This is a genomic window from Paenibacillus sp. J22TS3 (assembly GCF_018403205.1).
In the GTDB taxonomy this organism is placed as follows: domain Bacteria; phylum Bacillota; class Bacilli; order Paenibacillales; family Paenibacillaceae; genus Fontibacillus; species Fontibacillus tuaregi.
On sequence record NZ_BOSF01000010.1, the window covers coordinates 1 to 57671 of the forward strand.

A 57671-nucleotide genomic window follows, 5' to 3' on the forward strand; every position below is an offset into this window, starting at 1 on the left:
TCTCTGGAGAGCAAGCTCTCCATCAAGTCCGCTCGACTTGCATGTATTAGGCACGCCGCCAGCGTTCGTCCTGAGCCAGGATCAAACTCTCCATTAAAGTGTTTGACTTGCTCATTTTGAAACTGACGAGAATTTTAATTCTCATTCGATCAAAGAACCAAAGTTCTTCAATCTTGTATCTCACTCGTTGTTCAGTTTTCAAAGATCAAACTCGCTTTTGTTCATCACCGCGTTGTCTCAGCGGCGACTTTTATAATATATCATGTTCGCTATCTAATAGTCAAGAACTTTTTTGAAAAATTATTTGATTCAATTTCGCGAAAGTTCTACAACCTTTTTAGCAGCGAGTTATAATTTATCATACATCCACCAGATGCGTCAACCCATCTAAAATTCCTATTTTCCCCAGGCCTTCTAATTAGCCCAATAACGGATATGACGTGAGGTCGAACCGCCTCCCTGATGCCCCAATGACGTCTCTCTAACGAGAGAACGGTATACCAGTTTCCGCAGAAGCATGGGCAGTTCCTCGCGTACCGGCACCAAATCCGGATGCATACATAACTCCTGTATACTCCAAGGTTCGTGTCTGCTGCTTAATATATTCAGCAGGAATTTGCAGCAATGAGCCATTTTGGACATTACCGAGAACTCACAAGCCAGCAAAACAAGCTGTATCCGCTGTTCAAGCGTCTCGCTGCTCTCCGTAATTTCCTCATACAGCTTGAATACTACAGATCCCCTGTGGCTGATTTGCTCCCATACACATCCGCCAGGCTGTATTCCCTGCTCCAATAATTCTAATCGGGCATAGTGATGAAGTGCTTCAAGAACGCTGTGATAAGCATCCATGAAATATCTGTCTTCACTGTATCTCTTGGCTTCTAGATATCTGCGAAGAAATCTGGAGAACTCTCTGAACAGGCTTTGCTCCTTCAATGTCTGTTCCAACTCCATAATCTGAGAACGCAGATCAACCACTCTCCCTTGAGTTTCCCATATAATTTCGCCTTTCATAAAACAATGCATGATCTCCCTATGCTCCCCAGAAAGTGTCCACTGAATCATATCCTCTTGGGAGACATATAAAACCTGATACTGCAAGTTTCCTTTAACACAGTGTTCAATCTGCAGACTCAAATCACGATTGTCGCAAATGATTAAGACCAGAAGCTCAAAATCATGCAGAAGCGAGCCATGAAATCCTCCGCCGGAATGCCGGTAACCGATGGCGCCTACCGCATGGTGTTCTACCGTGTGATCATTCACCAAAGAAAAAAGAGTAGATTCCACAGCAACCTCCAACCTTGGCGAGTTCTCGCCGATTCGATATAATATAGTTCTACACAGCATTCAAGTTTCCTTCTTCTAATCTGTAGTCAATCCTAATCTATTCAGAATTGAGGGTATAATCTATGTTGTTTAAATCCAGTAAAATTAATGAGTTCCGGCTATGGGGACTGCTTCTTACGATGCTGGGAATGGGACTAATGGTTCTTGGTACGGCAGGCATTGTATTCTGGGGTCAATCGGGAAAAATTATTGCGGCGATCGGGCTGGTTATCGGCCTTATCAGCATGATGGGCAGCCTTGGTATCTACTTCTGGGCGGGGATGTTGTCCACAACGGCCGTTCAATTAGAATGCCCAGAATGTCATAAGCTGACCAAAATGCTGGGCAAAACAGACCGGTGCATGTTCTGCAAAACCATACTCACCCTCGATCCAGAAAAAGCCAACATTACAGCAGATGAGCTTGAGAAGCAGCAGGCCATTTCCGGGGCAGAGTCAAAATAAACAACGTATGAACGGCTTCCCAGCCTTAAGTGGCTGGATACTACAAAAGGGCCTGCATCCCAAAGACGCAGACCCTCTTTTTATATCTAAAAATAAATGAGTTCTATATATTATTCGGCGATTGCCTTTAATTCCTGCCAGGCCTCCGGGGAAGCAAACCCACGGGTCCATGAGGCGACTCCAGCCAAATTTAGCTCTTCGGCAAGCTCTACACGCTGTCTGATGGAGTAGGCATCCTCAAGCCATATTTTTTTCTTGATTCCATTCTCCTCATACTCTACATAATGCTGTCCTGCATTCTCATCAACTGTAGGGGTCAACTTAAAGCTCTTGATAATATCCTGAGCCTTCTTCATACCGATCGCTTTGGAACTGACCTTCGTCTTTCCATTCTTAATTTCCTCACTCCAGACCCTGGTATACAACGGCACACTCAGAATCAGCTTGTCCGAAGGAACACGATCCTCCTCCAAGAGACGATTCACAGCTGCCCGCGTCCAAGGCAGGGAGGCGACTGAGCCTGCAACAGGACTTGCCGCCCAGTGCTCATCGTAAGCCATTAGCATGATATAATCAACCAATCCGCCAAGGGACTCTCTGTCGAGAAACTTGGACCACATCTCACTGTTTGACTTGGGGGTAACGTCAACCGATATCACAAGTCCCTGTTCCTTAGCGAGCGGCATGAGCTCGCGCACAAACTGGGTTACATTCTCTCCGTCCTCTGTGCGCACATTCTCAAAATCAATATTGATGCCGTCCAGCCGGTACAGCTTGGCATAATGGAGAATTTGAACTATCGAACGCAGACGGTTCTCAAAGGTGGATAAGGCCTTTGTTGTTCTGTCCGCGTCAAAAGCGTTGCTGAAAAGGGCCCATACCTGCATCTTGTTGTTATGCGCCCAGGTTACATAAACGTCGTCGGCCTTGCTCTGAACATTCCCGCTGTCATCCATGATTTGAAACCAGGTTGGACTAACCACATTAACTCCCGGCAGCGTACCGATCACCTTAGGGTCTGCAGGCTTCTGATACACCGCCTCCCAAGTAAGGTTGACCTTCTTAGAATTCCATTTTTGCTGAGCAGTATTCGGGAGCTCCTGAACTTCTGGAACAGTTCTTAGTTCCTTCAAGGCAACATCTTCCCGCTTTACATAGCCAGCATAACCGCTGTCCATTTGAACGAAAGCCCAATCGCCCGCATTCCGGATCAGCCTGACAGGGGCTCCCGGCGGAATATCATAGAGGATGGGCGCATGAATGCTATCTTCTCTCCTTAAAGGCACCGTATCCGAGGAGCTGCCGATGATCTTGGCGGACTGGACTTTTTCCCCCGCCTTCATCAGCACAACCGCTCCTGTAGTTTTGTCCTCTTTGAACTCCAACCCATAGAGCTTCTTAAGCAGCGAGACAGGCAGATATTGAACTCCCTTTACCGTTGTAGGAGCGAACAGCAGCTTGAGCGGTCTGTTATTCATCTTCGCATCCTTATGATCGATCTTAAGATGAACAAGTTCTTTGGGAGTTGTGATAATGACCGATTCCGTTTCCTTCTCGTAACGGATGTTAGGATCAATTATCTCCCGGATCACGGGAAGCGGCAGCTTCAGGCTGTCCCCTGTACCGGAGGCTGAGTACTTCATCGCCTTACCCTCCACAAAGATCGGTTTCTTCATCGACTTCCACTCAGGATCCACGTGCTGCCAATTCGGCAGCCACAAATATACCGCTCCCAGGGCGGCTGCAGCTAACAGGATCAGGGTCAGCCATACTTTGCCCCTGGATTTCTTTTTCCCCATCCGATATCCCTGCCGGTGCTTCGAATTTCTCAATATCCTGTACCTCCATGATTTACTTCGGCTAGAAAAATAAAAAAACGTGAAGAATTCCAGTCGGAATTCCGCACGTAATATTGGCTCTCCAGCCCTTAGTGGCCTCGGCAATCGTTACAAACGCCATAGAACTCCATCCGGTGTCCGAACACCCGAAAACCGGTGCTTTGCTCCGCCTTACGTTCTACTTCTGTCAAGGGTTCATAATTAAAATCTCTGATCTTACCGCAGGATTGGCAGATGACATGGTAATGATCCGACACATCCGCATCAAAGCGGCTGGAATTGTCCCCGTAGGTGAGTTCCCGGACCATACCTGCCTCCAAAAACATCTTTAAGTTATTATATACGGTAGCCACACTCATGCTTGGAAACCGTGGCTCAAGTGCCCGGTATATCTCATCCGCGGTCGGATGCCCCATGGACTCCATCAAATAAGTCAAAATGGCGTGACGCTGCGGCGTGATGCGGACACCGTTAGTTTTCAGTTGGTCTAACGCATTCTGTACGCGCGTAGTCAATAGGTCCACCGCCTTTAGTTCGCTGCTCTCACTTACACAGCTTTAACATTGATAACATTATTGTACGTTTACAAGAATTCGTTTGTCAACGGAGCATGGCACACCAGGGCTTTTCGGGTCCTAATTTGAATATCTTTTGACAATTAGATCACTGTTGCCCTCCACATTAATTTTATATTTTCCAGTTAAGAGAGTACCCTTGATCGTTTTGTTATCAATTTCAAAAGGCAGGTTGGTCTTAATCTCACCATAACCGCTCGATCCGTTTAAGGCGTAGTCTCCCAACTCCGGAATTTGGAGATCAATCTCCCCGACGGCGCTGTACACCGACCAATCTCCGCCGATAACGGACGACCGGACTGAGATTTGTCCATTGAGCGATTCCGCCTGCAGCTTATAATACACTCCATCCACCGATACGTTGCCATTGCGGGTATTGGCGGTTATATCATCATCAGCGCGGATAACAGTTATATCTCCAATCATCGTATTCAATTTTAGAGGACCGAAAATATCCATCCCAATCATCTTGCCCCCCAAGGATTCCGCATCCACCTTACCTATAACGTTGTGAAGCTCCACCCGGCCGCTGAGAGTCTTGGCCGTCACATCCCCAGTCACGTTGCTCATATATATATTTCCTCTGCCCGTCTGAAGTGAAATATCTGTGACCGCCTGCAAATTCACCAGCGAAATTCCGCCGCTTGTGGTACTGATATTAAAATCGAACTTCCGGTTCTCCGGAACGATGATGGTTAAGTTCACCCTCGGATGCCGGCTGCCAGATGTCCCATACGTCCGATCCTTTACCGATATTCCCACACGGGCGCCTTCGGTTACCTGAACACTGAGATCTTTAGCAATCTTCTCAGCCTCCGATGCTTCAACGCCGTCAATCCACACCTTGGACTTCACCACGATCTCCTCAACCGCGCCCCGCTCTACCTCGATTTTGCCATTGATTCCGTCTATCATCACTTCTGAGGTCTTCAGATCCACCGGCACCTTTATAGGTTCGCGGGTTTCACTATAGCCCTTCTCATCACTGAATTCCGTCCCTGCTGCGGTGAGGTCCAAGCTTACCCGATTCCATAAATGAAGATAGTGGTCCTGCTGGGTAACCGCAAATACGGAAAACCCTATAAATGCGGAGACTATCAATCCTTTGATATCCAGCCGGAATCTCCGCTCCAGCTTGGAACGCTTCCACCTCTTCCACAAAAAGAGAATGATATATTCAATCCCGAGCAAAATTAGAATAACCGGCCACCAGTCCAGCAGAAAAATAATGTAGTCCTGCTTCGCCCACTGATCAAGCAGAATCAGAACTCCAAGCACTGCCATTACTGCTGAAGCTGTGAAGCGTCCTGTCCTTACTAGTCTGCGCCGCGCCTCATGAACGGCCATCCCTATGCCGCATGCTATAAGGAAAGCCGCTGCAATGTAACCCGCGCCATATTGAATAACCCAGGCCAGCCAAGGCGGCTTCACATGGAACAAGAACACCAGCACGCCTCCAGCGATTAACAGCAGTCCGTAACCCACTTGACCGAATACACCTGCTCGTGAGGCTTCTATTTCCCCGCTCAGCCTCCTTCCATTCAGCGCATCTGTATTTTGCAGGACATCATAGACACTGTAGAAGTAGACGATCGGAATCAGCAGGCCAAGCAGAATAAGCCAGGGAACATTAACCCCCAGTTTGGCGGAGGAAAAATAAAGAATGGCGGACACATCCAGCACGATCAGATAAATTAGAAATATTCCTTTGCGAAACAAACGTAAATATAAATGGCCTAATCCAGGGAACAATGCAGCCAGCAAACCCGCAATAAACTTGCGTTTTCGCCGTCTCGGCTTAAATCCCGCGCCACGCTTGGCAGCCGGAACCTCGGCTTCTCCCCCAGACTCAGGTGGAAGATTCAAGGACATTCCCGTGACTCCTCTCCGGTCTTTAATTCTCTATGCATTTCTCATTTAGATCATACCCGATCCGCTCCTATAGCGTAACTTGGTAGTGGGTGGAAAGCAAAGATCCCCCCATGACTATGAATGGGGGGATCAGCTTCTGAACCACTAAGCAGAGACTATCGGTCACATCTCCCGCTGCATCAAAGTGAGCTCTACGCCATAATCTACCGTCCTGGCTCCAGCAGGAATGAAGCCGAATTTCCGATACAACTCCACAGCGGGTGTGTTTAGTGTACCTGCGTATACGCTGAACCTTTGGACATGCGGATTGTGTATCAGCACATGCTCCAAAAGACGGGACCCGATACCCTGCCTGAGATGAGAGGGCTCAACCATTAATCTTGTAATCATCATATTCCCAGGCTGTTCCTCAGTTACAGCAATAGCTCCAAGCAGATCGCCATCCTCCGAAATTTCACCGTAGAAAGCTTCAGAGGAAGCAGACAACGAATCAAAGGTCTCCGGGAGAACAGGGGTATGATGAAGCCCAAGCATGCTGGCTTCCAGGCGGAAAGCCATATGCTGGAGCCTCCAGATTTGCTGAACAATATCCGGGTCCTGCAATGAAAGCCGCCCAATCATCGCTTTATTGCTTCAAAACATCGACCAACAGTTTATTGACAAGTCCAGGGTTCGCTTTGCCCTTGCTGCGCTTCATGACTTGTCCAACCAGAAAGCCTATTGCTTTGTCCTTACCAGCCTTGTAATCCTCGACCGAAGCCGGATTCTCTGCAATCACTTCGTTCACAATAGCCAGGATAGCCCCTTCATCACTGATTTGGACCAATCCCTGCTCCTCGACAATAGTCTGAGGAAGCTTGCCGCTGCTGAGCATTTCTTTAAATACCGTCTTGGCGATCTTCGAGCTGATCGTGCCTTTCTCAATCAGACCGATCATTTCGCCCAACCCCTGCCCAGTAAGCTTCACTTCTGAAAGCTCCTGCCCGGTGCTGTTCAAGTGTCCCAGCAGATCGCCCATAATCCAGTTGGATACAGACTTCGCATCCGAGGTATACTTCAAACTCTCTTCGAACAAGTCCGCAACAGGCTTGGATGAAGTAATGACCTCAGCATCATAGCTCGGCAATCCCAGTTCCGACGTATAGCGGGCTTTGCGGGCATCCGGCAGCTCCGGAATCGTTGCACGGATGCGGTCCTTCCATTCCTGGTCAATATGCACTGTTACGAGATCTGGGTCCGGGAAGTAGCGGTAATCGTGCGCCTGCTCCTTGCCACGCATGGACAGCGTCTTGCCTTGAGCCTCGTCCCATCGGCGGGTCTCTTGAACAATTTTCTCTCCTTCATCCAACAGCTCAGCTTGTCGGTACTGCTCATATTCAAGACCGCGCTGCACACCGCGGAAGGAGTTCATATTCTTCAGCTCGGCCTTGGTGCCAAGCTCCTTCTGCCCGTGAGGGCGAAGGCTGATGTTGGCGTCGCAGCGGAGCGAGCCCTCTTCCATTTTGACATCCGATACATCACAGTACTGCATAATGGCACGCATCTTCTCCAGGTAAGCCCGGGCTTCCTCAGGGGAAGAGATCTCAGGCTCAGAGACGATCTCAATCAGCGGAGTGCCTGCACGGTTGAAGTCAACCAGGGAAGCATACCCTCCATCGATATGCGTCAGCTTACCGGCATCTTCCTCAAGATGAAGACGATTGATTCCGATACGTTTCGTAGTCCCGTTCACTTCGATATCAATATAACCGTTCAAGCCGATGGGCTGGTCATATTGGGAGATCTGATAAGCCTTCGGAGAGTCCGGGTAGAAATAATTCTTCCGGTCGAACTTGCTGACATCGCCGATTTCGCAATTCAGCGCCATCGCTGCTTTGATGGCATATTCCACCGCCTGGCGGTTGAGTACAGGCAGCACGCCTGGGTGGCCGAGGCACACAGGACAAGTGTGGGAGTTAGGCGGCGCACCGAATTCGGTGGAGCAGCCGCAGAATATTTTGGACTTCGTATGCAGCTCCACGTGCACCTCCAGTCCGATCACCGTTTCATATTTCGATGTTGACATGGGATACCTCCTAATACTTCTCTATTATAGAACCGGGCGTTGTTTGTGATGCTTGGTGTGTACTTCATAAGCATGAGCTGTGCGGAGAATGGTGCTCTCATCAAAAGCCTTGCCGATAATCTGTAGTCCGACCGGCAGCCCATCCGCGAAACCGCATGGAACGCTTAATGCCGGAACTCCAGCAAGGCTGACAGGTATGGTCAGAATGTCGTTCAAGTACATGGTGAGCGGATCATCTACCTGGGATCCCAACTGGAACGCCGTGGTAGGAGCCGTTGGTCCGATAATAACATCATATTTCTCAAAGGTCTGGTCAAAATCCCGCTTGATCAAAGTGCGCACTTTCTGTGCTTTCAAATAATACGCATCATAGTAACCGGAGCTAAGCGCATAGGTACCCAGCATGATCCGGCGCTTCACTTCCGGACCGAAGCCTTGGCTTCTGGATTCATGATATAGGTCCAGCAGGCCGCCGCCATGATCCGCACGCACCCCATATCTTACCCCATCAAATCTGGACAGATTGGAAGAAGCTTCAGAGGAAGCCAGGAGATAGTACGCCGCAACAGCATATTCAGTATGAGGGAGAGAAACCTCTTCCCATACAGCTCCAAGGCTCTCCAGCACACGAAGCGCTTCAAGCACCGCTTCCTTCACCTTCGGATCGACACCTTCAAGATATTCCTTCGGAACGGCAATGCGAAGGCCCTTGATATCCCCAGTCAAGGCGCTGACATAATCATCGACCTCTACGTTGGCCGAAGTAGAATCTTTGGCGTCATAACCTGCTATAGCCTGCAGCACATATGCCGCGTCCTCCACGTTCTTAGTTACAGGACCAATCTGATCCAGTGAGGAAGCAAAAGCAACCAATCCATACCGGGACACACGCCCGTAGGTTGGCTTAAGACCAACAACACCGCAGTAGGAAGCAGGCTGGCGGATAGAACCTCCGGTGTCAGAGCCCAGAGTAAAATAAGCCTCGCCTGCGGCAACCGCTGCCGCCGAACCCCCGCTGGAGCCTCCAGGCACGCGGCTGAGGTCCCACGGGTTGCGGGTAGGATGATAGCTCGAATTCTCATTGGAGCCGCCCATAGCGAACTCGTCCATGTTCAGCTTGCCGATGGTAACCGAATCAGCCTGCTTCAGCTTGGTCACCGCGGTACCGTCATAAATCGGATTATAATTGGACAGGAACTGGCTGGCGCACGTGGTGCGGAGCCCTTCAGTCACCATATTATCCTTGATGCCCACAGGAAGACCGAACAGAAGTCCCTTCTCTTCACCAGACACCAGCTTGTTGTCAAGGCGTGCAGCCGCAGCGCGTGCTCCCGCCTCATCCAGAGTCAGATATGCCTGAATACGCTCGTCCTTCTGACGGATCGCCTCAAAAGCCTCTCCCACAAGATCAGATACTGACAACTCCTTGGCATGAAGCTTGTTATGTATCTCTTGTAAACGCAAATCAAATAATGACACTCTAGCTTCCTCCCTTCAATTCGTCTTATTCAAGCACAGCCGGTACTTTGAACTGCCCATCTTCCTCATCCGGTGCATTAAGGAATACCTTCTCGGCAGGCAGGCTCTCCTTCACTACATCATCCCGCATCACATTGCTTAAATGCAGAACGTGAGTGGTAGGCTCCACGCCATCCGTGTCCAGTTCATTCAATTTCTCCGCATATTGTAAAATAGCGCTGAGCTGATCCGTAAAAGTCTCTTTCTCCTCTGGAGTCAGATTCAATCTTGCCAGCCTGGCCACATGTTCCACGTCTTTGGTCGTAATACTCATTTCGGTCGTTCCCTCCTAAAATGATTTATGATCAGCTTAAGCCCAGTAGGGCGGATCTTCGCCTATTCCTATAATCCGTATAATTATATTGTAGATAAGCCCATAATTCAATTGGGGTAGTCAAAGATCCAATCTATAATCCTGTTTCTTGCCGGCTTAGAGGATATCCGCCCGAACCTGCAGCCTAAAATGGGGTGTCCGGCAGACGAGAAGTCTCCTAAAGATATCCTTTCTCTAGACCCTCTTGGTTAGATGGTGACAACAAAAAAAGAGCCGGCATCCGCCGACCCTTCCTAATTAAATCCAGGCACGTAAATTCACTTGCTTGATAAATTCCGCCTGAGACATAGCTTCCTGTACTGCTCCCTCATCTTCTTTCGACTGTTCCGACTCTCCGTTCATCACCTGAAAAAAGAGCTGCTCATTATGTGTGCTTAGAGCAAAATCGATCAGCGCTTCGCGTTCAACGCGATCCACTTCCTGCTGAATCAGGACTTCTTCAGATTCGATATCACTTGACGGAACAAAATAGTTCCGGTTAGTCTTCGGAGAACGGACGACATAATCAAAAGCATTGTCCGGGTTACGATCGTAAGCAATAATGTAGCCGTATCCTCCAATAGGAAGATTCTGCTCAAAGGCGTCCGCGACGATAACAATTCTCTCTCCTAAACGCAGCATCGTCTACCTCCCCCATATGTTGTTCGTGCTATTCTAATATCCTACTAAAAATCAATAGGAATGTCCACGAAAAAGGGAGAAAGTTGTCGGACAATTTTACGAAACCTGATGGATTAGCTGGTAGAGTTCCGGTGCCGCTCAAGTTTCTTGTGCCAAGGCTCATGAACTCCAGCCCTATTCCGCTTAATGTGCCTCCATCCTGGAAAGAAACTGGCGGAGGACTCTTCTCGTTCCTCCAAGCCGCGATCCTTCCGTACAACCTTGTTCCCCCTGCCAGAATCCAATGAATGCGATCTCAAAAATTCCATGCTCTAAAATCCCCCATTATTGATTTCATAATCTAAAAAAGGACAAAAAAAGAACGCAAACCGGGATAATCCACAGCTTGCGTGCTTCGCGTAAGTAATAACATTCAATTAATATACATTCTAACAAAGAGTGTTCAGTTTGTCCATAGTTTTTACCCGAATTTGACAAATGAAAGCGCATCCTGTCATCTCTCACTATGAAACTAGGAAACGTACGGATTGTTTGCTTTCTCAAATCCAATGGACGTTTTGGGACCATGACCTGGGTATACCTTCACTTCGTCCGGCATACGGAACAGCTTGCCTCGGATCGAATCGTACAGATCACGCTCCCGTCCACCAGGCAGGTCAGTGCGCCCTACACTCATTTTGAACAAGACATCTCCTGAGAACAAATCCTGACCACACAGGAAACTCACACTGCCCGGGGAATGGCCGGGAGTGTGGTACACGGTAAATTCATGTCCCACAAATTGCAGCTTCTGCCCTTCGGCCAAGTCGTACTCAGCCGGATCGGTGGCATAAGGCCCGCTCACCTCAGTCCAGAGCAGTGAGCCGTTAAGCTTGGGACTTGTCAGCCATTCTGCCTCCAAAGGATGCACGTACACAGGGCACTTTTTCATTTTGCGGATTTCGTCCACCCCGCCAATGTGATCAAAATGGGCATGAGTAAGCAGAATGGCTTCGATCTCAAGATGCTCGATCCGCCGGATCAAGGCAGCAGGATTCATTCCGGGATCAATAATAATCGCCTTGCCTTCCTCATCTCCCCGAATCAGGTAGGCATTGGTCTGAAGCGGTCCAAGTGCAAAAGTTTCAATTTTCAGCATGGTTTACAGTCCTGAAATCAGGTCACGCAGCTCGGAAATAATCACGGCGTGCACCTCGTTCCCTTCTCCGTATTTCTCAATCAACAGCTTGCGGGTCTCAGCCAGCTTCTCTTCATAGTCTGGAGCCTCCCGGTCCGGATTCTCCTGCTTGAAGCGCACCATAACCTCCTGCACATGCTTAGGACGGGGGCCCCACTGGCCAAGCACATGGCCACCTGTATCCGCGAAGATGACGATCGGAACAGATCGGCCGCCCATCGTCAGGAATTGATCCATCAAATCCAGATTGTCTTCCAGGATCAGCACCTCAACCGGGAACCCGGATACCTCAAGAGCCCGGAATACAACAGGAATATTGCGAACCACGTCGCCGCACCAGTCCGCAGCCAGAATCAGTACCCGAATATCATCCCGATGGTTCAGACTTTCAAAAAACTCACGTTCCTCATCGCTTGCCCACTGAAACTGCTCATACCCAGATTGGAAAGCTTCCTGGTTGCGTGTCATGCTGTCCATGAACTGTTTCGGGGTTAAGCCTGTACGAAATTTGTAGCTTACATTTGTCTTCGTGCTCATACGGATGCCCCTTTCTTTTTCTTCGAACTGTACCATTTATAAAGGACATATACAATGAGAATGGCAAGTGCCACGAGCAGGAATGGCGTGACGTACGGAGCGGCCTTCTCATGAATGTGCTCCCATTGATTGCCGAGAGCTCTGCCCAAATATACGAACAGAAAAGACCACGGAATAGATGCAAGCACCGTCAACAGGGAGAAGCGGAGCAGCGACATCTTCGCAATTCCCGCAGGAATGGAGATGACCTGCCGCATCACTGGGACAAACCGGGCAGTAAAGACAATTCCCGACCCATACTTGTTGAACCAGTTCTCCGCTATATCCATATGATGTGGTTTAATCTTGATGTATTTACCGAATTTGTCAAGGAAGGGACGCCCTCCGAAGCGGCCGATCGCATACAGAATCCACTGCTGGACCAGCGCCCCGACCGTACCGAAGAATACGGCCCAATAGAAGTTAAGATCACCTTTGTAGACTAAAAAACCACCGTAGGCCAGAACAATCTCGCTGGGGATAACTTCTAAAGCCAATCCCAGCACAATTCCGAAATAACCAAGGCCCCGGATCAATTCAAATAATTGCCCAATTACATTAGATAGGATTTCCACTCTCGACCCACTCTCTCCATAATTTCTATTTGAAGTCTATTCTATCATAGCGTGGTACATGCATTCTACTTTGTGAATAGCGGAAGTATCCACGGGAATTCAGGGCGCATATGCTGATTGGAAAAGGAGTTGGTATGATGCCCGCATTCCAGGACAAACACAAATCCTCCTTGCCTTCCCCGCGGAGGATCCGGCGCGGCTGCAGCAAAGAGCTGTACCGCACGGTAAAACGGATGAAAATTTATATACCCGAAGGCAAAGTTAAGGAGGGCGAAGACCTCTATTACCGGAAGGTTATCGGCAACCTCCTCTGGATCCATGAGAACAGCAGCAACCGCAAAGTCCTCTCGGACTGGTGGGATGAGGCGGTCAGCGGAGAGCTTGCAGAGCTCTGGGAAGTTGACCGTGTTAAGCTCTCAGAGGCATTCAGGGATGCCTTCGGAGGTTAGAGTTTGCTGTCCAAGGCAGCAAGGGCTCCGAGGCAGCAAGAGCTGAAAGACAATGCAGGTGCTCGGAGACCGTGGAAAAAGCATGACATCTTGAGGGGCAAATATTCCCTAACTTTTAACATACCAGCAGATCCGGTAATTCCCCCTATATAAGATCTGAATACGACACCCTCCTGCACTGCAAGTTCCATCCCCCCGTATCTGAGGTGGTCCTGTAACCCTTGATTCGAAAAGAACAGGGGTATCCAGCCCAGAACAATACCCCGAGGGAAATCGTTAGAGCGTTCCCCAAACGCTGCCTTGGTAAATGCCGCAAATGTACGGGGCTAGATAGGTTGCCAATTGAGCTGCATGTGCATCTATATAAGCTATGTGATAGCTAGCTCCGTCCGCTGAAAGCTACGTATGGCGGGGAGGGGAAGCCCAGCAAACCCCAAAGGCGTTCGGCCTCACGCCGGGCCTCGTCTGTGACCGTAAATTTGCGGTCATTGCGAATTCCCTTCCCGGCTGCCCATTCCGCCGCCTTGCGGTAGCCGTCATACAGCCGGAGTCCCGTCAGCACGGCGGTGCGAGACTCCTTCCTTCTTCCGGCCTGGCTTAAACGCAGGCCAAGCCGGCCGAGCTCGTGGAGAGCGGCTGTGATCCGGCGGCTGTGATAGCGGTCCAGTCTGACCGCTATCTCGGCAGCCTTCGCCGCCTCGGGCCTGTCCAGCTTGAACTGGGCCTTGGCCAGTGCCCACCAAAGCTCACTCATCTGCGGGCTAAAGCGTATCCCTCCCCGAAGAATATGCTCTGCTGACAGAAGAGGCAGTTCAGCCGCAAGAGCAATTCTTGGCCCTGTCCGGTAGGGATTCAGATCAAGGGCCTTCTCCAAGAGCACCCTTGCCTGCTGAGCCTTTCCCTTGGACAAAAGCACCGCTGCTTCCGCAGTCAGCCGTTCACCGGCCAGCATACGCAGGCTGACCAGGCTCATAAAAGCAAGAACACCGGCCATGGTCAGGGCTGTTATTCCCCGGAACAGGCCATGTATGCCCCTGCTGCTCCCTCCTCCCCTGCGGACAGCTTTCCCAGCTGGCACTGAGCCACCGAACACCCGCTTAATCGAGGTGTTCCATATTGAACGCAGGGCTGGCCATGGCGGGGAAGACATGTATGTCCCAAGGGCAAGTGCTAAACGGGTAGGCGGCAAACTGAGGAAAAAACGTCCAAGTTCCGCCTGGCTTCCGCTCCCGGATTGGTTGTTTCGTCTAAACCAGGGAATACGCCGAAGAGCCTTATTGTATCCCTGGATAGATACAACTGCCTTCCTGAGCTTAGAGAAGTTCGTCAGGCGGATCGTCCTCTCTTTTCCTGCAGTTTTCCAAGGGCGCCCCTGCACAGCGCCCATCTCCGCCAGCCCGAGCACTCCAAGCCACAGGAGAAGAAGCCAAGTCAGGCCATAGCTCATGTCAAAGTCCACTCCCGCATGAAGAACGAGCACTAAGTATGGGGCAAGTAAAAGGCTTCTCCGTTTCAGCAGGAGGAATCCCACTGTGGTAAACCACAGCACCAAAACAAGCAGTCCCGGAATTCCCAGGTTAAGCAGCATATCCAGATAACCGCTGTGTACCTGCGCACCTACATAAGGCTCTGTCTGTACGCTCCTGTATACAGATCTCCATACCCCTCCTCCCCCGCCCCACCAGGGGTTCGTTCCAATCTGCCACAGCGCGTCGCGGTACATCAACAGACGCGCCGATACTGTGCTTGTCCCCGTACGAAGGACAAGCTCCCCCGACCCGGCCGTCATAAGCTGAGACGGCAGCACAGCCCTCGCCGCCCAGCCTGCGCAGGCCAAGGCCACCGCGTAGCGGTGCAGGCGCCGTGCCTCCGGCGCCCCGGCATGGAAGGCCATGCTGGACAGGCCCAGCACGGCCGCACCAGTGCCCGCCAGCTGCAGCAGCCCTGGCCCCGGCATCGGGGCCAGATCCGCTTCGGCCAGCTGGCGGTACAGCCACAGACCGCCGGCCAGGATGGCGGCGGTCTGCAGCAGCAGCTGCCGCCGGGCTGTGCGGCCGGCCAGCGCAAGCAGCACGGCCCCGCCTGCGGCCGTGCACAGCCAGGCCCCGCGCGACTCCGTCAGCAGCAGGCCGGCCGCGCAGCCGAAGGCGAGCAGAACATGAACCGCCCGCTGCAGCGCCGGGCGTGCCGCCGCCTGCTTGAGCGCCGCCAGCCGCTCAAGCAGCAGGGCCCCGAACACAGCACCTAGCGTGTTCGGGTACTGGAGCAGGCCGCCGAGCCGGACTCCGGCGGCGGACAGCTCCGCGCTTGCGGTGCGCAGCAGCGCATGCGGCAGCGGCGCGAGCCCGTACACCGCCGCGAGGCTGGTGGCGATGAGCAGGGCGGCGCAGACCGCGAGGCCCCCGCGCAGCCGGGCCCGTGCCTGGCGCGTACCAGCCGCGGCGGCAAGCGCTGCGGCGATCACACCGCAGAAGGCCCAGCGCAGCGCCTGGTCCAGCGTGTCCTGCATGGACAGCGGCGAAGCCGGGAGATGCGCGAGATACAGCGCGGACAGGACAAACGCCGGGATGGCATACAGAAACGGTGAGCGCAGCAGGTTCTTTTGATCCGATGCATCAAGTTCACCGGCTGATTGCTCTGTCTTCCTGCCAGTCCAATGCGCAAGATACTCTGTGGACAGTGATGGCGCACTGGGGTGCAGAAGCCGGGAGTCCAGCAGGCTCTTTTCACCTGATGCATCAAGTTCACCAACTGATTGCTTTCTCTTCCTGCCAGTCCAATGCGCAAGATACTCCGCAGACAGAGACGGCGCGCTGGCGTGCAGAAACCGGGAGTCCGGCAGGCTCTTTTCACCTGATGCATCAAGTTCACCAACTGATTGCCTTGTCTTCCTGCCGAACTGCCAGATTCTCAGCACTCTCCAGATGACCGCCGCCGCAGCTGCTGCGAACCCCCCAACCATGAACGGATACATGCCCCTCCCCTCATAGAATCCGGTGAAAAAACAGGATACTGTAAGCAATACGGCAAGCCAGGCAGCAAGCCTGCTCGCTCTATCTTCCATGGTACATCCTCCACCTAAAAATAGTCTGAACACCGTTAAGCTTATTAGACATGGCTTCATGCCTTATTGATGAGCAACAAAAAAAGCCAACCCTGTTCCCAGTGTTGACTTTCTATAACTCCCGCAAACTTAAAGGCGAGGGCAATCGCTTTAGAAAACGACATCTCGCCCTATCATTTACTAGATGAAACGCTGCTTAATAAACTTACGGATGCTGCCGGTAATTTGTTTTTATAAGATTTCTAAAATGCAAATTCGTTCCCACCAGCAACCGGACTGAATGCCTTAAGCTCGCTTAAGCCTCTCCTGCCTCTGCCGGAAGCAGGTCACGGCAGGCGTTCTCCAGGTATGGCTCCGCATGAAGGAAATCCCGGAAAGCGGTATATTCAGCCCACAGCTTCGGCAAGCTGCCGGAGGACCCCTTCACCGCGCGGATTAAAATATTTTTAGGCGTATGCTCCATATCAATAAACTCCAGCAGCTGCGTCTTGTATCCCATAATATCCAGAAGCTTCGCCCGGATCGCGTCCGTAGCCAACGCCGAGAAGCGTTCTTTCAAAATTCCGTGGGACAACAGCGGGTTCATTACGGGTGCATCCACTTGGGCGAACAGCTCATGCTGGCAGCATGGAACGGATAGAATTACGGAGGCATTCCAGCGGACCGCCTTTTCCAAGGCCGCATCCGTAGCGGTATCACAGGCATGCAGCGTGACTACCATATCCACTTGGGACAACTCATCGTATTCGGCGATATCACCAACCAGGAAGCGCAGGTTCGAATAACCAAGACGCGTTGCAAGCGCACTGCAGTGTGCAATCACATCCGCTTTAAGATCAAGTCCAACCACATTTAAGGTTCTGCGCCGCTCGATGGACAGGTAATGGTAAAGAGCAAAAGTCAGATATGATTTGCCGCATCCAAAATCCACGATCGTGAGCGGCCGGTCTTCCGGCAGATGGGCAGTGACATCCTGAACCATCTCCAGGAAGCGGTTAATCTGCTTGAACTTGTCGTACTTCCTCGCAAGAACCTTTCCTTCGTCATTCATAATCCCAAGCTCGACCAAAAAAGGCACAGGCTGGCCTTCCTCCAGAATATACTGCTTCTTCCGGTTATGCGTCAGTGAAGTGCTCTTCTTCGTCGGAGACTTGGTCAGAATGGACACCTTAAATTTTTTGCTGATCAGCACCTGGTAATCAGCCTCTTCCGTACAGATCAGTCCCTGACGAAAGGTCTCCCCGAACATGTCCATAACACGCTCCTCAAGTTCTACAGCCGGGATGTTCTCGTGGGTCACCTTGTTCTCATAATAGAATGCGAACTGGTAGTGTAGGGCCTTCTTCAGTTCAACCGGTTTGATGACCACCTTGGTATAGGCCACTTCCCCGGCTTTCCGCCGCTGGCTAAGCGTTGCGGTAATTAATGAAGCATTCTCAACGATTTGATGTATTAGTTTGCGTAAAGCATCCATTTGTATTGACAGCTCTCTTTCCGTAATCATTTATGTCCTCAGCTGCTCAAACCTGATACCGTCTCAACCCTGCCCTGCCTTCCTCGATCTCAGCTGCCGGCAGTCCACCCTCTTCAAGCTGCTGCGGGTTTAACGCGAGCAGACGATCATAGAATTGTTCGGCTTGGGCTGGGGTTATGGCTTTCTGTTCAAGCAGCCGATATAACGAATTCTCGGCCCAATCATAACGCCCCTGGCTCTCTTCATATTCAAACAGCAAGGACTCCGTTTCTAACGGAAGCACATAGCCCTTTAGCGTTGTCTGAAGCTCCCGGACCTGCGTATCCAGATCCCACAGTGAACGGTCTGCTCCATTCAAAGCGGCATACAGAAACAGATGGAGAGATTTGATGGAACGGATAATTCCCGCTTCTTCCTGCCGGTTATCCAGATATATGAGACCTTCTTCCTTCATGAGCCTCGCCGCGCTCTGAAGCTTGTCCACTTCAACCACGCCGCCGGTACGGAACAGCTCGATAAGATCACGGGTGGACAGCGTATTCATCATATCACTGCTGAGCCGGAAGTGCCGCTTAAACTGTTCATCCAACTGCCACAGCGCCTCCGTATGCTTTTTCTGCTGTCTTGCTCCAAGCACGGTGGCTACAGCCTCCAACATCTCCTCGACCATTCGAAGCAGATAATCCTTCCTTAACATCCGCATCCCTCCTTCTATTCCCGGTACACGCCCCCCTGGCGATTTATGATTGAAATTGTAAGTGATTTTCATGAAGATTGCCAGTTTACTCCCCGGGTTCATGACATAAATAAAGCCAGGGGCCCTGGGACCCCCGGCAATTCTCTTTACAAAATAATAGGTTTGTAGCTCATTGCTTTATCAACTATCTCTTCTGGGCTATATTCTATATCACTCCAGAATATTAAATTTGAGACATTTGGATCTGGAACATTTCTGACAAGCAAATTCATCATCTCATCTATTTCGTGCTCTGTTCCTTCACAATTCATAATTTTTCTAACGAGAATAATCAATTCATCTCTACTTAATTGTTTGTTCATTCTTTACCTCTAAAATGAAATTCTCGGCGGTTTTTCTTACTTGGAATGGCGGAAATTGCAGCTTGTTCCTCTAATAATTGACGTATCCAGTTGATGTCGTAGGGCCGGTCGGCCAGCACTTGCTTTTGGGTTACGTCCAACTGACTTTTAACCATTCGTATCCGGCTGCCGAGTCGTGGCTTTGACCTCCGTTCAGCACATAACGAAGCGGGTTGCCGAGGACGTCAACAAACGCATGAATTTTGGTTGTTGCCCCCCCTCTGGATCGCCCAATCGCTTGCTTAAGGGCTCCCCTTTTGCACCCGCTCCATGCTGATGGACACGAACAATCGCAGCGTCAAGCATAATATTTTCAAAGTCGGGTTCGATGGAAACTTGTTCTAATACCCAGTCCCAAATGCTAAGCGCGTATCAAGCGTCTATAGTCAGCAATTAAAGCTGCTTCATGAAGGCAGTAATCACTTCGGTAAGCTTCTCTGGAGCCTCATACATGCTCATGTGACCTGCTCCTGGAATAACCGCCTCTGTCACTTGGCTGCCTTTAGCGGTAAATGTCTTCTCAGCCGGAATAACGGCATCATTCTCGCCTGCAATCAATAGCAACGGCAAAGCTGCTGCGGACATCACATCCGTGCGATCCGGGCGCTCACGCATAGCCATTGCCACTCCCGCGGCTCCTTGCGGAGGTGTCCGGTACCCGATCTCCTTCACTCTCGTCACTTCAGAAGCAAGCTTCTCCAGATTGTCTTTCGCAAACAAACCAGGTACCAGTCCCTCAACAAAGGTGGTGATTCCTTCACCCTGAATGGTTGATACGGCTTTCAGCCTTTTTTCCTTTGCTTCCTCGCTGTCCGGGTATCCGGTAGAATGCAGAAGACCAAAACCTTTCAGTTGTGAGGCATAACGCTGAACCAGCGACAGGGTGACATATCCGCCAAGAGAGTGGCCAATCAGTGTATATTGGCTAACCCCAAGCGTATCCAAGAGCCCTTTAATATCGTCGGCCATCTGCTCGATAGTATATGCGCCCATCGGAGCATCGGACAGGCCATGGCCTCTCAAATCCGGGGTTATCACACGAAACTCCTTGCTGAGCGTAGGCACGATTCGTTCAAAGTAGGCGGAGCTCCCGCAGAATCCATGGAGCAGAACCAACACATCCCCTTCACCACGATCATCATAGGCAATGACTGTACCGTTTACAGTAGCTTTGTCCATTATATATTCCTTCTTTCCCTTATATGTAATATGGATATTCTTATTATTAAGCTAAAAGCACCCGGTCTGAACCATGTTATACAGGCATGTCAAACGCATCTGCGGCCGCACCCGCAATCTCATCAACCATATTCATGACCCTGTGCAGCGATGTCATCTGGAGGGAAGAGTATGGCTTAAGCCCTCTGATATTCACGACAGCTGCTATACTGTAGTCTCCCGCGGCAGCCAGACCTCCACCCACGGAACCCGCTGGTGTGAGCGGCCCTGCGCCTAGAATATAGCGTCCCACTGAGGATGGAGTACCCAGGCAGGCATCAATTGCAATTACAGAATGACCCTCTGGAATTTGCCGCACCCGTTCCGCAAAATTCGATGAATCACACGGATGCGCAAGCGTGCCTATAACATTGGGGAATCCAAGATATAACAGTCTGGTCCCGACCAAGGGACCGAGCGCATCCCCCGAGGAGCAGTCTGTACCAATGCATAGGAAGGTAAGGCTCTCCAGCAGATGCCGCCTTCGAATATCCCTAAAGAACGGAGTTAACTCAGCTGCATCAACCCATTTTCCCCGGTCGACCGCTTCAGCCACGATCCGGCGTCTGCCTGATCTTGATCCCATCTTCCAGGCCCCCCTCACTGTATTTTCTTCTGAATGCACATGAATCGCTGTATTAACCAACGGCTTTATTGTACCTCATCTTCTCTCCCTGCCGCAAAAATGATACAATACCCGTATTATGCAACCCGAGAGGATGAGAGGTTTGGATTTAACTCAGAAGACACAAGAAAACGTCGAATATATGATTGAAGCGATCAAAAATAAATTGAGAATGGCCACAGGCGCCGCCATGCAAGCCTCCGCTTTCTCCACCGACCGATATGACGATATCTATGAGGTCTATGAGATCGTCATGAGTAAGGAGCGCCTTAGCATCTCAGAGGTCGAAGCCCTAGCATCTGAGCTTGGGAACCTGAGAGGCTGACGCCTTAACTGAACATGCGAATAGAGTCCGATCCGGCAAGCTTCAGGGCTTGCCGGATCGGACTCTTTGATTTTGGAATGTATGGATTTAGACTTTAGTGCCGTTATCGAGATGACCGCCTAGTTTCTTAAATTTAACAGTGGTGATCCCTATGGCATATCCACAATTAGCAGTTCCGCCGGCTTGTCACTTCCGGTTCCACGAAACACAATATCACAGCTCTTCTTGATCCGCGTGCAGTCCCCCGGCCGCAGGGAAAGCTCCTCGTCCCCGCAGGTTAAGTCCGCATTCCCTTCAATCAGAAACACATGTGTTCTGCGCTCATTCCGGTGAGGCAAGCTGACTTCACGGCCCGTCTCCAAGGTAGACAGATACACGTTAACCTCCTGGTTAATCGGAAGGCTGCCTTCCAACCCGTTCCCTGATACTACCGGAAGCAGCTTATTAAGCTGATCCTCCTTCGTGAAATCATGGGCCTTCCAGGCTGGCGCCTCCCCTTTTTGATCCGGTAGAAACCACATCTGGATAAAGTGTACATCCTCCCAGTCAGAGGGGTTCCTCTCCTCATGCTCCACGCCTGTGCCTGCACTCATCACCTGCACATGTCCGGCTTTAAGCTTATGCGTGTTCCCCAGACTATCGCTGTGGCTCAGCGTGCCGGACACCACATAGCTAACAATTTCCAGATCATGGTGCGGATGCCGCTTGAAGCCCATCTTCGGCTTGAGAATATTCTCATTGTGGGCCAGCAGGCAGCCGAAATGAGCGTTGCTTGGGTCCTCGTAGTCGGAGAAGGAGAAGCTGAATTCACTGTGTATCCACCCATGATCTGACGTGTGGCGCTGATCCGAAGTTATCACTTTAATCATAGCTATCGACCTCCGTAATCTTATCAAGACCTTATCTATGGAAATGGAATCACTTGCTCTATCTTGTTTATTCCTTACCCGTAAGCCCAAATCCTTAATCATAGGCCCAGCCCTGTTTTCCGAGTGCCCAAGAATGCCGGGATCACGCAGAAAGAGGCCGACCCAGAAGGCGGCCTATCATTTTGTTTAGGAGTTCAGTTTGTGTTCGAAAGGCTCCGGGAACGAACGTTACTCCCATCGCTCCTAAATCATTTCACAACTTGCCTATGGATAATTCTTAAGCTCAACTTAATTAGCGTTATTAGTGGACCGGTTTTAGTTCGAAAACAGCTTCAGCATGACCAACTTTCTTCCCGGCATCGTTATAAATTTCCGGGCGGTAAGCGGCTCTCAGCCTATCCAGTGTGGCCGGATTGTCATAGTTCAGCTGCTCCAGCATACGCAGCACCACAAGCCCCCATTCCTCTTCAGAGCCATCCAGAATTTTAAGGGCAATACCGAGCCTTTCCTTCTTCAGGCTGAGGCAGAACACCCCCTTGAATCCGCCCTTCGTAACAATATTGGTATCGTGCAGCAGCACAGAATCGACCCGGTCAAGTCCCCCGACCAGATTAGGGTGCACATTCATCGCTTCTGTGATTTTCACAACCGCCTCACGTGTAGCTTCGTCTGCGATCAGATCCGGGCATGCCAGCTTTAGATATCCTTTAGCCAGTGATGAGAGGGGCAGGGCGAACACCGGGAAGCCGCAGCCGTCTGTCCCAAGGCCGATCTCTTCGCGTCTCACCTCTGTGAAAGCAGCCAATGTGGCCAGAATCTCCTGCTGGGCAGGGTGTGCCGGCTCCTCATAGCCTTGAAGCGGATAACCCTGCATTTTGCAGTACGCCAGCACGCCGAAATGCTTGCCAGAGCAATTATGGTATAACCTCCGCCGCTGTCCGTTATCGCGCAGCAGCTCCTCTTTGGCGGACTCATCCAGCGGAAGGCTTGGCGCACACACAAGGCAATGCTCGGTTATGTCTATTTTTTGGCTGAACCGTTCAAGTGTCCGGACGTGCTCCTCGCGCGAACGGTGGGAGGACACCATGACGGCCACTTCTTCTTTGGATAAATGATAATGTTCTATAATGCCTGCCCGAACGGCAGGGATGGCTTGGAAGGGCTTAGCCGAAGACCGGGTGAAGGCTCTATACTCAGGATCTCCCACGGAAAAGACAACTTCCCCTTGTTCATTAACTATGCTGATATGACCACTATGGGTACATTCCAGAATATCTGACCGAAATTCCTTAACAAGCGTGACCTCTTTCATCTCTATCTCTCCCTTTGTCATGTGGGCCTCTTCATCTCCAACTTATACAGTATATTATAGAATGGTCTTGTATCGCTATCATCCTTATCCTATCCAATTCTCTTCCTGACGAGGCACCTGTAAACCCCGGTTTATTTGTTTCAGGGAATTGGATGTAGTTTATATACAAAGTAAGCTGAACATACATCAGAGATCAGGACCCAGGTCCTTTCAAGGCAGCTGTCTTGGCGGAACTCCGCCAGGCTTCTGAGCCTTAAGCGAAGGACTCTTAAGGATACAGACTCGGTCCCCCTAAAGGGCTCCGGACTGTATAACATAAATCCATTAAGGAGTGATTAGAATGAATAAAGCAGAAACAGAATATCCGGTACAAAGCGGTTCGACATTCACCAAAGGGCTGATCATCGGCGGACTTCTCGGCGCAGCTGCAGCATTGCTCTACGCTCCAAAAACAGGCCGCGAGATGCGCAGTGACCTGTCAGAAAAATGGGGCACAGTATGTGATAAATCCAAGGATGTTGCTTCTGTAGTCGCTGAGAAGGCAACAGATCTTGCCAAAAGTGTAACCAATAAAACCACAGATCTTGCACAAACCGTTGGCTCAAGTGCAAGCACGCTTGCATCGAGTGTGAAGACAGCTTCTTCCATGGTAGGCGACGAAATGAAGCAAGCCGCTTCCAAAGTAGCCGAGGATGCCAAAAGTTCCGCAGATGAAGTAGCAAGTGAAGCCAAGGACACTTCAGGTGATCTGTCCAAGGACATTCGCAAGGCTTCCCAAGAAACCGCCAAAGAGGTTCAAAACAAAACAAGCGCGTCTTACTAATCATTCGCTGATGACCTTGTGAAATAGCCAGCCTTCTTCAGCTGGCTATTTCTTATCCCCAGCTTTTAAGCGGAAAGGGCGTGAGACTACATATGGGAGAACTGAAACAGTACGACACCAAAGACCATCCATTCGAGCTCAGGCATGAAGTCAAACGGTTGAATTCCCGTTTAGACGATATCGCCGATGCCCTGGAGAGATCTGATTTCAAGGATATAATAGAAAATTACACCTCTCCGAAGAAACGGCTGATCTCCAACTTCACATCCGGCTTGGCCAGAGGGCTCGGTTTAACCATCGGAACCGCTCTCGTTCTCGCTTTATTTGGATGGATCACCAGCTTCTTCGTGTCTATGCCGCTCATTGGCGAATTTCTGGCCAATATTCAGCATTACATGGATGCCTATAAGAAATAATAGCTCTATAGTCCAATTTGAAAGGAGCAGTACGCCATGAGTTCTAGTCCCAAGGATGAACAGGAGAAATATACCCGCGATCAAATTTTGGACCCAGCCTTTGGAAATGCACCTAAGCACAAGGATATCGACGAGGCCGAGAATGGTTCAATGGTCAATGATATGGAAGACTTGAAACGGCTGGGCAAGGAAATGGACGAAATGAACAGCACGACAGAGGATAAAGAAAAGGGCCTTGAGAACGACCCGAAACAATAATCTTTTATTACAGCTGTTCAGCTAAAAGGGAGTACAGCCCGGTGAACAACACCATCCGTACTCCCATTTCTTATGTATCTTCATCAACTCTTTACAAGTTGGCATCCTCCTCCTCTACCTCAAGCAAATCCCCTGTCCAGCCCTTGGCCTTAAGCCATATCCATAGACCAACCGTGCTTAGAGCAATCAAACCGCTGATCAGGACAAATCCCCATACCCCTGTCTTGATCCAAGGCAAGTAATCAAAATTCATTCCCCATATCGCCCCGATCACGGTGGCAGGTGTGAATATTGAAGCAATAATCGTTAAGGTCTTGCTAATTTCGTTCCCGCGAAAAGCCGAAATGGCATCATCAATCGAGATCAGGGTATCGATCTCCTTCTCATAATGAAGAAACAGCTTATCTGCCCGCTCCACCCGGTAAACATATCTTTTGAAATAAACACTGCTGTCCACTTCTTCCAGATAAGCTTCCCTTGCCGCTGTGAGCAGCTCCTGGAATGAGATAAACAGATTATGCCAGTACAGAAGCTCAAAACGCGCATTGAGAATCCGGTCCATGATATGCTTTTGGTTCGACTTTCTCATAATGTCTTCGACTCTTCGCAGATTGGCTTCAAAGTTATCCATTCCGGCGTGGAAATAATGGAGGATGCTCCTTACTAAAATAAATAATCCGTCTCTAGGATGGGTACATGAATTCAATAACCCGATTCTTTCCTCGGTTGTCATGATGCTACGGGTATGTTCATCCAAATTGATCGTTATAAACAGATCATCACTCAGGAAGAAGTGGAACTTGTTGCATGATCTGGAGGTATCGATCTCCACCTTCACAGAGTACAGCAGCGACCCAAAGATCACAGGTCTCTCCCCCTCTGGAAACCTTACGGACAAGTAACTCGTCTCCACTTTGGGAATCTCCTTAATCCATTCCTCCGTAAGCGGATACTTCTGTTCAAGCTCGCTAACCAAAGGCTCGTTCCAGTCTTCAATGCTCAGGTCAATCCATTTCCAGCCCCCGCTCATGGACCATTCCCGATAGCTGCTCTCATCACTATTCATCGGCCCCACTCCTTTCCCTATTTATTATTTCCAAAAAAGACACGCCATTCCCACAGGAATTAGGCGTGTCTTCCTCGTTATCTATTCTATGACGAATCTATCAGGAGCCTGAGTTGGACATGATCTGCTTCAGCTTCTCGGTCGCCCGCTTCTGAATCCGGGACACGCTCATTTGTGAAACTCCCAGTTTTTGAGCTATAGCCCGCTGGGATTGACCGTCCTGGAAGGCAAGCAGGAGGACACTCTGTTCCTGCTCCTTCAGCTGGCTAAGCGCCTGCTGCAGATCCATTCTTTTCTCCACGGTATCATAATCATTCGCATCTGAGCTGATCAATTCTCCAAGGGTTGCTGTACTCTCATCTTGGGATAACGGGGAATCGAGTGACACGTAATGGTAGCATTCGCGCCCTGCCAACACCTCAACCGTCTCCTCGACAGAGAGATCAAGGTACTCCGCAATCTCCTTCACATCCGGAGAGCGCTCGAGCTTAACTGTAAGCTCGTCAATGGCCTGCTGTACAAGCGCCCCCTTCTCCTTGATGCGGCGTGGGACCTGAATATACCAAGACTTATCCCTCAGAAAGTTCTTCATGTGACCGATCATGCTCTTCATCGCGTAGGGTTCAAAAGGAATTCCCAGATTAATATCATACTGCTGCAGCAGCCGAATCAATGCCATCTGGCCTACCTGATACAGATCTTCGTATAAGTCCGGACGGTTGCGGGCGATCTTTCCGGCCGCCATCTTTACCATGGGCTCGTATTTCTTAATGAGCTCGGTGGCAATTTCATTGTCCTTCGTCTGCTGGTACTCCCAAATCAGACCGATGGATTCGTTCATAGACTCTGGGGGAGTCAGCCGATCCGTCATACTTTCTCCTCACTGCGAGCAAGATTTCGGATCAGAACAACCTTGGTTCCTTTCCCTGCCTCGCTCACAACGCTCACATCGTCCATAAGCGCCTGCATCAAATAGAAGCCGAGACCGCCGATTTGGGCATCCTCCAGATCTTTATCATGAAGTGTTGCCCGATCGTCTTTTTTGTCCCACGCATCAAAGCTCTCCCCTTCATCTTTGACCGTAATTGACAATGAATCCGGCTTGATTTCAAACGTAACTTCAACAGTACCATCTTCCTGCTTGTATGCATAAAGTACCGAATTGTTACACGCCTCCGAAACCGCGACCTTCATGTCTTCGATGTCCTCATAGGAAAAACCCATTTTAGAAGCTATACCATATAAATTTAATCTGACTATATCGACATAATCCGCCGTGGCCGGTAAGTGTAATATAACTCTTTGAACTTCGTCTTTCATTCTAACTTCGATCCTTTCCTATTGGGGATTCTCCTGGGACGCAAAAAACTTGGCGATACCGGTCATGTCAAACAGCTTCTGGATCTGCGGGGGAACTTCCCGAACATAAAACTGCGCATCCATGCCATGTCTTGCCTTCAGGATAGATAACAAAATACCAATGCCCGTGCTATCGATGTATTTCAGGTCTTTGAGGTTCATCACTAAGTCAAGTTCCCCATCCCCAACCAGAGGTTCCATCACCTGTCTGAAATCCGGCGCCACGGACAAATCCAATTCTCCTCTAAGGTACACCGTGCAGGTACCACCTTCTACTTGGGTCGTAGCATTGAACTTATCATTTTTATTTGTATTCATAGACACTCTCTCCTGAATTATGTTTTTCTGTATCAACTAGCCCATTCTATAATCTATAACCTTTAAACCGGATAATGAAACAGCCAGCAAGCAAGGGATTAACTTCCTTTCACTTGTTCGAGCGAGTCCATCCCATATTCCGGCTCAGGATACTCCGTTAATATTTTCTTGATACTGCCAAGCTTAACCGGTTTGCTGACATAATCGACCATTCCGACTTCCAGGCAGCGGTTCTTGGTTCCCTCCATCACATTGGCAGTCATAGCGATAATTACAGGGCGTTTGCCCTTGTCCGCATTCTCACAAATGCGGCGGGTGGCCTCCAGGCCATCCATCACCGGCATTTGGAGATCCATAAAGATATAATCATATCCACCCGGTTGACGAGCCATCTCAATGGCCTGCCTTCCATCTTCAGCCACGTCGGCCCGGTAGCCAAGCTTGCGGAGCATGCTGAGCATCAGTTTCTGATTGATCGGATGGTCATCCACAACCAGCACCCGCTTGGAGAACGGAAGCCGGACCACTTCAGCCAGCTCTTCGTTCCTGTGTGCGTAATCCTGTGGGTCTTCCTCATACTTCCCCACGTTGATTGTAAAGGTAAAGGTGGCCCCTTTCTCCTCCATAGATTCCACACAGATATCTCCGCCCATCAGCTGCACAAGCGTACGGCATATAGCCAGCCCCAGTCCGGTCCCCCCATATTTGCGGGTCATTGAAGAATCGAGCTGGGAGAATGGCTTGAACAATTTATCAATCTTATCAGCTGGAATACCGATACCTGTATCTTTTACTGTAAATTCCAAAGTCATCCGGTCAGCTTCTTCATGCTTGGGGGTTACCACAAGATAAATCCCGCCATGGTCCGTAAATTTGATAGAGTTAGAGATCAGATTGATCAGAATCTGCCGCATCCGGCCTTGATCCCCATAGATGACGGAAGGTATCTGTTCATCAATAAAATATACCAGCTCCAGGTTCTTGCGCCCCGCATCCACCGAGAACAGATTAAACACCTCTTGAATTCCGCTCTGAAGCTCAAATGGCGTTTCCTCAAGCTCCATTTTGCCCGACTCCATCTTGGTGAAATCGAGGATATCATTAATGACGGTCACTAACGCATCCGCGCTTTTGCGGATAATGTCCGTGTACTCCTTCTGCTCCTCTTGAAGATCCGTTTCCATCAGCAAATCAATCATGCCGATTACCCCGTTCATTGGAGTCCGGATTTCGTGGCTCATCATGGCAAGGAACTCCGTTTTGGCCTTGGCCGCAATCTCCGCTGCCTCCTTAGCCTTCACCAGTTCCTCGTTAATCCGCTCAAGCTCCAGTGTCTTCTGATGAAGGAGCATGGACTGGGTTTTATGCTTTTTGTTCGTCAAATACATGCTGACAAAACCCTCAATCTTGGAGCGCAGAATCTGGGGAATGAACGGCTTCACCATATAGTCAATAGCACCCGCCGAGTATCCCGCGAACAATTGGTCCGCTTCTTTGCTGTTGGCCGAAATAAATATGATCGGAATGTCCTTGGTCTTGTCGCGGGCCTTGATCAGCTTGGCCGTCTCGATCCCGTCCATGCCAGGCATCTGCACATCCAGCACGATCACAGCGAATTCATCCTTCAGCAAATGTCTAAGAGCCTCTTCCCCCGAGGTTGCTTTGACCAGATTGTACTCCTCGCTATCGAGCACCGCCTCCAGAGCCAGCAAATTCTCGGGGCGGTCATCTACCAGCAATATGTGAATTGGTTCGTGATACCCCATGGAATCCTCCTCAATTGTGGTGACAAATTTATTTTATCTTACGATAGATTTTCTCTGTCGTATCCAAGGGCTCATAGCTGTCGGCAAACGCTGTAAATTGAATCGATTCTTTAGAGCCCAATACAAGTACGCCAAAACAGCTTAAGCTTTCATAAAACAATTCGTGAACCCGGTTCCGCAGCGTGTTATTGAAATAAATCATGACATTACGGCAGAAGATCACGTTAAACTCATTAAAGGAGCGGTCTGTGGCCAGATTGTGCTCCGCAAAAATCATATTTTTCCGAAGAAACGGATGGAAGAGAACCGAATTATATTTCGCTGTATAATATTCCGAAAAGGAACGGGTGCCTCCCGATTCCAGATAGTTCTTCGTATAAAGCTGCATTCGCTGAATATTGAAAATCCCCTCTTTCGCCTGGGCGAGCGAACGATCATTCATATCCGTCGCATAGATTCTGGACTTCTCATAAAGGCCCTCCTCATGCAGCATAATCGCCATGGAGTACACCTCTTCGCCGGTTGAACAACCGGCATGCCAAATCCGGATATAAGGATACGTTCTGAGGATCGGTATCACCTTCTGGCGAAATGTCCGGAACAGCTCAGGGTCCCGGAACATTTCAGTTACAGGTATTGATAAATTGTAGACAAGCCGCTCGAAGCAGTCTCTGTCGTGCATGACTTTCTCCAGCAGACCAGAGATGGTGTTCACGTTCTCGGCATGCACGGAATGCCAGATGCGCCTTCTGAGCGAAGGCAGGGCATAATTGCGGAAATCATAGCCGTACAACCGGTGAATCCCTTCAAGCAATAGCTCTATCTCAATTGTCTCACGCTCGCTCTCATCAATGCTTCTGGGAGAAGGAACGTCATTTTCAGAGGAATTGCCTGATGTCATGAAGTTTATCCCCTTTGTTCGTCTTGATACTATATAAAATGAACTTATGAAGGTCACCCTTTTGGGGCGCTGCGATGCCGAGTGTTCTTACGACCACTGTTGTCTCCGAAATGCTTGAACTAGAATATCCAGTGAGGCATTTCGGAGGCAAAGGTGGACGCTCCGCTTCTTCAGAATCACTCGTCCTCTCCGCTGAGATCGGTTCATTCTAAAGTTTCATTTTATATAGTTATTAAATTATTATTACCCTCAAAACGCCCTTACGAATACAACCACACTCGCATCAGGGACAGAAGCTGATCGGTCTGAATCGGCTTTTTCATATAATCGGAGGCCCCGGCTTCAATACACTTGAACCGATCATCCTTCATCGCCTTTGCTGTCAGGGCAATAATAGGCAGCTTCTCGAATTGCGGAATCTCACGGATTCGGCGCATGGCCTCGTAGCCATCCATTTCCGGCATCATCATATCCATTAATACCAGGTCAAAATCCCCATGCTGCTCAAGCAGTTCCAAGGCCTCTCTTCCGTTCTCCGCAAAAACAACATCCATCTGGTACCCTTCAAGCACGCTGGACAGAGCGAATACATTTCGCACATCGTCATCCACTAGAAGGATCTTTTTGCCCTCAAACAATTCTTCCTTGTTATGCAGTTTTTGCAGGATTTTCCGTTTCTCCTCAGGCAGATTAGCTTCCACTCTGTGAAGGAACAGGGTCGTTTCATCCAAGAGCCGCTCAGGAGACTTCACATCCTTAATAATGATCGATTCCGCATACTTGCGCAGCCGGGTCTCCTCCTTGCTGTCAAGCTCCTTGCCAGTATAAATAATGATCGGAAGATCATGCAGGTTCTCATCATCACGAATCTGATCCAGAAGCATGAACCCGGTCATATCGGTCAACATCAGGTCCAGGATCATGCAGTCGTAACGCTGCTTATGCAGCTCCGCCAAAGCTTCGGCACCTGTGGAAACAGCGGTAATAGCCACATCATCATGCCCTACCAGTTCAATGATTGCGCCGCGTTGAACCTGGTCATCCTCTACCACCAGCAGGTGCTTGAGATCGTTATCCATATAAGACTCAATATGAGCAAAAGCACGCTCCAGCTCTTCACGGGATGAAGGCTTCTGAAGATAGGCAATGGCCCCCATCTTCATCCCCTGCTTCACGTCATCCACAACGGAAATCACATGGACTGGAATATGACGGGTGTCCGGATTCCCTTTTAGCTCACCGAGAATAGACCAGCCATCCATAACCGGAAGCTGAATATCGAGAATAATCGCGTCCGGCAGATAGGTTCTGGCAAGCTTAAGACCCTCATCCCCTTGGAACGCATTCAACGTCTTGAAGCCGTAAGCTTTGGCCATGTCCACCAGAATTTTGGCAAAATGAAAATCATCCTCCACGATCAGCATGACCTTATCCTGCGGAGTAATCAGGTCACGGTCATCGGAAAGAACCTCGTTCATGCCGCCCGCTAAGCGCTGCGTATGTTTACGCGGAGAGGCCTCTTGAACTGCAGCCGGTTCGATCGTCTGAACGGCGGCAGCCGCACTTTTCAGTCCGTCCTTCAGTTGGCTAAGGCCAGCCATCGGAAGATACAAAGTAAACTCGCTTCCCTTGCCCTCCTCAGACTTTAGATCTATTCCCCCGCCCAACAGAGCAGCTAGGCCCCGGCTGATCGACAGCCCAAGCCCAGTGCCCCCATAGCGCCGGCTGGTCGTTCCATCGGCCTGTTGGAACGCTTCAAAGATCAATTTGGTTTTGTCCTTTGGAATACCAATACCCGTGTCCTTCACCGTAAATGCAACGTATTGCGCTTCATGGTCCAGATATAACGGAAGTTCTTCATCCTTGGGACGGGTGATGTGGAAGCTGACGCCGCCTTCTGAAGTGAATTTGAATGCATTGGACAGCAGATTTCGGAGAATTTGCTTCACACGATACCCGTCCGTGGTCACAGCTTCAGGCAGTCCCTTCTCTACTTCAATCTGGAGCCCTAGCTGTTTCTTAGCCGCTACTTCCTTGAAGTTGCTCTCCACGAACTTTCCAAGCTCCTCCAGACTGACAGACTCTTCATTGATTTCCATCTTGCCCGCATCCACTTTGGACAGATCCAGGATCTCATCAATCATCTTCAAAAGATCGGCACCCGACATATAGATTGTCTGGGCATATTCCTTCTGCTTCTGGGTCAAATTCTCTTCTTTATTCTCCGACAAGAGCTGGGAGAGGATAAGAAGACTGTTCAGTGGGGTCCGCAGCTCATGTGACATATTGGCCAGAAACTCTGATTTATATTTGCTGGTAAGCGCAAGCTGGCTGGCCTGCTCTTCCAGCTGAATCTTCGTCTTCTCGATTTCGTTATTCTTCTCCTCAACCTCCTGCACCTGCTCCTGCAGGGCATGGGTCTTGGCCATCAATTCAGTATTAAAATGCTCGAGTTCCTCCTGCTGGCGTTGAAGCTGCTCTTCGGAGCGCTTCAGAGCAAGCGTCTGCTCCTCAAGATTCTCATTGGAGCGGCGGAGTTCCTCCTGCTGGCTCTGCAGTTCTTCTGACTGGCATTGAAGCTCCTCCGCCAGGGTCTGGGATTCTCTCAGCAGCTCCTCTACCCGGAGCCGGCCCATAATGTTATTAAGAATAATTCCCAGACTATTGGCCAGTTCCTTGAGGAGATGCTTCTGCACATCTGAGAACTTAAGGAAATTCGCAACCTCAATAACACCAAGCAGCTGATTCTCGAACAATACAGGATGAATCAGCACTTCCGCTGGCTCCGCTTCACCAAGCCCGGAGCGGACCGTGATATAACCTGCCGGAAGCTGCGTTAAGTTAATAGGCTCTTTGGAAATTGCGACCTGGCCGACAAGACCTTCACCAAATTTGATCGATTGTTTCGGACGTACGGCTTCATCCATAGCATACGCCCCTGTAAGCCTAAGCTCATCCGGGCTGGATTCATCATTACTGATATATATCGCGCCATAACGTCCCCCCAATATAGGGGTAAACTCGTTAATAAAAACCTGGGACACTTGTTCCAGTGAGTTGACCCCGTGCAGCAGCTCTGTTATACGCGCAAGATTGGAGTTAATCCAGGTCTGATCCTGCTGGGACTGCAGGTACTTCATCTCCAGCTCCTGCTTCTGATCCAGATCCTCTGACAGCTTCTGAAACACCCTGGCTACATCGCCAATCTCGTCGGCAGTTGTGACGTTGATCCGCCGGATCGCCTTAAGCTTGCCCTTGCTGAAGCTGTTCATCATCATGGACACCGTATTCAGTCCACGTGTTATGCTTGGCAGCACCCATAACATGACACCCAGTGCAAACAGGAGCCCTGCAGCCATCACCGTTACCGTCAACTGAATGGACTGCTCATATGCAGATCTAGCCACTTGGACTTCCTCATTAATTTGCAGGTCCTGATACGTCCCTAAGGAATTAATACTGTCCAGAATCTTGCTCTGAAGATCAACTCCATAGGCATTCCGGTATTTAATAGCCTTGGTCATATCTTGCTTGTTCAGTAAAGCAAGCTGCTCATCCAGATAAGCCTTGTATGCATCCCAGGCCTTCTCGACATTGGAAATAATCAGCTGCTCCTCTGGACTGACCTTACTCTTCTTTAAAGCCTCCAGGTGCGTATCCGCCTTGCTTACATTTCCTAATAACTCTTTCTCTGTACTGCCCAATGAAATCGACGGATTAAGCAGCAGGTTCGCCATTCTCTTCGTAACTTCATTAACCTGTGCCCTCATATCCCCCGAGCTTCTGATTTTCATATATCTCTGCTGATAGATTTGATCAATCTGCTTGTTCATCAAGTTCATCCGGTCATATCCGATGAACGTAAGGATCAGCAGAATAGCCATAAGCGAGCTGAAGCCAATCAGCAGTTTACTTCGGATTCTCATTCCGTGCCTTCCCCTTCTTTTAGTGTAATCCACACCAGGCATTTATCATCTTCGCGCTCCTGAGGCACGTTATCGCTAAAGAACATCTGCTCCATTCTGGATACATCCAAGGCGTGAGAGCCGGCCAAACTTTGGGCCAGGAAATCGAGCTGCTCATCCTGGGTCCCCTCGACGGCTTCCATAAGCCCGTCCGTATATAACACGATATGTCCCTCCCCCTCATAAGAGATCGAGTGGGTTTGGGCTTCGATCTTGTCAAAGAGCCCAACCGGAGGGCACCCGGTATCAAGCAGGATAAGCTCACCCTCATCCGTATACAGCATTCCTGGAGGATGACCGGCATTGACGTAATCGATTCGTTTGAACTTCGTGTCTACAACAAGATAGATCGCTGTAAAATAATACTGAATAAGCTGGCTTTCAATATGAAGCTGGCTGAATCTCCGGTTGAGCTCCTGAATCACCTTCTCAGGCTCGACATATGTGCTTACCGTATCCTTAAGCACGGAAGCGATAAACATGCAGAACAATGATGATGAGATTCCGTGTCCCATCATGTCGAGCAGAATAATGCCATATCTCCCTTCGCCAAGCGGATACCAGGCATACAGATCACCCGCCAGCTCATAAGATGGCTTGTACAGAGCGTTTACTTCAAAATATTCATCTTCAATCGGAGCGCTAAGCACCGCATTCTGAACAAGCCCTGCCAATCTGAGCTCCTCTTGAAGCCTCTGATCGCGCTCTTTGTGCCAGTCCTTCTCCTGCTTGAGGCGAAGGGCAAGCCGGATGCGCGCCATAAGTTCAACCTTGTTAATCGGCTTGGTGACATAGTCTACCGCTCCGACATCCAGCGCCTCCGCCAGCTTTTTGGAATCTCCCACGGCCGTGACCATAATAATAGGAATGTCCTTTAATTGTTCGTACTGCTGTACAATTCGGCAGGCCTCGATCCCGTCCATCTCAGGCATCATCATATCAAGTAAAATCAGATCTATATCAGTAGGGGCGACTACTTCTCCCTCCCCGGCGTGATCGAGTCCCAGCTTTTGGAACATTTCGAACGCGGAGGAAACAGCAACCGTATCCCGGTAGTTTTCTTTTTTGAGTATTTCCCGGACAATGATGATATTTGTCGGATTATCATCCACAATTAGAATTTTCATAACGCTCTCCTTAATTCGATGAAGATTTGCGCAAAGCGGAAATTGAACATGGGAAATAAAAGCGTTTATAGTTAGTCCGCATTCCCTCTTACTATATCATTTTCTTCGTAAACACCCTATAAATAATCCCGATATAAAATGAACTTATCAAGGTTACATACTTCTAGGACGCTGCGCTCCTTCAGCATCACTCGTCCTCTCCGCTGTGATCGGTTAATTCTAAAGTTCATTTTATATAGTTTTTCATTCTTTTAAATACATATCCATAAATATAGATAAGGAATGAGGGTATTTCCCCATTCCTTATCTATATTTGTATATATCACTCGTATTTATTTAGCTGCGCACAGCAATAACGAGCACCTTACCCAAATCCAATTCCTTCTCATAAAACTCCGCCTCCGTCTCGGTGAATCCCAAAGAGACGATCTTCGCACGAAGTTCATCCCCTCTTGAACGGAACAGATTTGCAATCGAGTTAAATACGCCCTCTTCCTTTATGCCAATTTCCTCGGCGTCTGATGCGTCAACGATCCGGTCTGTTCTTTCCTGATCGTGGGCAAGTACATAAATATGTTCTGCGGTATAGCCTGTTGAACTGAGCTCTTTCACGGTTTCAACCGCCTGAACTCCGTTTTGTACAACCTTCGCATAGGATTTAGTACTTTCCAAACTCATCGTAAGCCAACTCCTTCTTCGAATTTTGTGAGATTATACACATAAGTTGAACCTTTCACCCTTTGTCTGATCCTTCTTTTGTTCAACTTCTATAAAAGGGATATTCATCCGGTAAATTTAGCTTGATGTCTAATCTGCTCCATATACATAGCCATTAACCCAAATCCTTGCCTATTGAAACAGGTTTACAGCATTTCCCAACTAGGCGGTGAGTATTCACTCTGATGCGGAATCAAACAGATCGATCCCTTGAATTCCTCCCTTAGGGCTTTTATAAATTTTAATGGCACTGTAACCACGGGTATACACAACACCGTCCTCAGCTATGTAATCTGCAGGTCCAAATATCCGGGTCAGGGAAGAAGGCTGAAGCTCTACCCACTGCTCGTTTACTTTCATCTCCTTGGAGCCAGCACCAAGATGCACATAATACACCTGGTCTTCAAACAATCCGACGGTTACATCCTTATAATGATATTCTGTACATCCGATGAGGGAGTCCTTCGTAATTTTTACAGGCTTCCCTTTCTTGCTGATCACATCCTTGCGCGTATCCGCAAGCGAGACGTCATTCAGCGTGTTGATTTCATCTACCGGTGAGGCGGCTGTCCGCTCTCCTACAGAGCTATCATGAATCTGGGCGTGACCCATTGCCAGCTTTACGTCCGGGTTTAGGGCCTTGTCGTAAGCTGTCGGTGTTGATCCGTTAAGAGGTGACAGTAATCCTAATAGCAGCAGCAGTGCATTCAACATGGAGCTCACCCTTTCCTCAGGCTGCTGTCTGTGGCGTTAATTCCGGTATTTATGCCAGACATTTGCAGCGATATCAATCCATTTCATCCAGCTGCCGGATGACTTCTTATCCGAATACGTGGCATCGTAGCTTTGTACCGTCTTCTCATGAGGCGTCTGAACGGCCGCTTTCACAGCCGCTTTAGTTGAAATTCTGTCCTCTGCGGGCCTTTTAAAGCGTTCAATAAGGGCTGAAGACACCTGTTTGGCGCTGAGGGTAACCTCATTCAGAATTTCGCCTACATTTTTAACCGTTTCAATCACCGGATCAATTTGCCTCATCTTATGCTCCACATCTTCTGTAATCCCATTGGCGTGTCTGAGCACCTGCTTGACCTCGTAAGTTAGCTCATCAATCGTCTTCTGCACTTCCTGAAGCGTTTGAGAAGTTTTGTTCAGAGAATTTTCAGCGGCCTTAAGCGTTTTGATCAGGAAAATCACCAAGGCGACAAACGCCAGTGCAATTACGGCCACACTTATCTGCCAGATCAGTGACATCGACATTACCTCTCTTTCATTCCTCTTTATGCTGTGTTACCCCATAGTTACCCCGAGCCGTTTTCGGCGAAACAAAGGGAAAAGTTACCTGATCCAGGCAGGGAACCATATTTGTTTCAATCAAAAAAGGTCCGGTTAAAGAACAGTACGAGGCGGGATACCCCGCACCGGAGCATTTCGTAAATAACCGGTTATACACCGGATATTCACGAAGCGCTGGGTTATTAATCTTCTATGAAAGAAGGATGATCTTCATGTTAAAATGGTCAGTTATTTTTCTGGTCGTTGCCCTAATCGCGGGGATATTCGGATTCTTCAATCTGGTTGTGGCAGCAGCAGCTTCTATAGCGAAAATTCTGTTCTTCATTTTCCTTGTCCTGTTCATCATCTCGCTCTTTACTGGACGCCGGGGACGATCGATGTAGACCTAACACCCTTTGTATTAGTTAAAAATAGACAGCAAAAAGCGGTTATCCCTCAAGCCTCATCTGGCTCCTAGGGATAACCGCTTTGTTGTGCTCCTTTATTATAAAATCCGCATGATTTCCAGCCAATTCAAAGATAATCTGGCTTCAATGGAATCCTCGTGAAATATTAAATCCTTCACTTTAATTACGTCAGGCAGCTCCTTGCCAGGCGGAGCGCTCACTTGTTTGAGTCCCAGCTGGTCAGGGCTCAAGGTGATTCCTCTAATCTGAACGGATACCGGGGTCAAGACAACCTGGCCTCCGGTGAATTCCATCGTATAGACCGCTTTGGCTCCAAAAGGGATCCAGCCCCACTTCCCGTTAAGGTCTGCTTCGAGCCGGTTCCCCCGCTGTTTGAACTCCGCCCCGGTAACCTCAACCGGCAGTTCCCCCTTCGAGAGGTACTTCACGAGCTTTTGCTTCGCCAACTGGTTAAACTCCTCCTCATTAATCCGGATTACCGGCTCACGGGTATCTATCATTTTAGTGATTTTGGCCTTCCAGTTGAGATCCGTATACTTCAGGTCCAGCTCCTTCGTTGGCCGGATGTATAGGATCACGGCGGTCACCGCAATAATAATGAGGACCAACGGGATAAGGACAAACCATCTTTTCCGCATGTTCTCCACTCTCTCTCTATGAACTTGTTTACATCATCATAACAAAAAACAGCAGGCACAAAAAAATTTACACAAATTTGATTCTTAGGTCGCTTGGCGGGTTATTTAAAAATATATAAGATATACACCAAACTTATCCTAGGGAGGAAATACCATGAAAAAAATCGCAGCAATCACAGCTTCCTTGGCTTTATCTGCGGCATTCGCGACAGCAGCTTCTGCCGACACTGCTCCTGTTACAGGAACTACTACACCTACAACAACTACTACGACAACTACGACAACTGCTGACGGCACAACCACAACTGGCACTACACCTACAACCGGAACTACAACTTCAACGAATACCTCGACATCTACGTCTACACCTGTAGTGTCCAAACCGGTTATTGTTCCTGATCTGGTCGTTGTAAACCCTCCGAAAAAGTGGGAAATCACCAAAATTACTACTTTCTATAAAGATCCTAACGGCCAAGCATGGGGCAAGCTCGATCCGCAAGTTCTCGAACCAACAGGCCAAATCATTGGCAATTGGGTTGAAATCTACACTTGGCTCGGCAAAGGCTGGGTTTGGGCACCAGAATATACTAAATAATATAACATAAAGCACCTTCTGGCCAAAAATAGCCCCGGAGTTTACATAACTGCAAACCAACCGGATGGCAACCACACCAAATTGAAACGCTTCACCCTTCGAGGAAATACTCCTCTAAACGGGTGAAGCGTTTTGTTATGACCTGTATTTTATTGAAGCACACTTCCTCCGAAAAGGAATCTCTTCACCCAACTGCCGGACAGTGTATCTATACGGACGCCGCCTGAAGCAACTGAATAGGTTTGAATCATCTGACCGTTCCCCATATACACAGCCACATGGGTGATGCGCTCCGTACTCTTGTCTATATCCTGATAGGCCGTGTCAGAAGTTCCTTGATTACTCATGAAGAATAACAGGTCTCCTGGCCGAAGATCCTTAATATCATAAACCGCCTGGCTGTTATCCTTGATCCACTGGCCTTGCGATCTGGAGTCGGCAGGCAGAATGATGCCAAGCGCTTCGCGGTAAATGGTTCTGGCAAAGTCCGAGCAGTCAAAGGTCTCCGTAGTGTTCCGGTCAGATCCGTACTCGTAGGGGGTACCCAGATATTTCCTGCCTGTATCGAATAGAGCCGCCAATTTGGCATCGCGTTCATCCTGGGCATTGGAAGCATTGGAATTGTCCGTGTTTCCAACTCCGCCGGAATTCGTGGAACCCCCGGGGTTCACAGAGCCACCGGAGCCCCCAGAGCTGCCAGCATTTCCTGTATTGTTGCTACCTGGATTTCCACTATTCTCGGCATTCCCTGATTTGCTGCTGCCGGAACTTCCATTATTTCCGATATTCCCTGTATTGCTTCCAGCATTCGCCTTATTCCCGCTGCCGCCTGAATTCCCCGGCTTCACCGTAGTCTCCTTGTTCAGCTTTATGTACTTCTCTGAACTGCTGACATACCCCGTCTTCCCGTCTGAGGTCTTTACCTTATAGAAATAGGCATTGGATTGATCCAGAATAGTAACGGTTTCCCCAGTCTTCAGCAGTCTGATTATTTTGAAGGATGTGGAAGGACCTGATCTAAAATTGACACCGTACTGAATGATTCCCGTTAAGGACGTTTTTTGCACTGCGGCGGATGCCGCGTAAATTTGTGATGCTGACATAAACCCCGAGGAACATAATAATGCTGCACTAAGTACTCCTACCGCCATGCTTTTCTTCATGATAAGTCCTCCCTGAGTGGTCTTGGATGTCTGATAAATAAACTCTGTCCAATTTATCGGTAATCCTCAGGGAAGATTGCATATGCCGAAGTTCACATCTTTATATTTTACACGTGCCAATATATAGGTCTTTAAACCTATAAGCATCTGGGTTTTTGGTTTTCCACTCCCCACTTCTATAAATACTCTAAGACCGGTAACAGAGTCTTGTCCTTCTTCTATAGTGCTGTTGTATTCGACTAAAGGAGATAATAGCCCTGTTTGACTTTTCAAGTCATTTCATACGGATGCAGGTGAAGAAACAGCACAGGGCGGTCAGCTTCAAAAGAGCCGACCGCCCATTAATGTAGAGCAGATGGTCCAACAACAATCTTGGTCTGTTCCTATGATCATCTGTCCTTCCTGGCTGTCACCAGCGGCACAGCCTCCTCCTGCTTCGGCTCCACATGGACATGCACGCTCATGACATTGTGGCGCTCGCTCATCCGCTCCTCAATCCGGTCGCTGATTTCATGACTTTCCGTCACGCTCAATTCAGGATCAACTTCAATGACCACATCAACCAGCACATGATTGCCATGCACTCTCGCCTTTACATCCTTTAATGCCTCCACACCAGGAATACGTGCGATTGAGCTCCGAAAGTCATGCAGCTCATTCTCATCAAAGCCGTCCGTTAAGCGGTGGGTCGCGTCCTTGAAGATCCCCCAGGCTGTCCAGCATATTAGAAGCCCTACTCCGATAGCCGCTACCGTATCCAGCCACGGAAGACCGAACTGGGCTCCGAATATTCCCACCGCAGCTCCAATGCTTACGAAGGCATCAGACAGACTGTCCTTCGCTGTTGCCATCAGCGCCTGATTGTTAATCCGCTTAGCCAGCCTGCGGTTGTACAGATAGACGCCGAGCATGCCCGCGGCACTTACCAGGGCCACCACCGCGGACAGCGGATCAGGAGCAGTCTTTTTCCCTTCAAACAAGCCCCGCCCTGTTTCAATGAGCACCTGAATGCCCACCGTAGCCATAATAAAAGAAGCCACCAGCACAGCTACAGTCTCAGCCCGGAAGTGACCATAAGCATGATCTGAATCTGGCGGTTTACGGGATATCCGGAGGCCGACCAATATAGCGGTCGACGCAATAATGTCCGTTACGTTGTTGAAGCCATCAGCAAGCAGCGCACTGGAATGAAACAAATAACCACTGATCAGCTTCAAAGCGGATAACAGCAGGTAAGCAGCTATGCTGATCCAAGCTCCACGCTCCCCTTGCTTGATTTCTTGATAGGTATCGATCAGAGCCACCTCCGCACCTGCTGTAATAACAATGCAAAAACCATTATATCCATTATTCCCGTTGTCCCATCTTTTAAAAACGTATAAAATAAGATCAGCGCTCCCATCAAGCAAAGGAGATGAAGACGATGACGGAAGAGAATAAAGAGCCCAAAAAAATCGATTTGGCTGAAGCTATGAGGCTTAAGCTGCAGCAGAAGAAGCAGAACCAGACTGCCAATAAGCAGAATCCGGGCACCCCGAACAACACGAAGGCCTTGAAAAGCCAGAATGTCAAAAAGCCAAACAACCAACGCCGCCGCACAGGCGGATCATAAGCTTCAAGTTAAAAAAAATGCTGTCCTGCAAATTACAGGACAGCATTTTTGTTTTATTTGGAATTCAGTGCTCCAGCAGGATACATTTCCTTGCGGAGAGCTTGAATCTCTTCATTCTCAAGGTACTCGTCATAAGACATCTGACGGTCGATTACCCCATTTGGAGTGATCTCGATAATCCGGTTCGCAATCGTCTGGATGAACTGATGGTCATGAGAATCAAACAGAATCGTTCCATCGAAATCAATCAGACCATTATTCAGCGCCGTGATGGATTCCAGGTCCAAGTGGTTCGTCGGCTCGTCAAAGATCAGCACGTTCGCCCCGTTCAGCATCATCTTGGCCAGCATGCAGCGGACCTTCTCGCCCCCGGACAGCACACTTGCCTTCTTCAGGGCTTCTTCACCGGAGAAGAGCATGCGTCCAAGGAAACCACGCAGGAACGTCTCATCTTGATCATTGGAATACTGACGCAGCCACTCTACCAGGTTCAGGTCCACCCCGTCGAAATAAGCGGAGTTATCCTTAGGGAAATAAGCCTGGGACGTTGTAATCCCCCAGCTGTATTCACCGGAATCGGCCTCAGTCTCGCCCATAATCACTTGGTACAGAGTCGTCTTCGCCAACCCGTCTGGTCCTACAAAAGCGATCTTGTCACCCTTATTCACCACAAAGCTGACATTGTTCAGCACAGTTTCGCCTTCAACTGTTTTGGTCAGGCTATCCACCGTAAGCAGCTGCTTCCCGGCTTCGCGTTCTGCCTTAAAGTGCAGGAACGGATATTTCCGGTTGGACGGACGGATATCCTCCAGTGTAATCTTGTCGAGCTGCTTCTTACGGGAAGTAGCCTGCTTCGACTTGGAAGCGTTGGCGGAGAAGCGCTGAATGAACGCTTGAAGTTCTTTGATCTTCTCTTCTTTCTTCTTGTTCGCATCCCGGGTCAGCTTAAGAGCAAGCTGACTGGACTCATACCAGAAGTCATAGTTGCCCACATACAGCTGGATTTTGCCAAAATCAATATCCGCAATGTGCGTACATACTTTGTTCAAGAAGTGACGGTCATGAGATACCACAATAACGGTGCCTTCATAGTCAAGCAGGAAGTTCTCCAGCCAGCCGATAGAATCGATGTCCAAATGGTTCGTCGGCTCATCGAGCAGCAGATTGTTCGGATTGCCGAACAGCGCTTGGGCAAGCAGTACACGGACCTTCTCATTACCGCTGAGCTCACTCATTTTCTTATCATGAAGGTCTTTGTCGATACCCAGACCAATCAATAGAGACGCCGCATCGGATTCGGCATTCCAGCCGTCCATTTCCGCGAACTCCCCTTCGAGCTCCCCGGCACGCAGGCCGTCTTCCTCGGAGAAATCAGCCTTAGCATAAAGCGCGTCTTTCTCTTTCATAATACTGTACAGACGGGCATGGCCCATAATTACCGTTTCGAGAACCGGATACTCATCGTACTCATAATGGTTCTGCTTCAGAACGGCCATACGCTCACCCGGAGTCATGTGGACTTCACCGGTGTTCGGCTCGATCTCTCCAGACAGAATCTTCAGAAAAGTTGATTTCCCTGCTCCGTTTGCACCAATGAGACCGTAACAGTTACCTGGCGTAAATTTTATATTTACATCTTCGAAAAGTGCTCGTTTTCCATACCGGAGCGTTACACCACTTGTGCTGATCATTTATCATTACCATCCTTTTATCTATAATCACGCTTCTAACATGACATTATAGCATAAAAGATCACCTGAAAGGGAACACACCTCAGTGAGTAGTGGAATCAGATGGCTTAAGCTTCGGATAACGAAGGGTCTCCCCGTAGAGCAGCACCCGAATTGCCTCCTCAGGAATGCCTCTTCTCTTGCGTTCCGCCTCCATCCGGTCCAGTGCCTCTCTGGCAGTATCGTCGGCCAGCTTGAAGGTGCCGTAATGCATGGGAATCATTGTTTTGGCCTTGACATCCTCGAAAGCCTGAATGGCTTCCTCAGGATTCACATGCTGCGAAGTCATGAACCACTCGGGTTCATAAGCCCCGATGGGCATAAGTGCAATATCAATGTTGTAACGCTCCCCGATTTCTTTGAATCCTTGGAAATATCCGCTGTCTCCGGCAAAATAAATAACCGGGTCCCCCTTCCCCTTCTTCTCCGGGGGATCGATCTCCATGATGAACCCTCCCCAATGGGAGGTGTTCGTATCAAACGGTGTCCGCCGCGTCCAATGCTGGGTCGGCACGAACGAGAACTTAACCCCGCGAAGGCTCAGGTCTTCCCACCATTTCATTTCCCGGCAGCGGCTGAAGCCTTTGCGCACCATCTTACGTTTAAGCCCCTCCGGCACCAGAACTGTTGTGTTTGGTCCGTACAGCTTGCGGATGGAAGAGACGTGCATATGATCATAGTGGGAATGGGAGATCAGAATAATATCCACTTCGGGTACCTGTTCGATCGGAATGCCGGGCGAACCAAGCCTCCGCTGAAATCCCATCCGTGGAGCCCATACCGGGTCCGTAACAATATTTAAGCCATGATATTGAATCAGAAACGTGGAGTGACCGATCCAGGTGATCGTCGTGTCCTCCCTGTTATGGTGCAGATATTCAATCTCTGGCTCCGAGTGCGGAATCACATAAGAATAATCCTTCTTCTTGTGGCGGCGTTCTTCCCGCCACTGGCTGAACTGCTTCAAGGTCTTGTCAGTACTCACATTATCCATGTTATTAAAGCGGTGTCTGGGCATGAAGAGGGCTCCTCCCTTCCTAATTTCCCCAATGTCCAATATCTATTTAAAGGTTCCCCTATTCAATCGCCTTTAACTAATCTTAACCTACTATTACCCTGAATTCCAAACTTGCTAGCAGTCCATCAGGCGGCTCTAATCCTGGGGTTCCTCATATTTCACCGCATACACAAATAGAAAAAGAACGGATGCGGCCACAACAATTTGCGGAGCATACATCATCATAAAATACTCAATCATACAATTATGATCCTCTCTTCGGCGAATTTCCACGAATGTACCGCGCGTTGAACAAAAATAAGCGCATCAGCAGCACCAAAGACGGGACAAGCAGCAGGAACCCCGCCAGGAAAGCGGCAAGAAGCGCCGTAGCCATCGATTCATTCGTGAAATTCTGGTATATATTCACATACTTATACAACACATATGGCAGGTGGGACCGGCCATAGCCATACCAGGCGAAAGCAAATTGCAGCATGACCAGGATGAAGGACCAGCCGAGATGCCGCTTCCTCCAAACCAGATAGACCGCACCCAGATAACAGACTAGGGAGGCGATGAACATCCAGGCGCTGTGAAGCATGTTCTGGAAATGCTCCGGATTCTGCCGGTTAATCTGGAAGAAGGCGAAGACGCTGGCAAGAATGGTCGGACCGCTCCAGATCAGCGCATATCCCCGCAGGATCTCGAACGCTGTCTTATCCCCTGCTTTATGAGCGTAATAGCTGAGGAACATCGCGGATATATAAAGAACCGAGACTAGCGCAAGCAGAATCACGGACCAGGTATAGGGATTGGAGAAAAAAATCGCCCACTTCAGCACAACATGACCCGCCCGCTCTTCAATAATTCCGCCTTCAGACAGGGCAAGCACCGTGGAAAGAGCTGCGGGAATCAGCAGTCCCGTTGCCCCGTACAGCGCCATATAGACCAGGTTGCCGTTATTCGAAATGCCGTAGGTGTTATACGCGTAATACACCGCCCGGACCGCCAGCAGAATAATGACAATGCTGCCCGGTACCAGCAGGGCCGTGCCGTAGTAATAAGCCGAATCCGGAAAGAACCCGATCAGCCCGATCTCAAAAAATATCAAAAACACGTTGGTCACTTCCCACACCGGAGACAGGTATCTCTGAATAACCCAGTGCACCTTGTTCTTGTGGCCGGTCAGTACGCTGTAGAAGCTGAAGAACCCAGCTCCAAAATCAATGGAGGCGACAATCAAATATCCGTATAGAAAGGTCCATAACACGGTAATTCCGATAATCTCATAACTCATGATGTACGCTCCCCTCCCGGATAAAGCTCTTGAAGCTCCTCCTCCACGCTTTTGTTACGAAACATTTTGCCAAGCACCTTCAGGCAGGATACACAAAGCACCAGATACAGCAGAACAAAAAGCAGCAGCATCCAAGACACATTCGGCGAGGTGGTAGCCCCCTCCGACACTCTCATATACCCGCGTACAATCCATGGCTGCCGGCCGATCTCCGCGAAGAACCAGCCCAGTTCCACCGCTACGAAGGCAAGCGGAGCGAGAGCAACAAGCAATACCAGCAGCCACTTCGGTACAGCTCCACGCATTCCCGGAATCCGCTTGCGGAGCATATAGATAAATGGAATTAGAATCAGCATGACACCGTTAGTCACCTTCAAGTCGAACATGTAATGAATGCTGAGCGGCGGAATGTTCTCCTTCGGAAACTCATTCAGCCCGATCACCTTCGTATTCGGGGAGCTGCCTGCCAGAATGCTGAGGGCATAAGGGATTTTAATCGCATACTTCACTTCATTGTTCTTATCCAGAATTCCGCCGTAGATCAGCGGCGCTTGCTCCCTGGTATCAAAGTGCCACTCGGCCGCGGCGAGCTTCTCCGGCTGGTATTTGGCCAGGAATTTCCCGGAGAAATCACCAATTACGGCGGTGGCCACAGCGAACACGAAGGAAGACACCACGGCCAGCTTAAGCGCCTTCTTGAAATAAACATGCCCCCGGCCCTTAAGTAAGCTGAAAGCGGCGATGGCCACGAGCAGGCAGGCGCTCACCGTATAGGATGAGGCGATGACATGAGACACCTTCGTAGGTGTTGCAGGGTTGAACATCGCGACCAGCGGTTTAACATCCGTGAAGATTCCGTCTTTAAGCGTAAAGCCCTGCGGCATATTCATAAATGCGTTCATCGACGTGATGAAATAGGCCGAGGATGTTGAGCCAATGGCTGTGGGTATCAGCAGCATGAGATGCAAATATTTGTTTTTGAAGCGGTCCCAGGTATACAGGTAAATGCCTAGAAAGATAGCTTCTATAAAAAAAGCAAAGGTCTCCATAAACATAGGCAGCGCAATAGCCCGGCCAGCAATCCGCATGAAATTAGGCCACAGCAGGCTAAGCTGCAGCCCGATAGCGGTTCCTGTCACGACACCGACCGCAACCGAGATGACGAACCCCCGCGCCCAGCGCCTAGCGAGAAGAATATAATGCGGATCGCCTGTACGAATGCCTCTCCACTCCGCCAACGCCATCATGACGGGCAGGCCGACACCAATAGCGGCAAGATTAATGTGAACGAACAAGGTAAGCCCCGTCAGAATCCGGCTCATCAGGATCGGATCGCTTAGTGACATCGGTATTCTCATCTCCTGTTGACTTAATGATAGTGCATATAACGGATGAAGCTGCGGACGGTGCCTGCCAGCATAATCAGAGAGACAATCAGAATGACCAGCAACAGCCTTCTCTCCTGTTTGGTTAAGAACATAGGTTACTTCTCCCTTTTCCAAGGTGTCGCTGCCAGGAAAGGCGTGCCAACCTTGCACCCTGCGATGCTCCCAGCGCGCGATGCAAGGGTTGGCACGCAGCTCCCAGCACGCGCGTGGCATGGCGGGATGTTTGTCAACCCCATGCTTCCCCCCGCAATCTCCAGGAAGTGCCGTTCATTTCCAGTCAGCTTGTATAAGTTTTCCGCCCTGCTCTCCTTTTTATTCCACCTGCTTCGCCGCAATTAGCGAATTTCGGCGTCTTAAACTTGGGAATACGACAGGGATTGTTGTAAAATGGTACTAAAGGAGATGTGATTCATCTATGAAGATAGTATTTATTGAACCGACCCCGAGTCCGAACACGATGAAGCTGCATCTGGATGAGACTCTGGCCCCCGGTCAGCGCAAGACATATACGTCCGACAATGAACGCTCCGCTCCGTCATGGATTCAGCAGATGCTGCGAATCCCGGGTGTGAAGAGCGTCTTCCATACCGCCGACTTTGTTGCCCTTGACCGCAAAGGCAGCGCCGACTGGTCCGCCATTCTGGCCAGCGTGCAGGAGCAGTTCGGCCAGGAAGGCGTGGAATCCGCCTGGAAGCCGGATGAGGCGGCCCCGGACGCGGCCTATGGCGAGGCCCAGGTGTTCGTGCAGTTTTTCCGCGGCATTCCAATGCAGGTCCGCGTGAAATCCGGCTCCCGTGAAGAACGGATCTCGCTGTCGGACCGCTTCGTACAGGCCGTGACTGAGGTCGCCAGCGCGACCCTGATCAAAGAGCGCAAGCTCGTGGATTACGGCGTCCGTTATGGCGAGCTTGAAGATATTGCCCACGAGATCGAGCAGGAGATCGAAGCGGCCTTTCCGCCCGAGCGGCTGGCGAGTGTAATCAGTCAGGCCATTGCGCACGGCCGCGACGAGAGCGAATTCGTTGAGGAGCGCCGCGAGCTCAGCCTGGCTGAGGTACAGGAGCGCATGGCAAGCGAGGACTGGCGCGTACGCTACGCCGCGCTGGATGCGCTCCAGCCAAGCGAAGAGGCGCTGCCGCTGCTCGCGGAGGCGCTCCGCGACCCGCAGATGCAGCTGCGGCGGCTCGCCGTGGTTTATCTCGGCGACCTGAGGACGCCGGAGGCCATGGCGCTGCTCTTCGAAGCGCTGCGCGACAGTTCGGCCGCCGTGCGGCGCACCGCGGGCGATACGCTCTCGGACATCGGCGACCCGGCGGCAACCGGGCCGATGACCGAGGCGCTGTCCGACCGCAGCAAGCTTGTGCGTTGGCGGGCGGCGCGCTTCCTCTACGAAGTCGGCACCGACGAGGCCAAGGAAGCGCTTGAGGCGGCCGCGGATGATCCTGAATTCGAAGTCAGTCTTCAGGCGCGCATGGCGCTGGAACGGATTGAATCCGGGGAGCAGGCCGCCGGCACCGTCTGGCAGCAGATGGCCCGCCGCAATGATCAAGACGCATCTTAAGCGGCTCCCGCTTATTTGCATAAATTGTCTATTGCACATCAAATTTTGTTGAATTATACTGAGGTATATTTCATGCGTTGAAACATCAGATGGAAGCTATAACTGAATATCACCTCATCATAGCTATGTTCAGATGAGGTAGAGGTCGCGGCAAGTGAAGAGTAGACCGGAGGAGGCGTATAAGGACGCCCATGATTCCGGCCGAAAGGCACTGCCGCCGAAGTGGATTGCCACCTTATTGCAATCTGCTGGGGCTGTTGCCGAAAGGGACAGAACTGTCACGCCATTCCGATACCACGGGAATGTGCGTGTTGAGCTATCTTAATGAAGGTATGATGCGGGGTTAAGGTTACACAAGCCGCGGAATCTCTTCCGCGGCTTTTTTGTACTTCCTCACAGCTTGGATGATATACATTCGCAGACTGGAACAAAAGGAGAATTTGTATGAGCAACAGCAAATTAGAACCTGCATCTCTCAAAGCCGGGCTGAGAGCCCGTCATATGACCATGATCGCACTTGGCGGGTCTATCGGTACGGGATTGTTCCTGGCCAGTGGCGGCGCCATTGCTTCCGCCGGTCCAGGAGGCGCCCTGCTCGCCTATGCCGCAGTCGGCATCATGGTGTACTTCCTGATGACAAGTCTGGGGGAATTGGCCACCTATCTGCCTGACTCCGGTTCTTTCGGCACCTATGCCACCCGGTTTGTGGACCCTTCCCTGGGGTTTGCGCTCGGCTGGAACTTCTGGTACAACTGGGCCATTACGATCGCCGCCGAGCTGTCAGCGGCTACGATGATTATTAAATACTGGTTTCCCGAGACTAACTCGTTTTGGTGGAGCCTTCTGTTCCTGGCCGTTATTTTTGGACTGAATGTCCTGTCTGTTAAAGGTTATGGAGAATCCGAATATTGGTTCGCAATCATCAAGATCGCGGTCGTTATTATTTTCCTAGTTGTCGGAGTACTCATGATCATAGGAATTTTCGGTGGAGAGACCGTTGGCTTCAAGAACTTTACGATTGGAGATGCGCCATTCCATGGCGGGTTCTTTGCTTTCCTTGGTGTGTTCATGGCTGCCGGCTTCTCCTTCCAGGGAACCGAGCTGATCGGCGTAGCTGCGGGCGAGAGTGAGAACCCGCGCAAAAACGTGCCTAGAGCGATCCGCCAAGTATTCTGGCGTATTCTGATCTTTTATATTCTGGCGATCACCGTGATCAGTTTGATCATTCCTTACACCAACCCTGATCTATTGAAGAGCGGAGTCGACAATATTGGAGTAAGTCCGTTTACACTTGTCTTTGAGAAGGCCGGTCTTGCCTTCGCGGCTTCAGTCATGAACGCTGTAATCTTGTCCTCTGTGCTGTCAGCAGGCAACTCCGGCATGTATGCCTCATCACGGGTGCTTTACGGTCTCGCCAAAGAAGGCAAAGCACCTAAGCTGTTCGCCAAGCTGAACAAACGCGGCATTCCAATGAACGCGCTGCTGCTGACCACCGTAGTAGGCATGGCGGCATTTCTTGCCTCCATCTACCAGGATGGGGTAGTCTACAACTGGCTGCTGAACGCTTCGGGCATGTGCGGCTTCATCACTTGGCTGGGCATTGCCATATGTCACTACCGGTTCCGTCGGGCGTACGTGGCTCAGGGCCTTGACCTGAACAAGCTGCCTTACAAGGCTCGCTGGTTCCCGTTCGGTCCGCTGTTCGCTTTCATTCTGTGCTTTATCGTTATTCTTGGCCAGAGCCTTAGCGCCATCTCTGAAAATGGGATCGACTGGTACGGCATCCTGGTCTCCTATGTCAGCGTTCCGCTGTTCCTGATCGTATGGCTTGGCTATAAGTGGACGAAACGCACGAAGCTTGTTCCGCTGGAACAGTGCGACCTGACTACCGGCGCCCATATCGACTAATCAAGCGAGTATATAAAATGAACTTATGAAGATTACACTTCACGGGCGCTGCGATAACGAGTGTTCCTACGACCGTTGTTGTCTCCGAAATGCTTGAAATAAATATCCAGTGAGGTATTTCGGAGACAAAGGCGGACGCTCCGCTTCTTTCAGAATCACTCGTTCTCTTCGCTGAGATCGGTAAATTCTAAAGTTCATTTTATATAGCTTTAGATCTCTTCTATCAAAAAGGGAATGTTCCCGGCTTAACCAAGCTGAGAACATTCCCTTTTATTATATTAGCTATACGTTCCGCTTGAACCTTTACCGAGTCTTAACTCTCCCAGTTAAGCCGGACCTTCAGATCCGGAGTATCCTCCAGGGGTTCGTTAAAGTAAGTGATATGGCGGATATTCAAATCATACAGGTGAGGAAGATCCTCCGTGAGCTGATCAACAGAACCTGAATAACGAAGGCTTACTGAATTACGGCCCATCTTCATCGCTTCCTGCACCTTGCTCTTGATTCCCTCAATCGAGCTTACCGTAGTACCTGCTAAATACAAATTATATCCCAAATCATCCATAAGGGACTGATAAAAGCGGGCTGCCGGGCTGGCGGAAGCCGCTTGCAGCTTGGTCAGGTTATCCCTGTAGGATACGGTGGCCGCCGGATACTTTTTGCGGGTCCAGGTGTGGTCTTTTGCCATTTGCTTATCCGTGCGAAGGTAATAATTATAATGAATCTGCCCCGCCTGATCAGGCGTGGGATCATCCCAAGTCGCATCCAGGTGATACCAATTGCCTTGCAGCTTGATCAGATTCCAGGCATGGAGCTGGCCGCCTGCAGTGCCTTCAACGATCAAATTGGCAATGCTGGCCTCCTTAAGCAGCTTATAAGTCAACAGCGAGTATCCCTGACATACCGCCTCTCCCGATTTCAAACCTTCATATGCTGTATATTTACGCAGCGCGGTGTCATATTTAAGATTAAGCACAATCCAGTCATGAATTACCTTGATCTTGGCATGGTCATCCATGCCGGGTTTGATAAGCTCTTTGGCAATTTGCTTCACACGGGCATTCACATAGCTGGTCTGTGCCGGGGTCTCCCGGTATATCAGGCGCACAGCTACGGCCGCAGCGTTCTCAGTCCCCCGCCAGGTGAACGAATAACTGTCAACGACATACTTGGTGTACACATCCACTTCCAAAGCAGCCGTCACTGCCTTATTCAGCATACCTCGGAGCATGGCGGTCCTTCCTTTGTAATTGAATGTGAGTGATTCGATTCGGGACTTCATGGCGTTCACAAGCTTGCTTTGTATCTGCTCGGCGGTCGTGACCACACCTTGATCAGAGCCTGCATATACGGTCCCCCAACTGGCTGCGGATGGGATAATTCCCAGTAGAAGCGATCCGATTAATACAATCATGACCCATTCTAAACGGCGTTCCTTCATGAATCTCCCGCCCTTCTACAAACTGCTGGTGTCCTGAATATCCGAAGTAACCGGAAATAACTAAGTACATGCTTTCGGCAATATTGTACCATAGCTTGCCAGAGCGAAGGCCTTCTAGTTTTGTCGATTGAAAACGGTTAACATAGGAGGGTTTGTTCATATAATAGACGTATTTCAGCATAAAATCCGTATGAAAAAATGTCCCAACAAAACCGTTTTTCGTTATAATAAAGTTACGAATGTGTGATGTAGATCATTGCGCAAACCTGATTTTTGTAGAAACGGAGAGAAGAGAGCCATGACCATCCCGAATATTTCCGATATTTCCGTGCAGATGTTCGTTACCGTATTTTTCTTTCTGCTGATAATTGCGCCGCTCTTCAGCCTGGGGGCCCTTCGTCTGTTTCAATCCAGGAAGAAAGCCGGTTTCACGTTAATTGGAGCCGGAGTAGTGGGCTACTTGATTTTTATGTTTGTGATCAATCTGATAACCTGATCCGGCCTTCGAACCGGATACATCTATGACCAAGGGGGCCCCGCTCTGTTTAGAGCCTGGAGGTCCCCCTGCTTTTTATGGCCGTTATATCAAAAAAAGGCACGTTCTGCCGAACTGGAGAATACGGCGGAACGTGCCCTTTTATATTAATTAGCTGCCAGTGCTTTGTCGAACTGAAGCTTGTTCATGCCCACAATTTTAAATTCGCCGATGAGCGTAACCGGAACCGCACGCAGTCCCATATCCCATACCTGCTGGGCATATTCATCATTAGTCTCAATATTGCGCTCTTCAAAAGCTACACCTTTCTCGGTCAAAAAGCTCTTCACCTGCTTGCAGTGCGGGCAGTTGGTGCTTGTGTACACAATTGCTTGTTCCATGGTTCCCTATCACTCCTGTATATAAATTTAGCCGATCTTACAATACTGCAGCCGGATGCTCCAGGCTTTCAATGTATTTCTCCGCATCCATAGCCGCCATACATCCGCTTCCAGCTGCTGTAATAGCCTGACGGTAACGGGTATCTTGAACATCCCCACAGGCGAAAATTCCCTCAACGTTAGTCTCAGAAGTACCCGGGTTAACTACAATATACCCATTCTCATCTGTAGTAATCTGGCCGCCAAGGAATCCTGTGTTCGGATGATGTCCGATTGCCACGAACACGCCGCTGGCTTCGATCAATTCCTCTTCGCCTGTAGCGTTGTTCCGCACTTTCAGGCCGGTTACTCCGTTCTCTCCCGCTACCACTTCAAGCGGAGTACGGTTAAGTGCCCATTCCACTTTCTCATTCGCGCGAACACGATCCTGCATAATCTTCGATGCGCGCAGTTCGTCACGGCGGTGAACCAAGGTTACTTTGGAAGCGAACCGGGTCAAGAAGCCTGCTTCTTCAAGCGCGGAATCCCCGCCACCCACAACAATAATTTCTTTGCCGCGGAAGAAGAAGCCATCACAGGTTGCACATGTGCTCACTCCACGGCCCACGTTGTCCTGTTCCCCAGGAATGCCAAGATACTTAGCCGTCGCGCCTGTGGAAATGATCAAGGTTTCTGTTACAAGCTCGCCGAGCCCTTCAACCTGCAGCTTGAACGGCCGGCTGCTTGTGTCCACGCTGTTCACCCAGCCTGTACGGAACTCCGCTCCGAAGCGTTCAGCCTGCTTGCGCATGTTGTCCATCAGTTCAGGTCCCATGATACCTTCAGGGAAGCCAGGGAAATTCTCGACTTCTGTAGTGGTTGTCAGCTGACCGCCCGGTTGTGGGCCTTCAATAATAAGTGGGTTCAGATTGGCACGGGCCAAATAGATTGCAGCGGTCAGACCGGCAGGGCCTGTTCCGACAATAATAGATTTATACATAACATCGTCTCCTATCATGATCCTTAAGACTGTGTGAATTGAACCAGCAGGGAATGCAGAGGTCGTGTTTCACAAGCTTGCTGCCTCATAATGCATAATTTCCCGGCACATAGCACTTCTCAGTGTTGTAATCGCCTTATGATGAGCTGCCGAAAGCGGCTCATTTCCTATGTCTTAATTATCTTAAATCACTCATGAACCGTCAATATTCGTAGCGGACAGGTTCAGTGAAGGTTAAATGAAGGATTGATGAAGGGCCTACCGGAGCAGGCGCAGGCCGTTCAAAATAACCAGAATCGTGCTGCCTTCATGACCGATCACCCCTAGTGGGAGCGGAATACCTTCGATAAAGTTCCCGGCGATCAGCAGCAGGATGACGCTAACCGCAAACACGATATTCTGCTTCACAATCCGCCGCGCCCGCCGGGATAAGCTGATCGCTTCCGCGATTCGCTCCAGATCGTCGTTCATCAGCACGACGTCCGCTACTTCAAGTGCCGTAGCGCTTCCGCTTGCGCCCATGGCCACCCCGACCGAAGCCGTTGCCAGAGCGGGGGCATCATTGACCCCGTCGCCGATCATGACGACATGGCCGTATTGTTCACGCAGGGCTTTGACATGCTCCACTTTATCTATCGGAAGCAGATCACCATAAACCTGGTCCACGCCGGCCTCCCGGCCAATCGCCTCTGCTGTGACATTGTGGTCACCGGTAAGCATTGCAGCTTTCACGCCCAGCTTCTGCAGCCTTGCCACCGCAGCCTGAGACTGCGGGCGGATATTATCGCGCAGTGCGATCAGACCGGCGGTGATCTCCCCGTGCAGGATAACCGAGACTGTCTTGCCTTCCGACTCAAGCTGCTTCACCGCCTCCTTACACCACTGCGGGAGCTGACCGTCCAGCGCCGACGGCTTGCCAATCTTCCAAATTCCGCCGCCAACACGCGCTTCAATCCCCCAACCGGCAATAGACTTCATCTCGGAGGCTGGCAGCAGTTCAAGCCCGCGCACTCCAGCCTCTCTCACAATGGCCCTGGCCAGCGGGTGATCGGACAGGTTCTCGGCAGAAGCGCAGTGGCGAAGAACGTCATCCCGGTCATAGCCATCGGCAGCCAGAAGATCCGTCACCTCTGGACTTCCTGCCGTCAGCGTACCCGTCTTATCGAAGGCGACGATTGAGGCATAGCCTAGGTTCTCCAGGTGGGCGCCGCCTTTGAACAGCACCCCTTTACGGGCACCGTTCGACATCGCAGAGAGCATGGCGGGCATAATGGACGAAACCAGCGCACATGGCGAGGCAACCACCAGAAACACCATCGATTTGTAGAAGGTCACTTCCCACGACCATCCAAACAGAAACGGTGCCAGTACAATCAAGAACAACGTAACGCCCACAACCGCGCGGGCATATATTCCCTCGAACTTTTGAATGAACCTTTGAGATTTAGGCACTTCGCCCTGCGCTTCTTCTACAAGAGCAATGATCTTCGAGAATAAAGAGCCCTCGGAGGGACTTGTCACCTCCACATACAAAGCTCCTTCCCCGTTCAATGTGCCTGCGTATACACCCTCTCCAGCAATCTTATCCACGGGTATGGATTCCCCGGTAATCGAAGCTTGATTCACCGCTGAGCTTCCGCTCTGGATGATCCCATCCGCCGGAATAACTTCCCCCGGCTTGACGAGCAGCAGATCGCCCACCTGAAGCTCGGAAGCAGGCACCACTCTCATACCGTCAGCTTCAATTCGCAGAGCTGTCTGCGGCTTCAAGGAGATCAGCGCCGAGATATCCTTGCGGCTCCGTTCCGAAGCGAAAGACTCAAGCGCACCGCTGAGCGCAAAAATAAAAATCAGCATCGCTCCCTCATTCCAATAGCCAATCGCCGCTGCCCCCATGGCAGCCGCAATCATGAGTAGATTGACATCCAGATCCCGTTCCTTGACCAGGGTCTCGATCCCTTCCTTTGCTTTATTCCAGCCGCCTACAGCGTAGGAGATCACATAGACAACGACGGACAGCAGCGGTGCCCACTCATGGATGCCCCAGGCAGCCAGCATCAATACTCCGCTTCCCAGAGCTTGAAGCATCTCCTTATGCTGAAGCAGATTTAAGAGTGTCTGACGCTTATTGCGCCGCGGATTCGGTTGATTAGCCGCTTTTTTAGCAGCCGGGATGGATTTATGAATAGCTTGCATGTTCTTCACTTTCCTTTCTTTGCGGCCGGACTGCTCCTGACCGTCTAATTGAGAATGAGAGCCGTTATTAATCCCCTTAAAACAGCTCATGCTGCTCCGGGTACCCCCGAAGCAGCATGTTCATTGAGAATGATAATCATTTTTGTACTAATACAATTTTGTTTCCTGAAAGAAACTTTACTTGTATATTAACCCTTTGCTCCTGTCTTGTAAACAGCAAATTATCTATTTTTTGAAGCATCCGGTACAAATTTGAGGCTGTTTTCAAATCGCTTCTTCTACATCATAATAAAAAACGCGCCGTCCCCAAATTATGGGAAACGACGCAATAAGAGAGATGAACGATGTGAGATCGGAACTTCACTTAACTTAGTTTAACTTCACTTAACTAATTCTGGCTGGCCTTGATCGCCTGCTCCAGATCATACAAAATATCATCAATCGACTCCGTGCCGATGGACAAACGGATTAATCCTGGCGTTACGCCAGCGCTTGCCTGCTCTTCCTCGGTAAGCTGCAGATGTGTAGTGCTTGCCGGGTGTATAATCAACGATTTCGAATCGCCGACATTCGCCAAATGGGAGAACAGCTTGACGCTGTGAATCAGCTTGCGTCCGGCTTCTATCCCGCCCTTAATGCCAAAGGTCAGGATAGCCCCCTGCCCTTTCGGGAGATACTTCTTCGCCAGCTCATAAGATTCATGGCTTGGCAGCCCTGCATAGCTGACCCATTCCACATCCTCATGAGCCTCCAGATACTGTGCCACCTTGAGCGCATTCTGACTGTGGCGCTCGACACGCAGGTGCAGCGTCTCCAAGCCTTGAAGCAGCAGCCAGGAGTTGAATGGGGATAAGGCCGCGCCCAGATCCCGCTGCAGTTGAACACGGGCTTTAATAATATAAGCAAGCGGTCCTACCGCATCGGTATACACTACACCGTTGTAGCTTGGGTCGGGCTCGGTCAGTCCAGGGAATTTGCCGCTGGCTTTCCAATCGAATTTCCCGCCGTCTACGATAACTCCACCGATTGTTGTTCCGTGACCGCCGATAAACTTGGTGGCCGAGTGAACAACGACGTCCGCTCCAAATTCAATTGGACGGAGTAAGTATGGACTTGGGAATGTGTTGTCCACGATGAGCGGGATTCCATTCTCATGAGCGATTTTGGCAACAGCTTCGATATCCAATACATCGCCTTTCGGGTTCCCTAGCGTCTCTGCATAGAGAGCCTTTGTCTTATCGGTAATCGCTGCCCGGAAATTCTCAGGATTCGAGGCGTCAACAAAAGTAACTTTAATCCCCAGCTTGGCCAGCGTAGTTGAGAACAGGTTATATGTGCCGCCATATAGTGTTGAGGAGGATACTATTTCATCACCGGCTCCAGCAATGTTCAGTATGGCGAACGTGATTGCCGCCTGGCCGGAAGAAGTCGCAAGAGCTCCCACTCCGCCTTCGAGCTCAGCAACTCTCTTCTCAAATACATCATTCGTC

The 57671-nt window shown here is 50.0% G+C and carries 57 protein-coding genes, 1 rRNA gene and 1 riboswitch (1 of these 59 running past the window's edge); of the genes, 12 read left to right on the forward strand and 46 right to left on the reverse strand.

The genetic code is table 11. The features are described 5' to 3' along the window. Positions 1-97, reverse strand: a 16S ribosomal RNA gene (locus KJS63_RS23230); the annotation flags it as partial. A gap of 317 nt (positions 98-414) precedes the next feature. Continuing rightward, positions 415-1293, reverse strand: a complete 879-nt coding sequence (locus KJS63_RS23235; RefSeq protein ID WP_213621304.1) for a nucleotidyltransferase-like protein — start codon at positions 1291-1293, stop codon at positions 415-417. A gap of 122 nt (positions 1294-1415) precedes the next feature. Between KJS63_RS23235 and KJS63_RS23240 the strand changes: the two genes are divergently transcribed. Then, a complete protein-coding gene (locus KJS63_RS23240) occupies positions 1416-1796 on the forward strand; it encodes a DUF2614 family zinc ribbon-containing protein (RefSeq protein WP_068620176.1) in 381 nt (126 codons plus the stop codon). 110 nt (positions 1797-1906) lie between these two features. Here KJS63_RS23240 and KJS63_RS23245 read toward each other — a convergent pair whose 3' ends face one another. The 11 genes from KJS63_RS23245 to uptA form a co-directional block, all read right to left on the reverse strand. Beyond that, positions 1907-3628, reverse strand: a complete 1722-nt coding sequence (locus KJS63_RS23245) for a glycosyl hydrolase family 18 protein (protein WP_306432925.1) — start codon at positions 3626-3628, stop codon at positions 1907-1909. Positions 3629-3723: 95 nt separating this feature from the next. Next, on the reverse strand, positions 3724-4149 hold the full coding sequence (perR, locus tag KJS63_RS23250) for a peroxide-responsive transcriptional repressor PerR (RefSeq protein ID WP_068620177.1): 426 nt from the start codon (positions 4147-4149) through the stop codon (positions 3724-3726). 120 nt (positions 4150-4269) lie between these two features. Continuing rightward, on the reverse strand, positions 4270-6081 hold the full coding sequence (locus KJS63_RS23255; protein ID WP_244862751.1) for a DUF4097 family beta strand repeat-containing protein: 1812 nt from the start codon (positions 6079-6081) through the stop codon (positions 4270-4272). A 162-nt stretch (positions 6082-6243) separates the two neighbouring features. Continuing rightward, positions 6244-6639: a GNAT family N-acetyltransferase gene (locus tag KJS63_RS23260; protein WP_306432926.1), complete on the reverse strand. Its 396-nt coding sequence runs from the start codon at positions 6637-6639 to the stop codon at positions 6244-6246. A gap of 67 nt (positions 6640-6706) precedes the next feature. Continuing rightward, positions 6707-8146, reverse strand: a complete 1440-nt coding sequence (gatB, locus tag KJS63_RS23265) for an Asp-tRNA(Asn)/Glu-tRNA(Gln) amidotransferase subunit GatB (RefSeq protein ID WP_213621306.1) — start codon at positions 8144-8146, stop codon at positions 6707-6709. 24 nt (positions 8147-8170) lie between these two features. Further along, positions 8171-9625 (reverse strand): Asp-tRNA(Asn)/Glu-tRNA(Gln) amidotransferase subunit GatA, encoded by a 1455-nt coding sequence (gene gatA / locus KJS63_RS23270; protein ID WP_213621307.1) that lies wholly within the window; start codon positions 9623-9625, stop codon positions 8171-8173. 25 nt (positions 9626-9650) lie between these two features. Next, a complete protein-coding gene (gene gatC, locus KJS63_RS23275; RefSeq protein WP_068620181.1) occupies positions 9651-9938 on the reverse strand; it encodes an Asp-tRNA(Asn)/Glu-tRNA(Gln) amidotransferase subunit GatC in 288 nt (95 codons plus the stop codon). Positions 9939-10235: 297 nt separating this feature from the next. Then, entirely contained in the window at positions 10236-10619 is a 384-nt protein-coding gene (locus tag KJS63_RS23280; protein ID WP_068620182.1) for an ATPase, read from the reverse strand. 511 nt (positions 10620-11130) lie between these two features. After that, positions 11131-11757, reverse strand: coding sequence for an MBL fold metallo-hydrolase (locus KJS63_RS23285; protein WP_213621308.1), 627 nt, complete (start codon positions 11755-11757; stop codon positions 11131-11133). A gap of 3 nt (positions 11758-11760) precedes the next feature. Beyond that, entirely contained in the window at positions 11761-12333 is a 573-nt protein-coding gene (locus tag KJS63_RS23290; protein WP_213621309.1) for a thioredoxin family protein, read from the reverse strand. Next, positions 12330-12947 (reverse strand): undecaprenyl phosphate transporter UptA, encoded by a 618-nt coding sequence (gene uptA / locus KJS63_RS23295; protein WP_068620186.1) that lies wholly within the window; start codon positions 12945-12947, stop codon positions 12330-12332. Before uptA ends, KJS63_RS23290 begins: the two co-directional genes overlap by 4 nt. Positions 12948-13084: 137 nt before the next feature. Between uptA and KJS63_RS23300 the strand changes: the two genes are divergently transcribed. Continuing rightward, positions 13085-13396 carry a dehydrogenase gene (locus tag KJS63_RS23300; RefSeq protein WP_213621403.1) on the forward strand — a complete coding sequence of 104 codons (312 nt, stop codon included), beginning with the start codon at positions 13085-13087 and terminating at the stop codon, positions 13394-13396. 379 nt (positions 13397-13775) lie between these two features. Here KJS63_RS23300 and KJS63_RS23305 read toward each other — a convergent pair whose 3' ends face one another. The 7 genes from KJS63_RS23305 to yyaC form a co-directional block, all read right to left on the reverse strand. Next, the gene (locus KJS63_RS23305) at positions 13776-16460 is read right to left on the reverse strand and encodes an O-antigen ligase family protein (RefSeq protein WP_213621310.1); all 2685 of its coding nucleotides are present in this window, start codon (positions 16458-16460) and stop codon (positions 13776-13778) included. A gap of 295 nt (positions 16461-16755) precedes the next feature. Further along, a complete protein-coding gene (locus tag KJS63_RS23310) occupies positions 16756-17934 on the reverse strand; it encodes a class I SAM-dependent methyltransferase (protein ID WP_213621404.1) in 1179 nt (392 codons plus the stop codon). Positions 17935-17980: 46 nt separating this feature from the next. Then, positions 17981-18631: a DUF6483 family protein gene (locus tag KJS63_RS23315; RefSeq protein WP_213621311.1), complete on the reverse strand. Its 651-nt coding sequence runs from the start codon at positions 18629-18631 to the stop codon at positions 17981-17983. A gap of 146 nt (positions 18632-18777) precedes the next feature. After that, the gene (locus tag KJS63_RS23320; RefSeq protein WP_068620192.1) at positions 18778-18993 is read right to left on the reverse strand and encodes a bacteriocin immunity protein; all 216 of its coding nucleotides are present in this window, start codon (positions 18991-18993) and stop codon (positions 18778-18780) included. Next, complete coding sequence (locus KJS63_RS23325) at positions 18990-19148, reverse strand: hypothetical protein (protein ID WP_213621312.1); 159 nt, start codon at positions 19146-19148, stop codon at positions 18990-18992. The genes KJS63_RS23320 and KJS63_RS23325 overlap by 4 nt, the downstream gene beginning before the upstream one ends. Before the next feature lie 277 nt (positions 19149-19425). Beyond that, entirely contained in the window at positions 19426-20211 is a 786-nt protein-coding gene (locus KJS63_RS23330) for an alpha/beta fold hydrolase (protein WP_213621313.1), read from the reverse strand. Positions 20212-20287: 76 nt separating this feature from the next. Then, positions 20288-20836, reverse strand: coding sequence for a spore protease YyaC (gene yyaC, locus KJS63_RS23335; RefSeq protein WP_213621314.1), 549 nt, complete (start codon positions 20834-20836; stop codon positions 20288-20290). 142 nt (positions 20837-20978) lie between these two features. On the opposite strand from yyaC, the gene KJS63_RS23340 reads away from it, so the two are divergent. Next, positions 20979-21200: a DUF1128 domain-containing protein gene (locus KJS63_RS23340; RefSeq protein WP_068620195.1), complete on the forward strand. Its 222-nt coding sequence runs from the start codon at positions 20979-20981 to the stop codon at positions 21198-21200. A 149-nt stretch (positions 21201-21349) separates the two neighbouring features. Here the strand turns inward: KJS63_RS23340 and KJS63_RS23345 are convergent, their stop codons facing one another. Next, the gene (locus KJS63_RS23345; protein ID WP_068620196.1) at positions 21350-22069 is read right to left on the reverse strand and encodes a pirin family protein; all 720 of its coding nucleotides are present in this window, start codon (positions 22067-22069) and stop codon (positions 21350-21352) included. A 301-nt stretch (positions 22070-22370) separates the two neighbouring features. After that, positions 22371-23381: an asparaginase gene (locus KJS63_RS23350; RefSeq protein ID WP_213621315.1), complete on the reverse strand. Its 1011-nt coding sequence runs from the start codon at positions 23379-23381 to the stop codon at positions 22371-22373. A gap of 340 nt (positions 23382-23721) precedes the next feature. Here KJS63_RS23350 and KJS63_RS23355 point away from each other — a divergent pair, with 340 nt between their 5' ends. The 3 genes from KJS63_RS23355 (at position 23722) to KJS63_RS26620 (ending at position 24878) form a co-directional block, all read left to right on the forward strand. Continuing rightward, positions 23722-24204 carry a YtxH domain-containing protein gene (locus KJS63_RS23355; RefSeq protein ID WP_213621316.1) on the forward strand — a complete coding sequence of 161 codons (483 nt, stop codon included), beginning with the start codon at positions 23722-23724 and terminating at the stop codon, positions 24202-24204. Positions 24205-24296: 92 nt separating this feature from the next. Beyond that, the gene (locus KJS63_RS23360) at positions 24297-24620 is read left to right on the forward strand and encodes a DUF5665 domain-containing protein (protein ID WP_068620198.1); all 324 of its coding nucleotides are present in this window, start codon (positions 24297-24299) and stop codon (positions 24618-24620) included. 36 nt (positions 24621-24656) lie between these two features. Continuing rightward, entirely contained in the window at positions 24657-24878 is a 222-nt protein-coding gene (locus KJS63_RS26620) for a hypothetical protein (protein ID WP_068620199.1), read from the forward strand. A 91-nt stretch (positions 24879-24969) separates the two neighbouring features. Here the strand turns inward: KJS63_RS26620 and KJS63_RS23370 are convergent, their stop codons facing one another. The 11 genes from KJS63_RS23370 to KJS63_RS23420 form a co-directional block, all read right to left on the reverse strand. Then, positions 24970-25944, reverse strand: coding sequence for a magnesium transporter CorA family protein (locus KJS63_RS23370; RefSeq protein ID WP_213621317.1), 975 nt, complete (start codon positions 25942-25944; stop codon positions 24970-24972). A 100-nt stretch (positions 25945-26044) separates the two neighbouring features. Then, complete coding sequence (locus KJS63_RS23375; RefSeq protein WP_068620201.1) at positions 26045-26815, reverse strand: sigma-70 family RNA polymerase sigma factor; 771 nt, start codon at positions 26813-26815, stop codon at positions 26045-26047. After that, positions 26812-27264 carry an anti-sigma B factor RsbW gene (rsbW, locus tag KJS63_RS23380; RefSeq protein ID WP_068620202.1) on the reverse strand — a complete coding sequence of 151 codons (453 nt, stop codon included), beginning with the start codon at positions 27262-27264 and terminating at the stop codon, positions 26812-26814. The genes KJS63_RS23375 and rsbW overlap by 4 nt, the downstream gene beginning before the upstream one ends. Positions 27265-27282: 18 nt before the next feature. Continuing rightward, complete coding sequence (locus KJS63_RS23385; RefSeq protein ID WP_068620203.1) at positions 27283-27621, reverse strand: STAS domain-containing protein; 339 nt, start codon at positions 27619-27621, stop codon at positions 27283-27285. Positions 27622-27719: 98 nt separating this feature from the next. After that, positions 27720-29387: a response regulator gene (locus KJS63_RS23390; protein WP_213621318.1), complete on the reverse strand. Its 1668-nt coding sequence runs from the start codon at positions 29385-29387 to the stop codon at positions 27720-27722. Positions 29388-29415: 28 nt separating this feature from the next. Continuing rightward, complete coding sequence (locus KJS63_RS23395; protein ID WP_213621319.1) at positions 29416-30288, reverse strand: CheR family methyltransferase; 873 nt, start codon at positions 30286-30288, stop codon at positions 29416-29418. A 260-nt stretch (positions 30289-30548) separates the two neighbouring features. Continuing rightward, a complete protein-coding gene (locus KJS63_RS23400; RefSeq protein WP_213621320.1) occupies positions 30549-34214 on the reverse strand; it encodes a response regulator in 3666 nt (1221 codons plus the stop codon). After that, positions 34211-35380, reverse strand: coding sequence for a PP2C family protein-serine/threonine phosphatase (locus KJS63_RS23405; RefSeq protein WP_068620207.1), 1170 nt, complete (start codon positions 35378-35380; stop codon positions 34211-34213). Before KJS63_RS23405 ends, KJS63_RS23400 begins: the two co-directional genes overlap by 4 nt. A 336-nt stretch (positions 35381-35716) precedes the next feature. Continuing rightward, positions 35717-36058, reverse strand: a complete 342-nt coding sequence (locus KJS63_RS23410) for a YflT domain-containing protein (protein WP_068620208.1) — start codon at positions 36056-36058, stop codon at positions 35717-35719. A gap of 216 nt (positions 36059-36274) precedes the next feature. Then, positions 36275-36811, reverse strand: a complete 537-nt coding sequence (locus KJS63_RS23415; RefSeq protein ID WP_213621321.1) for a hypothetical protein — start codon at positions 36809-36811, stop codon at positions 36275-36277. Positions 36812-36847: 36 nt separating this feature from the next. Then, positions 36848-37342, reverse strand: coding sequence for a DUF948 domain-containing protein (locus KJS63_RS23420; protein ID WP_068622504.1), 495 nt, complete (start codon positions 37340-37342; stop codon positions 36848-36850). Positions 37343-37602: 260 nt separating this feature from the next. On the opposite strand from KJS63_RS23420, the gene KJS63_RS23425 reads away from it, so the two are divergent. Beyond that, positions 37603-37773: a DUF1328 domain-containing protein gene (locus KJS63_RS23425; RefSeq protein ID WP_082927000.1), complete on the forward strand. Its 171-nt coding sequence runs from the start codon at positions 37603-37605 to the stop codon at positions 37771-37773. A gap of 101 nt (positions 37774-37874) precedes the next feature. Here KJS63_RS23425 and KJS63_RS23430 read toward each other — a convergent pair whose 3' ends face one another. Continuing rightward, positions 37875-38435 (reverse strand): hypothetical protein, encoded by a 561-nt coding sequence (locus KJS63_RS23430; RefSeq protein WP_213621322.1) that lies wholly within the window; start codon positions 38433-38435, stop codon positions 37875-37877. Positions 38436-38589: 154 nt separating this feature from the next. On the opposite strand from KJS63_RS23430, the gene KJS63_RS23435 reads away from it, so the two are divergent. Continuing rightward, complete coding sequence (locus KJS63_RS23435; RefSeq protein ID WP_213621323.1) at positions 38590-39030, forward strand: hypothetical protein; 441 nt, start codon at positions 38590-38592, stop codon at positions 39028-39030. Between the two features lie 149 nt (positions 39031-39179). On the opposite strand, the gene KJS63_RS26490 is transcribed toward KJS63_RS23435, so the two are convergent. Continuing rightward, entirely contained in the window at positions 39180-40193 is a 1014-nt protein-coding gene (locus tag KJS63_RS26490) for a C40 family peptidase (RefSeq protein ID WP_213621324.1), read from the reverse strand. 389 nt (positions 40194-40582) lie between these two features. Beyond that, on the reverse strand, positions 40583-41488 hold the full coding sequence (locus tag KJS63_RS23445) for a cation diffusion facilitator family transporter (RefSeq protein ID WP_213621405.1): 906 nt from the start codon (positions 41486-41488) through the stop codon (positions 40583-40585). A 128-nt stretch (positions 41489-41616) separates the two neighbouring features. On the opposite strand from KJS63_RS23445, the gene KJS63_RS23450 reads away from it, so the two are divergent. After that, positions 41617-41805 carry a hypothetical protein gene (locus KJS63_RS23450; protein ID WP_213621325.1) on the forward strand — a complete coding sequence of 63 codons (189 nt, stop codon included), beginning with the start codon at positions 41617-41619 and terminating at the stop codon, positions 41803-41805. Positions 41806-41858: 53 nt separating this feature from the next. On the opposite strand, the gene KJS63_RS23455 is transcribed toward KJS63_RS23450, so the two are convergent. The 5 genes from KJS63_RS23455 to KJS63_RS23470 form a co-directional block, all read right to left on the reverse strand. After that, positions 41859-43496, reverse strand: a complete 1638-nt coding sequence (locus KJS63_RS23455) for an ABC-F family ATP-binding cassette domain-containing protein (protein WP_068620216.1) — start codon at positions 43494-43496, stop codon at positions 41859-41861. Positions 43497-43578: 82 nt separating this feature from the next. Beyond that, entirely contained in the window at positions 43579-44553 is a 975-nt protein-coding gene (locus KJS63_RS23460; protein WP_213621326.1) for an MBL fold metallo-hydrolase, read from the reverse strand. A gap of 135 nt (positions 44554-44688) precedes the next feature. Further along, positions 44689-44793 carry a cytochrome bd oxidase small subunit CydS family protein gene (gene cydS / locus KJS63_RS26625; protein WP_374706309.1) on the reverse strand — a complete coding sequence of 35 codons (105 nt, stop codon included), beginning with the start codon at positions 44791-44793 and terminating at the stop codon, positions 44689-44691. 4 nt (positions 44794-44797) lie between these two features. Next, complete coding sequence (locus KJS63_RS23465; protein ID WP_213621327.1) at positions 44798-45832, reverse strand: cytochrome d ubiquinol oxidase subunit II; 1035 nt, start codon at positions 45830-45832, stop codon at positions 44798-44800. Next, positions 45829-47178, reverse strand: coding sequence for a cytochrome ubiquinol oxidase subunit I (locus tag KJS63_RS23470; RefSeq protein WP_213621328.1), 1350 nt, complete (start codon positions 47176-47178; stop codon positions 45829-45831). Before KJS63_RS23470 ends, KJS63_RS23465 begins: the two co-directional genes overlap by 4 nt. Before the next feature lie 457 nt (positions 47179-47635). Here KJS63_RS23470 and KJS63_RS23475 point away from each other — a divergent pair, with 457 nt between their 5' ends. Both KJS63_RS23475 and KJS63_RS23485 read left to right on the forward strand, forming a co-directional pair. Further along, entirely contained in the window at positions 47636-48781 is a 1146-nt protein-coding gene (locus tag KJS63_RS23475) for a conserved virulence factor C family protein (protein WP_213621329.1), read from the forward strand. A gap of 131 nt (positions 48782-48912) precedes the next feature. Next, positions 48913-49108: riboswitch (Lysine riboswitch) on the forward strand. Between the two features lie 117 nt (positions 49109-49225). Next, the gene (locus KJS63_RS23485; RefSeq protein ID WP_068620221.1) at positions 49226-50689 is read left to right on the forward strand and encodes an amino acid permease; all 1464 of its coding nucleotides are present in this window, start codon (positions 49226-49228) and stop codon (positions 50687-50689) included. A 313-nt stretch (positions 50690-51002) separates the two neighbouring features. Here the strand turns inward: KJS63_RS23485 and KJS63_RS23490 are convergent, their stop codons facing one another. Continuing rightward, complete coding sequence (locus KJS63_RS23490) at positions 51003-52130, reverse strand: transglutaminase domain-containing protein (protein ID WP_213621331.1); 1128 nt, start codon at positions 52128-52130, stop codon at positions 51003-51005. Between the two features lie 298 nt (positions 52131-52428). On the opposite strand from KJS63_RS23490, the gene KJS63_RS23495 reads away from it, so the two are divergent. After that, positions 52429-52626, forward strand: a complete 198-nt coding sequence (locus KJS63_RS23495) for a hypothetical protein (RefSeq protein WP_068620223.1) — start codon at positions 52429-52431, stop codon at positions 52624-52626. Between the two features lie 146 nt (positions 52627-52772). On the opposite strand, the gene KJS63_RS23500 is transcribed toward KJS63_RS23495, so the two are convergent. The 4 genes from KJS63_RS23500 to KJS63_RS23515 all read right to left on the reverse strand — a co-directional run. After that, positions 52773-53006, reverse strand: a complete 234-nt coding sequence (locus KJS63_RS23500) for a glutaredoxin family protein (RefSeq protein WP_068620224.1) — start codon at positions 53004-53006, stop codon at positions 52773-52775. 37 nt (positions 53007-53043) lie between these two features. Further along, on the reverse strand, positions 53044-53985 hold the full coding sequence (trxB, locus tag KJS63_RS23505) for a thioredoxin-disulfide reductase (protein ID WP_213621332.1): 942 nt from the start codon (positions 53983-53985) through the stop codon (positions 53044-53046). 258 nt (positions 53986-54243) lie between these two features. Continuing rightward, complete coding sequence (locus KJS63_RS23510; protein WP_213621406.1) at positions 54244-56181, reverse strand: heavy metal translocating P-type ATPase; 1938 nt, start codon at positions 56179-56181, stop codon at positions 54244-54246. 388 nt (positions 56182-56569) lie between these two features. Beyond that, a protein-coding gene (locus KJS63_RS23515) for a homocysteine synthase (protein ID WP_213621333.1) crosses the window boundary here: on the reverse strand, positions 56570-57671 show its 3' portion. Its footprint extends 191 nt past the window's final position; only the last 1102 of its 1293 coding nucleotides appear in the window; the start codon falls outside the window, past its right edge; it ends in the stop codon at positions 56570-56572.

Excerpts from the sequence above, each read along its gene's own strand:
- KJS63_RS23240 (WP_068620176.1), top strand. The coding sequence starts at position 1,416 with ATGTTGTTTAAATCCAGTAAAATTAATGAGTTCCGGCTATGGGGACTG.
- KJS63_RS23255 (WP_244862751.1), bottom strand. The coding sequence starts at position 6,081 with ATGTCCTTGAATCTTCCACCTGAGTCTGGGGGAGAAGCCGAGGTTCCG.
- KJS63_RS23260 (WP_306432926.1), bottom strand. The coding sequence starts at position 6,639 with ATGGCTTTCCGCCTGGAAGCCAGCATGCTTGGGCTTCATCATACCCCT.
- gatB (WP_213621306.1), bottom strand. The coding sequence starts at position 8,146 with ATGTCAACATCGAAATATGAAACGGTGATCGGACTGGAGGTGCACGTG.
- gatC (WP_068620181.1), bottom strand. The coding sequence starts at position 9,938 with ATGAGTATTACGACCAAAGACGTGGAACATGTGGCCAGGCTGGCAAGA.
- KJS63_RS23280 (WP_068620182.1), bottom strand. The coding sequence starts at position 10,619 with ATGCTGCGTTTAGGAGAGAGAATTGTTATCGTCGCGGACGCCTTTGAG.
- KJS63_RS23285 (WP_213621308.1), bottom strand. The coding sequence starts at position 11,757 with ATGCTGAAAATTGAAACTTTTGCACTTGGACCGCTTCAGACCAATGCC.
- KJS63_RS23290 (WP_213621309.1), bottom strand. The coding sequence starts at position 12,333 with ATGAGCACGAAGACAAATGTAAGCTACAAATTTCGTACAGGCTTAACC.
- KJS63_RS23300 (WP_213621403.1), top strand. The coding sequence starts at position 13,085 with ATGCCCGCATTCCAGGACAAACACAAATCCTCCTTGCCTTCCCCGCGG.
- KJS63_RS23305 (WP_213621310.1), bottom strand. The coding sequence starts at position 16,460 with ATGGAAGATAGAGCGAGCAGGCTTGCTGCCTGGCTTGCCGTATTGCTT.
- KJS63_RS23310 (WP_213621404.1), bottom strand. The coding sequence starts at position 17,934 with ATGGATGCTTTACGCAAACTAATACATCAAATCGTTGAGAATGCTTCA.
- KJS63_RS23315 (WP_213621311.1), bottom strand. The coding sequence starts at position 18,631 with ATGTTAAGGAAGGATTATCTGCTTCGAATGGTCGAGGAGATGTTGGAG.
- KJS63_RS23320 (WP_068620192.1), bottom strand. The coding sequence starts at position 18,993 with ATGAACAAACAATTAAGTAGAGATGAATTGATTATTCTCGTTAGAAAA.
- KJS63_RS23325 (WP_213621312.1), bottom strand. The coding sequence starts at position 19,148 with ATGGTTAAAAGTCAGTTGGACGTAACCCAAAAGCAAGTGCTGGCCGAC.
- KJS63_RS23330 (WP_213621313.1), bottom strand. The coding sequence starts at position 20,211 with ATGGACAAAGCTACTGTAAACGGTACAGTCATTGCCTATGATGATCGT.
- yyaC (WP_213621314.1), bottom strand. The coding sequence starts at position 20,836 with ATGGGATCAAGATCAGGCAGACGCCGGATCGTGGCTGAAGCGGTCGAC.
- KJS63_RS23345 (WP_068620196.1), bottom strand. The coding sequence starts at position 22,069 with ATGATTAAAGTGATAACTTCGGATCAGCGCCACACGTCAGATCATGGG.
- KJS63_RS23350 (WP_213621315.1), bottom strand. The coding sequence starts at position 23,381 with ATGAAAGAGGTCACGCTTGTTAAGGAATTTCGGTCAGATATTCTGGAA.
- KJS63_RS23355 (WP_213621316.1), top strand. The coding sequence starts at position 23,722 with ATGAATAAAGCAGAAACAGAATATCCGGTACAAAGCGGTTCGACATTC.
- KJS63_RS23360 (WP_068620198.1), top strand. The coding sequence starts at position 24,297 with ATGGGAGAACTGAAACAGTACGACACCAAAGACCATCCATTCGAGCTC.
- KJS63_RS26620 (WP_068620199.1), top strand. The coding sequence starts at position 24,657 with ATGAGTTCTAGTCCCAAGGATGAACAGGAGAAATATACCCGCGATCAA.
- KJS63_RS23370 (WP_213621317.1), bottom strand. The coding sequence starts at position 25,944 with ATGAATAGTGATGAGAGCAGCTATCGGGAATGGTCCATGAGCGGGGGC.
- KJS63_RS23375 (WP_068620201.1), bottom strand. The coding sequence starts at position 26,815 with ATGACGGATCGGCTGACTCCCCCAGAGTCTATGAACGAATCCATCGGT.
- rsbW (WP_068620202.1), bottom strand. The coding sequence starts at position 27,264 with ATGAAAGACGAAGTTCAAAGAGTTATATTACACTTACCGGCCACGGCG.
- KJS63_RS23385 (WP_068620203.1), bottom strand. The coding sequence starts at position 27,621 with ATGAATACAAATAAAAATGATAAGTTCAATGCTACGACCCAAGTAGAA.
- KJS63_RS23390 (WP_213621318.1), bottom strand. The coding sequence starts at position 29,387 with ATGGGGTATCACGAACCAATTCACATATTGCTGGTAGATGACCGCCCC.
- KJS63_RS23395 (WP_213621319.1), bottom strand. The coding sequence starts at position 30,288 with ATGACATCAGGCAATTCCTCTGAAAATGACGTTCCTTCTCCCAGAAGC.
- KJS63_RS23400 (WP_213621320.1), bottom strand. The coding sequence starts at position 34,214 with ATGAGAATCCGAAGTAAACTGCTGATTGGCTTCAGCTCGCTTATGGCT.
- KJS63_RS23405 (WP_068620207.1), bottom strand. The coding sequence starts at position 35,380 with ATGAAAATTCTAATTGTGGATGATAATCCGACAAATATCATCATTGTC.
- KJS63_RS23410 (WP_068620208.1), bottom strand. The coding sequence starts at position 36,058 with ATGAGTTTGGAAAGTACTAAATCCTATGCGAAGGTTGTACAAAACGGA.
- KJS63_RS23415 (WP_213621321.1), bottom strand. The coding sequence starts at position 36,811 with ATGTTGAATGCACTGCTGCTGCTATTAGGATTACTGTCACCTCTTAAC.
- KJS63_RS23425 (WP_082927000.1), top strand. The coding sequence starts at position 37,603 with ATGTTAAAATGGTCAGTTATTTTTCTGGTCGTTGCCCTAATCGCGGGG.
- KJS63_RS23430 (WP_213621322.1), bottom strand. The coding sequence starts at position 38,435 with ATGCGGAAAAGATGGTTTGTCCTTATCCCGTTGGTCCTCATTATTATT.
- KJS63_RS23435 (WP_213621323.1), top strand. The coding sequence starts at position 38,590 with ATGAAAAAAATCGCAGCAATCACAGCTTCCTTGGCTTTATCTGCGGCA.
- KJS63_RS26490 (WP_213621324.1), bottom strand. The coding sequence starts at position 40,193 with ATGAAGAAAAGCATGGCGGTAGGAGTACTTAGTGCAGCATTATTATGT.
- KJS63_RS23450 (WP_213621325.1), top strand. The coding sequence starts at position 41,617 with ATGACGGAAGAGAATAAAGAGCCCAAAAAAATCGATTTGGCTGAAGCT.
- KJS63_RS23455 (WP_068620216.1), bottom strand. The coding sequence starts at position 43,496 with ATGATCAGCACAAGTGGTGTAACGCTCCGGTATGGAAAACGAGCACTT.
- KJS63_RS23460 (WP_213621326.1), bottom strand. The coding sequence starts at position 44,553 with ATGCCCAGACACCGCTTTAATAACATGGATAATGTGAGTACTGACAAG.
- cydS (WP_374706309.1), bottom strand. The coding sequence starts at position 44,793 with ATGATTGAGTATTTTATGATGATGTATGCTCCGCAAATTGTTGTGGCC.
- KJS63_RS23465 (WP_213621327.1), bottom strand. The coding sequence starts at position 45,832 with ATGAGTTATGAGATTATCGGAATTACCGTGTTATGGACCTTTCTATAC.
- KJS63_RS23470 (WP_213621328.1), bottom strand. The coding sequence starts at position 47,178 with ATGTCACTAAGCGATCCGATCCTGATGAGCCGGATTCTGACGGGGCTT.
- KJS63_RS23475 (WP_213621329.1), top strand. The coding sequence starts at position 47,636 with ATGAAGATAGTATTTATTGAACCGACCCCGAGTCCGAACACGATGAAG.
- KJS63_RS23485 (WP_068620221.1), top strand. The coding sequence starts at position 49,226 with ATGAGCAACAGCAAATTAGAACCTGCATCTCTCAAAGCCGGGCTGAGA.
- KJS63_RS23490 (WP_213621331.1), bottom strand. The coding sequence starts at position 52,130 with ATGAAGGAACGCCGTTTAGAATGGGTCATGATTGTATTAATCGGATCG.
- KJS63_RS23495 (WP_068620223.1), top strand. The coding sequence starts at position 52,429 with ATGACCATCCCGAATATTTCCGATATTTCCGTGCAGATGTTCGTTACC.
- KJS63_RS23500 (WP_068620224.1), bottom strand. The coding sequence starts at position 53,006 with ATGGAACAAGCAATTGTGTACACAAGCACCAACTGCCCGCACTGCAAG.
- trxB (WP_213621332.1), bottom strand. The coding sequence starts at position 53,985 with ATGTATAAATCTATTATTGTCGGAACAGGCCCTGCCGGTCTGACCGCT.
- KJS63_RS23510 (WP_213621406.1), bottom strand. The coding sequence starts at position 56,181 with ATGCAAGCTATTCATAAATCCATCCCGGCTGCTAAAAAAGCGGCTAAT.